This window comes from Raoultella sp., from assembly GCF_039594335.1.
Classification (GTDB): Bacteria; Pseudomonadota; Gammaproteobacteria; order Enterobacterales; family Enterobacteriaceae; genus Klebsiella.
In genome coordinates, this window is the sequence record NZ_JBCNNS010000027.1 from 1 (window position 1) to 44298 (window position 44298).

The 44298-nt window shown below is 57.7% G+C and carries 37 protein-coding genes and 6 pseudogenes; 25 read left to right on the forward strand and 18 right to left on the reverse strand.

All coding sequences use genetic code 11. The features are described 5' to 3' along the window. Positions 1 to 2086, forward strand: a 2086-nt coding sequence (locus ACZAHD_RS06935; RefSeq protein WP_462456121.1) for a hypothetical protein, incomplete at its 5' end; no start/stop codon positions are given. Positions 2087 to 2210: 124 nt separating this feature from the next. Further along, positions 2211 to 2465 (forward strand): annotated as a pseudogene (locus ACZAHD_RS06940) (IS630 family transposase); the annotation flags it as partial. A gap of 523 nt (positions 2466 to 2988) precedes the next feature. Here the strand turns inward: ACZAHD_RS06940 and ACZAHD_RS06945 are convergent. Next, positions 2989 to 3720, reverse strand: a pseudogene (locus tag ACZAHD_RS06945) (SDR family oxidoreductase). On the opposite strand from ACZAHD_RS06945, the pseudogene ACZAHD_RS06950 reads away from it, so the two are divergent. Then, a pseudogene (locus tag ACZAHD_RS06950) lies at positions 3689 to 3862 on the forward strand (LysR family transcriptional regulator); the annotation flags it as partial. The pseudogenes ACZAHD_RS06945 and ACZAHD_RS06950 overlap by 32 nt on opposite strands. Before the next feature lie 72 nt (positions 3863 to 3934). Here the strand turns inward: ACZAHD_RS06950 and ACZAHD_RS06955 are convergent. The 4 genes from ACZAHD_RS06955 to ACZAHD_RS06970 form a co-directional block, all read right to left on the reverse strand. Continuing rightward, positions 3935 to 4924 carry an isopenicillin N synthase family dioxygenase gene (locus ACZAHD_RS06955; RefSeq protein ID WP_462456122.1) on the reverse strand — a complete coding sequence of 330 codons (990 nt, stop codon included), beginning with the start codon at positions 4922 to 4924 and terminating at the stop codon, positions 3935 to 3937. A gap of 21 nt (positions 4925 to 4945) precedes the next feature. Beyond that, positions 4946 to 6364 carry an amidohydrolase family protein gene (locus tag ACZAHD_RS06960; protein ID WP_462456123.1) on the reverse strand — a complete coding sequence of 473 codons (1419 nt, stop codon included), beginning with the start codon at positions 6362 to 6364 and terminating at the stop codon, positions 4946 to 4948. 11 nt (positions 6365 to 6375) lie between these two features. Beyond that, positions 6376 to 7365 carry an ABC transporter substrate-binding protein gene (locus tag ACZAHD_RS06965; RefSeq protein ID WP_462456124.1) on the reverse strand — a complete coding sequence of 330 codons (990 nt, stop codon included), beginning with the start codon at positions 7363 to 7365 and terminating at the stop codon, positions 6376 to 6378. Between the two features lie 305 nt (positions 7366 to 7670). Then, positions 7671 to 8570: a LysR family transcriptional regulator gene (locus ACZAHD_RS06970; protein WP_462456125.1), complete on the reverse strand. Its 900-nt coding sequence runs from the start codon at positions 8568 to 8570 to the stop codon at positions 7671 to 7673. Between the two features lie 208 nt (positions 8571 to 8778). Here ACZAHD_RS06970 and ACZAHD_RS06975 point away from each other — a divergent pair, with 208 nt between their 5' ends. The 11 genes from ACZAHD_RS06975 (at position 8779) to gap (ending at position 20108) form a co-directional block, all read left to right on the forward strand. Then, the gene (locus tag ACZAHD_RS06975) at positions 8779 to 9747 is read left to right on the forward strand and encodes a PDR/VanB family oxidoreductase (RefSeq protein ID WP_462456126.1); all 969 of its coding nucleotides are present in this window, start codon (positions 8779 to 8781) and stop codon (positions 9745 to 9747) included. A gap of 11 nt (positions 9748 to 9758) precedes the next feature. Continuing rightward, positions 9759 to 11042, forward strand: a complete 1284-nt coding sequence (locus ACZAHD_RS06980; RefSeq protein ID WP_462456127.1) for an amidohydrolase family protein — start codon at positions 9759 to 9761, stop codon at positions 11040 to 11042. Then, on the forward strand, positions 11032 to 11487 hold the full coding sequence (locus ACZAHD_RS06985) for a RidA family protein (protein WP_462456128.1): 456 nt from the start codon (positions 11032 to 11034) through the stop codon (positions 11485 to 11487). Before ACZAHD_RS06980 ends, ACZAHD_RS06985 begins: the two co-directional genes overlap by 11 nt. Before the next feature lie 22 nt (positions 11488 to 11509). After that, the gene (locus ACZAHD_RS06990) at positions 11510 to 12379 is read left to right on the forward strand and encodes a creatininase family protein (RefSeq protein ID WP_462456129.1); all 870 of its coding nucleotides are present in this window, start codon (positions 11510 to 11512) and stop codon (positions 12377 to 12379) included. Positions 12380 to 12390: 11 nt separating this feature from the next. Continuing rightward, positions 12391 to 13374 carry an ABC transporter substrate-binding protein gene (locus tag ACZAHD_RS06995; RefSeq protein WP_462456130.1) on the forward strand — a complete coding sequence of 328 codons (984 nt, stop codon included), beginning with the start codon at positions 12391 to 12393 and terminating at the stop codon, positions 13372 to 13374. Further along, positions 13371 to 14201, forward strand: a complete 831-nt coding sequence (locus ACZAHD_RS07000) for an ABC transporter ATP-binding protein (protein WP_462456131.1) — start codon at positions 13371 to 13373, stop codon at positions 14199 to 14201. The genes ACZAHD_RS06995 and ACZAHD_RS07000 overlap by 4 nt, the downstream gene beginning before the upstream one ends. Before the next feature lies 1 nt (position 14202). Continuing rightward, positions 14203 to 15018, forward strand: coding sequence for an ABC transporter permease (locus ACZAHD_RS07005; protein WP_462456132.1), 816 nt, complete (start codon positions 14203 to 14205; stop codon positions 15016 to 15018). A gap of 25 nt (positions 15019 to 15043) precedes the next feature. Then, entirely contained in the window at positions 15044 to 16450 is a 1407-nt protein-coding gene (locus ACZAHD_RS07010; protein ID WP_462456133.1) for an FAD-binding oxidoreductase, read from the forward strand. Between the two features lie 116 nt (positions 16451 to 16566). Continuing rightward, positions 16567 to 17844, forward strand: coding sequence for a TonB-dependent receptor (locus ACZAHD_RS07015; protein WP_462456134.1), 1278 nt, complete (start codon positions 16567 to 16569; stop codon positions 17842 to 17844). A gap of 194 nt (positions 17845 to 18038) precedes the next feature. Further along, a complete protein-coding gene (locus ACZAHD_RS07020; RefSeq protein ID WP_462456135.1) occupies positions 18039 to 19019 on the forward strand; it encodes a GlxA family transcriptional regulator in 981 nt (326 codons plus the stop codon). 78 nt (positions 19020 to 19097) lie between these two features. Further along, positions 19098 to 20108: a type I glyceraldehyde-3-phosphate dehydrogenase gene (gene gap / locus ACZAHD_RS07025; RefSeq protein WP_462456136.1), complete on the forward strand. Its 1011-nt coding sequence runs from the start codon at positions 19098 to 19100 to the stop codon at positions 20106 to 20108. A 43-nt stretch (positions 20109 to 20151) separates the two neighbouring features. Here gap and ACZAHD_RS07030 read toward each other — a convergent pair whose 3' ends face one another. From ACZAHD_RS07030 to ACZAHD_RS07045, 4 genes are read right to left on the reverse strand one after another with little or no spacing between them, the layout of a single operon-like run. After that, positions 20152 to 21228 (reverse strand): iron-containing alcohol dehydrogenase family protein, encoded by a 1077-nt coding sequence (locus ACZAHD_RS07030; RefSeq protein ID WP_462456137.1) that lies wholly within the window; start codon positions 21226 to 21228, stop codon positions 20152 to 20154. A gap of 28 nt (positions 21229 to 21256) precedes the next feature. After that, positions 21257 to 22123, reverse strand: coding sequence for an ABC transporter permease (locus ACZAHD_RS07035; RefSeq protein ID WP_462456138.1), 867 nt, complete (start codon positions 22121 to 22123; stop codon positions 21257 to 21259). Continuing rightward, complete coding sequence (locus ACZAHD_RS07040) at positions 22095 to 22949, reverse strand: ABC transporter ATP-binding protein (protein WP_462456139.1); 855 nt, start codon at positions 22947 to 22949, stop codon at positions 22095 to 22097. Before ACZAHD_RS07040 ends, ACZAHD_RS07035 begins: the two co-directional genes overlap by 29 nt. 1 nt (position 22950) lies before the next feature. Beyond that, positions 22951 to 23958, reverse strand: coding sequence for an ABC transporter substrate-binding protein (locus tag ACZAHD_RS07045; protein ID WP_462456156.1), 1008 nt, complete (start codon positions 23956 to 23958; stop codon positions 22951 to 22953). Between the two features lie 339 nt (positions 23959 to 24297). Between ACZAHD_RS07045 and ACZAHD_RS07050 the strand changes: the two genes are divergently transcribed. Next, positions 24298 to 25332: a malate/lactate/ureidoglycolate dehydrogenase gene (locus tag ACZAHD_RS07050; protein ID WP_462456140.1), complete on the forward strand. Its 1035-nt coding sequence runs from the start codon at positions 24298 to 24300 to the stop codon at positions 25330 to 25332. Positions 25333 to 25516: 184 nt separating this feature from the next. Continuing rightward, a complete protein-coding gene (locus ACZAHD_RS07055) occupies positions 25517 to 26215 on the forward strand; it encodes an RluA family pseudouridine synthase (RefSeq protein WP_462456141.1) in 699 nt (232 codons plus the stop codon). A gap of 324 nt (positions 26216 to 26539) precedes the next feature. Here ACZAHD_RS07055 and ACZAHD_RS07060 read toward each other — a convergent pair whose 3' ends face one another. Both ACZAHD_RS07060 and ACZAHD_RS07065 read right to left on the reverse strand, forming a co-directional pair. After that, positions 26540 to 27328, reverse strand: a complete 789-nt coding sequence (locus tag ACZAHD_RS07060) for a phosphate/phosphite/phosphonate ABC transporter substrate-binding protein (RefSeq protein ID WP_462456142.1) — start codon at positions 27326 to 27328, stop codon at positions 26540 to 26542. Continuing rightward, complete coding sequence (locus tag ACZAHD_RS07065) at positions 27318 to 28304, reverse strand: fatty acid desaturase (protein WP_462456157.1); 987 nt, start codon at positions 28302 to 28304, stop codon at positions 27318 to 27320. Before ACZAHD_RS07065 ends, ACZAHD_RS07060 begins: the two co-directional genes overlap by 11 nt. 454 nt (positions 28305 to 28758) lie before the next feature. On the opposite strand from ACZAHD_RS07065, the gene ACZAHD_RS07070 reads away from it, so the two are divergent. Further along, complete coding sequence (locus ACZAHD_RS07070; RefSeq protein ID WP_462456143.1) at positions 28759 to 29202, forward strand: 6,7-dimethyl-8-ribityllumazine synthase; 444 nt, start codon at positions 28759 to 28761, stop codon at positions 29200 to 29202. Between the two features lie 111 nt (positions 29203 to 29313). Here the strand turns inward: ACZAHD_RS07070 and ACZAHD_RS07075 are convergent, their stop codons facing one another. Further along, positions 29314 to 30486, reverse strand: coding sequence for an ROK family transcriptional regulator (locus ACZAHD_RS07075; RefSeq protein WP_462456144.1), 1173 nt, complete (start codon positions 30484 to 30486; stop codon positions 29314 to 29316). 211 nt (positions 30487 to 30697) lie between these two features. On the opposite strand from ACZAHD_RS07075, the gene ACZAHD_RS07080 reads away from it, so the two are divergent. The 5 genes from ACZAHD_RS07080 to ACZAHD_RS07100 are packed head-to-tail and all read left to right on the forward strand — an operon-like array spanning position 30698 to position 35729. Further along, the gene (locus ACZAHD_RS07080) at positions 30698 to 31945 is read left to right on the forward strand and encodes an extracellular solute-binding protein (RefSeq protein WP_462456145.1); all 1248 of its coding nucleotides are present in this window, start codon (positions 30698 to 30700) and stop codon (positions 31943 to 31945) included. Positions 31946 to 31954: 9 nt separating this feature from the next. After that, positions 31955 to 32863 (forward strand): carbohydrate ABC transporter permease, encoded by a 909-nt coding sequence (locus tag ACZAHD_RS07085; RefSeq protein ID WP_462456146.1) that lies wholly within the window; start codon positions 31955 to 31957, stop codon positions 32861 to 32863. Further along, entirely contained in the window at positions 32853 to 33692 is an 840-nt protein-coding gene (locus ACZAHD_RS07090) for a carbohydrate ABC transporter permease (RefSeq protein WP_462456147.1), read from the forward strand. The genes ACZAHD_RS07085 and ACZAHD_RS07090 overlap by 11 nt, the downstream gene beginning before the upstream one ends. Positions 33693 to 33694: 2 nt before the next feature. Beyond that, positions 33695 to 34657 (forward strand): carbohydrate kinase family protein, encoded by a 963-nt coding sequence (locus tag ACZAHD_RS07095; RefSeq protein WP_462456148.1) that lies wholly within the window; start codon positions 33695 to 33697, stop codon positions 34655 to 34657. Beyond that, a complete protein-coding gene (locus tag ACZAHD_RS07100) occupies positions 34644 to 35729 on the forward strand; it encodes an ABC transporter ATP-binding protein (RefSeq protein WP_462456149.1) in 1086 nt (361 codons plus the stop codon). Before ACZAHD_RS07095 ends, ACZAHD_RS07100 begins: the two co-directional genes overlap by 14 nt. A 114-nt stretch (positions 35730 to 35843) precedes the next feature. Here ACZAHD_RS07100 and ACZAHD_RS07105 read toward each other — a convergent pair. Next, positions 35844 to 36113 (reverse strand): annotated as a pseudogene (locus ACZAHD_RS07105) (MFS transporter); the annotation flags it as partial. 95 nt (positions 36114 to 36208) lie between these two features. On the opposite strand from ACZAHD_RS07105, the pseudogene ACZAHD_RS07110 reads away from it, so the two are divergent. Then, a pseudogene (locus ACZAHD_RS07110) lies at positions 36209 to 36963 on the forward strand (AraC family transcriptional regulator). Here ACZAHD_RS07110 and ACZAHD_RS07115 read toward each other — a convergent pair. The 5 genes from ACZAHD_RS07115 to ACZAHD_RS07135 form a co-directional block, all read right to left on the reverse strand. Then, positions 36960 to 37700, reverse strand: coding sequence for a peptidase (locus ACZAHD_RS07115; RefSeq protein WP_462456150.1), 741 nt, complete (start codon positions 37698 to 37700; stop codon positions 36960 to 36962). The pseudogene ACZAHD_RS07110 and the gene ACZAHD_RS07115 overlap by 4 nt on opposite strands. Positions 37701 to 37717: 17 nt before the next feature. After that, positions 37718 to 38533 (reverse strand): transglutaminase family protein, encoded by an 816-nt coding sequence (locus ACZAHD_RS07120; RefSeq protein ID WP_462456151.1) that lies wholly within the window; start codon positions 38531 to 38533, stop codon positions 37718 to 37720. Next, on the reverse strand, positions 38530 to 39459 hold the full coding sequence (locus tag ACZAHD_RS07125; RefSeq protein WP_462456152.1) for an alpha-E domain-containing protein: 930 nt from the start codon (positions 39457 to 39459) through the stop codon (positions 38530 to 38532). Before ACZAHD_RS07125 ends, ACZAHD_RS07120 begins: the two co-directional genes overlap by 4 nt. Continuing rightward, the gene (locus ACZAHD_RS07130; RefSeq protein WP_462456153.1) at positions 39453 to 40892 is read right to left on the reverse strand and encodes a circularly permuted type 2 ATP-grasp protein; all 1440 of its coding nucleotides are present in this window, start codon (positions 40890 to 40892) and stop codon (positions 39453 to 39455) included. The genes ACZAHD_RS07125 and ACZAHD_RS07130 overlap by 7 nt, the downstream gene beginning before the upstream one ends. Before the next feature lie 204 nt (positions 40893 to 41096). Continuing rightward, the gene (locus tag ACZAHD_RS07135) at positions 41097 to 41990 is read right to left on the reverse strand and encodes an alpha/beta hydrolase (protein WP_462456154.1); all 894 of its coding nucleotides are present in this window, start codon (positions 41988 to 41990) and stop codon (positions 41097 to 41099) included. A 225-nt stretch (positions 41991 to 42215) separates the two neighbouring features. Between ACZAHD_RS07135 and ACZAHD_RS07140 the strand changes: the two genes are divergently transcribed. Together ACZAHD_RS07140 and ACZAHD_RS07145 are read left to right on the forward strand one after the other, a co-directional pair. Beyond that, on the forward strand, positions 42216 to 43961 hold the full coding sequence (locus ACZAHD_RS07140) for an alpha,alpha-trehalase (RefSeq protein ID WP_462456155.1): 1746 nt from the start codon (positions 42216 to 42218) through the stop codon (positions 43959 to 43961). A 101-nt stretch (positions 43962 to 44062) separates the two neighbouring features. After that, positions 44063 to 44298, forward strand: a pseudogene (locus tag ACZAHD_RS07145) (class I SAM-dependent methyltransferase); the annotation flags it as partial.

Below are 44298 nucleotides of genomic sequence, written 5' to 3' on the forward strand. Positions count from 1 at the left end.
CGACGCCTTCCTGAGCAAGAAGAACGCCGAGCTCACTGCCGCCAATGAGGCCGCGCAGAAGAAGTTTGACCAAACTTCCGCTGCCCTGAACGCTCAGATCGCCACCCTCAAGCAGCAGAACGCCCAGCTGCAGGGCAGCCAGAAAAACACCGACGCCTTCCTGAGCAAGAAGAACGCCGAGCTCACTGCCGCCAATGAGGCCGCGCAGAAGAAGTTTGACCAAACTTCCGCTGCCCTGAACGCTCAGATCGCCACCCTCAAGCAGCAGAACGCCCAGTTGCAGGGCAGCCAGAAAAACGCCGACGCCTTCCTGAGCAAGAAGAACGCCGAGCTCACTGCCGCCAATGAGGCCGCGCAGAAGAAGTTTGACCAAACTTCCGCTGCCCTGAACGCTCAGATCGCCACCCTCAAGCAGCAGAATGCCCAGTTGCAGGGCAGCCAGAAAAACACCGACACCCTCCTGAGCAAGAAGAACGCCGAGCTCACTGCCGCCACCGAGGCCGCGCAGAAGAAGTTTGACCAAACTTCCAGTACCCTGAACGCTCAGATCGCCACCCTCAAGCAGCAGAACGCCCAGCTGCAGGGCAGCCAGAAAAACACCGACGCCCTCCTGAGCAAGAAAAACGCCGAGCTCACTGCCGCCACCGAGGCCGCGCAGAAGAAGTTTGACCAAACTTCCGCTGCCCTGAATGCTCAGATCGCCACCCTCAAGCAGCAGAACGCCCAGCTGCAGGGCAGCCAGAAAAACACCGACGCCCTCCTGAGCAAAAGGAACGCCGAGCTCACTGCCGCCACCGAAGCCGCGCAGAAGAAGTTTGACCAAACTTCCAGTGCCCTGAACGCTCAGATCGCCACCCTCAAGCAGCAGAATGCCCAGTTGCAGGACGGTCAGAAAAACACCGACGCCCTCCTGAGCAAAAAGAACGACGAGTTCACTGCCGCCACCGAAGCCGCGCAGAAGAAGTTTGACCAAACTTCCAGTGCCCTGAACGCTCAGATCGCCACCCTCAAGCAGCAGAACGCCCAGCTGCAGGGCAGCCAGAAAAACACCGACGCCCTCCTGAGCAAGAAAAACGCCGAGCTCACTGCCGCCAATGAGGCCGCGCAGAAGACGTTTGACCAAACTTCCGCTGCCCTGAACGCTCAGATCGCCACCCTCAAGCAGCAGAATGCCCAGTTGAAGGACGGTCAGAAAAACACCGACGCCCTCCTGAGCAAAAAGAACGCCGAGCTCACTGCCGCCAATGAGGCCGCGCAGAAGAAGTTTGACCAAACCGCCAGTACCCTGAACGCTCAGATCGCCACCCTCAAGCAGCAGAATACCCAGTTGCAGGACGGTCAGAAAAACACCGACGCCCTCCTGAGCAAGAAGAACGCCGAGTTCATTGCCGCCACCGAAGCCGCGCAGAAGAAGTTTGACCAAACTTCCGGCGCCCTCAACGCGCAGATCGCCACTCTCAAGCAGCAGAATGTCCAGTTGCAGGGCAGCCAGAATAAGAAAAAAGAAACTCTAAATAAGAAAAATTTGAGTGAAACTATGTCTTATTCATTAGGCGTATTCTATTTACAGAAAATCATAATGGACTCAAAAAATTTAGAATTTAATGGATTTGACGTTTCTGAAAAAGCACTGGCATTAGGTTTTAATGACGCACTTAATAAAACTTTAACTATTAGCGAGAAAGAAATAAAAGAAAACATATTATCCATTAACAACACAGCATCAAAGAACATAAACAAATACGAGACAGCGCTTAAGAAAAAAATAAGCAAAGTAAAATATGAAAAACTGCAAGATGAAGTTTATTTAGTTATAGAGAAAAAAGGGAAAGGAAAATACACTAAAGGAGACATCATAAGATTTAACTCATCTGAAAAAAAACTGGATGGCACACCTATATTAAACACTATGAATGCATCTGTTAAGTATGATGAAAAAACAGATGAACTAATAAAGAAAGTTATCGACTCCGGTTTAAAAAATGGTGAGGTCACAATATATGCGAGAGCATCATATATATATAACGACTTACCTAAAGACATAAAAAGCTATGAATTTATATCAATAACATTTTTCTTGCTTTGATCATTTAAATGAGCTAACCGCTTAAAATAAAATGGTTAGCTCACCTAATAAATAAAAGAACGCAACCCGGATTGTACGATCGGCTCAATCGCCAGACATCACACATCACCAGTCGGGCTGAGCAATACCACTCAGAGCATCCATTCCCCTAAATGAACCACACCAGATGCAGGAAATCATCCATAAAACGCCAAAAATCATACCAATAAGCTCATCGCTATGCTGATCCTTCACCGGGGGTGAGCGTGTCAGCAACGTGGCTAAAATGCTCTGTTGCGCCCGTTCATCAGTAGGTTGCCGGATGAACAGATTTACACAATCGGGCATTGAAGGACTGAAATGTTTGCCTTCAGGACGTTCCCGTCGCTGGCCGTTTAAGCCTCTCGGGTGATCTAAAAAATAAAATTATTCATTTCAAAGACATTTCCACCACTTGTGCAACTTGCCGTTATTTTCGCTCAGTTAATCTTCGTCCGCGACAATAATGGCGACAGTTCTATCCAGACAGCTATCTTTATTTCTGCCACGCCTGCCCCCTGGTCTGCATGAGCAAAAGACAGACTACCACCGGAGAAAAATATTATAACCGCGACAGAAGAAAGTAATATTTAAATTTTATCACCTTTTTTCTATCTGATAACAGATATGTCGGCAACCGTAACCCGGCGACGCGGCTACTTTATTCAGGACAATCGACACCCTAAAAATAGCAGGGAATCGTTATCATTTTTATGTATAAATCGAGAGTAACAATTTAGCCATGTGTGAAATGCTAATTAAAAATAATTATTCCCCCATCAGGCGCAACCTCCATCACCATCGTGAAAATATCCCCGGCCGCCACGCAGAGAAAATCCGCGTCATGACGTGGGTTTTCTCTGCGCGTCACGGTTTCTCTATGTTTATTCAGTCTGATATGCATCCTTATCCACGCTCAGTGCCACCGTGCGGGTATCCTTCAGCACCTGTAACCGATTGTTCAGCGCCTCGCTGATCGAATGATACGCCTTACTGCCCAACGCCAGACGAAACGGTGGCGTCATCTCATCCGAAGCGGCAACAATCACAGCAACAGTTTTTAACGCATCGCCGTTAATAGCGATAGTTCCCTGCGCCAGAGCGCGGCGAACCTCGCCCGCGGGCGTATCTTCATCGCAGGCTATCGGTGAAGCGATATCCAGTCCGCACGCAAAGTTCGTCGCCGTCGGTCCGGGTTCAACAATCATAAAATCGATGCCAAACGACACCACTTCCTGCGCGACAGATTCAATGAATCCTTCAATCCCCCATTTGCTGGCGTGATAAAGGCTGAAATTCGGCCACGCCATCTGCCCGCCCTCTGACGATATCTGCACAATACGCCCGCCTCCTTGCTGACGCAGGGCAGGCAACGCGGCACGAATAAGCTGAATCACGCCGTAAGATGGGTGGCTATCTGACGCTCAATCTGCGCATCGGTCACTTCTTCTGCCGCGCCGAAAAGCCCATATCCCGCGTTACTGACCAGCACATCGATACGTCCGGCGTACAGCATCAACATCGGTAACGTCCAGCAGCAGAACATAGAGCTGCCTGCCGTATTGCGCCTGCAGGTCATCCAGCGCGGCGGATTTTTCCGGCGCAACGCGCTCCACGTTAAGCCATGCTACCCGCGAGCTGGAAGCGCGCCTGGGCGTTCGCCTGTTGCATCGCACCACGCGCAGCGTGGCGTTGACCGAGGCCGGAGAGGCGCTGCGGCGGCGTATTTCACCGCACCTTAGCGGGCTGGAAAAAGCCCACACCGTGGCGTGGGCTTTGCTTTAACAATTTCTTCAGGAGGAGGCGCGCAACGATAACCGTCGGCAAAACCTATCCTTTGGCGAAGTTGGCCTGTATACGCTGCTGCAGATAGGCTTCTGCGGTAATCGGCGGGTATTTCGCCTGCGGTCCGAGGATCTCAACATCTTTATTGGCCTGGCAGAAAAATGCCAGGCTGTAGCGTGGTCCCTGATACTCATGCGCAAGCGGGCTTCTCACCCGATGGAAGTTAGAAGGCAGTTGGTCGTCGCTCCAGCGCATAAGCATATCGCCGATATTACAGGTGATCACCTCCTCGCGAGGTTCAATACTGGTCCACTGCTGGCTCTCACGGTCCTTACCCGGACACACCTGCAACCCGCCCTGCCCCGGACGCTGGAACAGCAGCGTCAGACAGTCAAAATCCGTATGCGCGCCGGCGCGCCACATTCCCTGCTGCGCCTGCTCGCTGGCGTAGTAGTGCAGCATGCGCAATGTGCTCTGGTAGGTTTCACGATCCGGATCGTGAGCGGTGGTGAAAAACGACTCCGCAAACCCCAGCTTTAGGGCAAAGCAAGACAGCAGCTTCATCCCCAACTGCCAGCACTGGGATTCAAACTCCAGCATCGTCTTTCTGAACGCCGGCAGCTCCTGGTCGTTGGGCCACAGCCCCGCCATCAACGGACGAGTAATCTGGTACGACTCTTTTTGGTCCGGCGTCTTCGTCGACGGCCGGACCTGCGCCTTGCTTTCCCAACCGGCATTGCGGGCCAGCGGATACTGCCTTTTTACCTCATCGGGCAGGGCGAAAAACGCCTCGGTCATGCTGAACGCCTGACGAATATCCGCCAGCGGAATACCGTGATGGCTGACCTGAAAGAAGCCAATCTCCACGGCCGCCTCCCATAGGCGATCGGCAATTTCACTTTTCCTCTCCTCAAAATTTGAGAGATCGATGCAGCGCACTTCGCGGTTAAACGTCTCTTCCCCCGGCGCACCCATCAGCGCTTCTTTCTCCAGTTCCTGTAATGCATAACCCTGATTCTGAATAGATTGCGTCATCTTGATTATCCTGTTTTTCGGTTAAACAGCCGCACGCTGCTGTAGGGTTCGTACCGCCGCCAGCGCGTCGTGTCGCATGGCTTCAAGATCCAGACCGGGAATTACATCCTCCTCAACAATTGGCCGGCCATTGAGCAGCAATGCTTTCAGGGAGGCCCGACCGCCGCAGGCCACCGGGCCAATTGCGATATCGTGCAGCCCGAAATAGCGCGGATCGTCGAGGCGATAAATGGCCAAATCCGCCTGCATCCCGACACTGATGGTGCCGCACTGCGGCAAGCCGAGGATACGCGCGCCGCCCGCGCTTCCCCAGCGCACCACATCCTCCACCGTCGCCGCATCGGCGCCGCCCTCAAAGGTACCGCCGGCGTAGCGCGGCTGCGCCAGCATGCCCTTACGCGCTCGTTGCAACAGCCATGCAGCATGGGCTTCGCTTTGCATATCCGCCGCTTCATTGGAGGCGGCGCCGTCCACGCCCAGCGATACCGGCACCCCGGCCTTTTCCAGCGCCAGCAGATCCGCAATCCCGCTTCCCAGTCGCCCGTTACTTTGCGGACAATGGGCGATGCCAGTGCCGGTTTGCCCGAGCAGCACGATCTCTTCTGGCAGCAGTTTCACCAGATGCGCAAACCACACGTCATTTCCCAGCCAGTCATGCTCGGCGCAGAACTGAACCGGCGTCATGGCGAACTTCTCCCGCGCGGCATCCAGATAATCCACGGTTTCCGACAGATGGCTGTGCAGCCGGATGCCCAGATGACGTGCCAGTCCGGCCATCTCCCGCAGTTGGGCGCCCGGCGAGGAATGCAGAACGGTGGTGGGCGCCATTACCACCCGCCGCAGAGATCCGGCGCCAGAGTGGTGATAGCGTTTGACCAGCCGTTCAATATCCGCCATATAGCCATCGAAGGTTTCGGGACGCAGCGCAACCGGCAGATCCTGCTCAACAGCCCGCCCTTGGGTAGCGCCTCCGCGACACAGAACAATCCGCATGCCCAGCGCCTCGCCTTCGCTAAACACAATCTCCGACGTATCGAAGGGCATATCAGGCCAGTATAAATAGTTGTGATCCGCCACGGTGGCACAGCCCGAACGCAACAGTTCCACCAGACCGATGCGCACCGCCAGACGAAAGGTGTACTCATCGAACGCGGCGCGAAAACGGTACGGCGTGGCGCTTAGCCATGCCGTCAGACTCTGATTCAGCCCCTGAGGCTCTCCCTTCAACAGCGACTGAAAAAGATGGTGATGGGTATTTACCCATGCCGGATAGACCACACAGTCCCGGGCGTCGATCTGCCGCTCCTCCGGCAGCGCGGGCAGCGAACCGATGGCGATGATAACGCCATCGCGGATACGGATATCCGGCCCGGCCAGCCGCGCGGCGTCCCCCGAGAGACCGCTGAGGATGGCATGCGCGTTTTTAATCAATAGTGACATGGTGTCGCTCCTCAGGGTTTAACCTGCATAGCCTGTACAAATTCGGTGGTATAGGCCTGCTTCCAGTCGGTAGCGGCATCCAGCAGCCCGGCGCTAACCATAAAATCGCGGGTCTTGCGCCAGCGCGTTTCCGTCATCGTCCCCCAGCCCTCGCTGGCGGCGTCGCCGCCATCAATGAGGTGATGCTGGCGAATTTGCGTAACCGCCCAGGCCAGCAGATCGTCGGTCATTTTGGGGTTATCTTTTTTAATCAACGCATTTCCCGGGGCCGGATTGTTCAGATAGCTCACCCACCCCTCCATCGAGGCGCGCACAAACTTCGCCATCGCCGCTTTGCGATCGGCGATAGTTTCCGGGCGGGCAATCAGAATGCCGCCGTAGGGAGGATAACCGTGTTCGGAAAACAGGAAAAAGTTCGATTTCACCCCGGCTTTTTGCGCCTGGAAAACCTCGGAACTGACGTAGGCCTGCTGGGCGACGCTGTCGTCCGCAACAAAGGGTTGAATATTGAAGGTATAGGGTCGGACCTGGGCATCATTCAGTTGATACTGCCCCTTCAGCCACGGCCACCACGTCGCCTGACCGGAGCTGGAGACCAGAATGGTTTTCCCCTTTAGCCCCGCCAGTGAGGTGACATCGGCGTGGGTCAGCAGTCCCTGGGGATCATACTGAAAGGGGGCGGCAATAGCTTTGGCCTGAAATCCCCGCTGAATGCCTTCCAACAGCTGCAGATCGTAGCCGATAATGACGTCTGCCCGTTTTGATAACAGCAGTTGCATGCCGTTAACCTGGGGGCCGCCGGAGCGAATGTCGACGTCCAGACCGTATTTTTTGTAGATCCCTGTCGCTTGCGCCTGATAATAACCGCCCTGCTCCGCCTGGGCGTACCAGGAGGTCAGCAGAACAATCTTCTCTTCAGCCTGAACGGTCAGAGACATACCGCTCAGGACCACCAGGCCCAGCACACGGTAGCCCCAGGGAATGCGTGCACCTATTTTCATTGCCCCTCTCCTCATAACGCCGGGAAAGAGGATGAGCGGATAACGGCTCAGCCTCCCACCCCGGTCAACGTTGAACCGCGAAATGGTTACTGAGCAATGTCCCGCACGGATAAACCGTACTGACCGCTTCTACTCATATTCCGTTATACAAAAACGATGCCAGGTACGATCGGCATCCGTCATCTCGCGACGCCCCCGCCAGGATCGCACTATGCCAGCACCTCGCCTTCATGCAACCTTTGATTCACTACCCCACAAAATGCACCATAATGATGCATATAATGAATTGTTTTAGTGCCTGGATGTCAAATCTGGCTGAAGAGGATTTCCAGCTGCTTGAGCATCATGGAGGCGGCCAGCGACAGCTGCCGGGCGGGGGAGACGCACAGCGCCAGAGTGAAGGGTTTAAGCTGCGGATCGGTCAACGGAATAAACGCCAGCTGGCCGGACTGAATCTCATCCAGAATATCAAGACGACACAAAATGCCGATTCCCATCTGCTCTTTGATCAGGGTTCTTATCATATGAATGTTATTAGAAACAGCCACTTCCCTAACCTCATTGCCGCTGATATTCACCAACGCTTCCACCGGTTCACTGATCATCAGCGGCGCGGAAGGAATGATAAACGGGTATTCGATGCACTGATTAAACCTTACGGCGTTACGGCTTTCCAGCGGGTGACCTTTGGGCACCACGATGCCGATATTCATTTCGACAAAGGCCCGCACCTGCAATTCGCGGGAACTTTGCGGGTTGAGCATGATACCAAAATCCGCCTCGCCCGAGATCAGCGCCTGCTGGATGTTGATATTGTTCATGGTGGTCAATGTAAATGAAATGTTGGGATAATGGTTATGCACCTCCTTCAGCATCGCCGAAAAGAAATGCCGGTTAATGGCGTCGATAGTCGCGATGCGCACATGCCCGCGCCGTAAACCGCGCAGGTCATCCAACTGCTCGCACACCCGGGTAAAGTCCTTTTTCCAGTTATTAGCCGCATGCAGGAGCAGCTCCCCGGCAGCCGTCAGGCGCAGCCCTGTCGGATGGCGCTCGAACAGCGGCATCGCCAGCTCATTTTCGACGCGCAAAATCTGACGATCGATGGAAGACGCCGAAACATGCAGCGCCTCTGACGCTTTACGAAACGATCCCTGGCGGGCCACTTCGGTGAAATACAGCAGAAAACGGGAGAATGCAAACATGGTCTGGGTGCTCTCTTTTTTGCAACGGGTTGTGCGAATCAAAGCTCTGGACGCAACAGTTTTATCACAATACCGTAGCATTCACAGCGGAGAAACAATCGTTTCACCGATTAACTCGTACTCCGGACAGCCTACGGCGCAGGGCGTTTTCTCCCTTCGCTGATTCAGGCCGCCCTGCGGACAACTTAATGCGGGATGGTAAAGGTTAATGAAAGACGGCGATCTGATTCCTGTATCGGTCAAGGAAATAAGCCCAAACGGGCTCGGTAATCTGTCATTAAAATTCATTCCCGAAACCGGGGAGATATTTCCCGGCTATTCTGCGGGAGCCCATATCGATATTATGATTCCCGGCATCGGCCCGCGGCAGTATTCTCTCTGCGGTATTCCTGACCACCGCCAGAGTTATGAAATCTGCGTCAGACTGGCAGATATTTCCTCCGGCGGATCGCGCTATCTGCACCAGCAGCTTAAACCCGGCGATCGGCTGTCCATCTCCCGCCCGCGCAACCATTTCCCACGGCCGGAGGCCGGGCGTTATCTGCTGCTGGCCGGCGGCATCGGTATTACCCCGTTGCTGGCGATGGCTGAAGAACTAGCGTTGCAACAGATTGATTTTGAAATTCATTATTATGTCGCCACCGCCCGGCACGTGGCCTTTGCCGCGCGACTGGAGCAGCTCTCGGCGGCGGGAAATATCGTTATCCATTGCAGTGACGAGGGCGACTCTTTGCGCCAGCGGCCCCCCGCCTGTCTAACCGCCCCGGAAGCCGATATCGCCGTGATTGCCTGTGGCCCGGACGGCTTTATTCAGCGGCTACAGGATATGATGAAAATATATGGCTGGCAGCCCTCACAATTCTCTTTTGAGCGTTTTACTCCCGTCGGCATGAATAATGATGTGGCGAATAAAAGTTTTTATATTGAGCTGGCGTCAACCGGTCAGCGCCTGCAGGTGGCACCAGAACAGACCATCGCCCAGGTATTATTGCACGCCAGAATTGAGGTCATGCTCTCCTGCGAACAAGGGATCTGCGGCTCCTGTATTACCGACGTTATTGACGGCATTCCTGAACACCGGGATGGCGTCCTGACAGCAGAAGAAAAAGCCGGGAACCGTCAGATAACCCTGTGCTGTTCGCGGGCGAAAACGCCGGTTCTGGTTCTCGACCTGTGAGGAGAGTGACGATGCATATCCCCTCACCCCACGCGCCGCTTGCCGGCATCAGCAACGCCCGCCTCCCGGCATGGGCGCTGCCTGCAGGCTGGCCGACGCAGCATAACGGCGCGCCGCTGACGGCGGACCTGACCTTTGCCGACGGGCAGATCGCGGCAATAGCGCCATCCGGCCAGACAAATCACGGCTTATGGGATCTCGGCGGCGCGTTGACGCTGCCCGGCCTTATCGAACCCCACGCCCATTTAGATAAAACCTATACCATTGAACGCTGCCGTCCGACGGAACCCGGTCTGCTGGCCGCCATTCGCGCTATGCATGAGGATCGTCGGCACTGGACCGCGCAGGATATTCAACGCCGCGCGTCTGCTGCGCTGGCCCGGGCAGCAGCCAATGGCGTCACTTATTTACGCACGCATATCGACTGGTTTACCGCCGCCACGCCTGACGCATGGCAGGAGATTGCCCGCCTGCAGCATCCCGGCATCAGCGTCGAGCGAGTGGCTCTGGCGCCATTGGGGCTGTTTGCCGATCCAGCCGCTGCGGAGGTCATTGCGCAGACGGTGGCCAACAGCGGTGAGGGCTGCTTACTCGGCGGATTTGTTCACTCCTCCAACTGGGATCCTGCGGCGATGGAAAACCTGCTGCACAGCGCGGCCCGCTGGCGGCTGGATCTGGATCTGCATATCGATGAGGAGCTCAGCGACAATCCCAGAGGACTGGCCTGGCTGGCGGAGTATCTCTCGCGCCACGCTTTTCCGGGACACATCAGCTGCAGCCACGGCTGCGCCCTGGCCTGCGGCAGCGAAGAGCAAGTGGCGCGGATCCTCGACCAGATGGCGATGTACTCCGTCACCCTTATCGCCCTGCCAATGACCAACTTGCTGCTACAGGATGCGATCACTGGCCGCACACCGCGCCAGCGGGGGATCACGCTGCTCCATGAGGCCCGCTCCGCTGGCGTTGCCACCCTGCTCGGCTGCGACAATGTGCAGGACGCCTTCTGTCCGGCGGGGAGCTATGACCCGCTGGATACTCTGGCCTGCGGTCTGTTCAGCGCCCAGCTCAGCGACGTTTTCGACCGTCAGTCGCGACTGATCTGCGACCGGGCTGCGTTAACCGGCGCGTCGGCAGACGCTGCGCCTTTTGCTGTCGGCAACGCTGCCAGTCTGGTGATTTTCCCAGGGAGCGACAGCTTTACCTGGCCTTTAAACAGCGCAGCTCGTCTGGTGATTAACCGCGGCAGGTTAACCCACCAGCGGGTGTGGCGACAGGAGATGACGTATGAGTCTTGATGCAGGCGCGGGCGCTCCGCTGGCGCGGTATGCCGCCTGGCGCAGAGCCGGCGATTTTATTTTTCTTTCCGGCATTATTCCGGTCAATCCGCTGAGCGGCACCATCGTCAACGGCTTCCTGGATGTTCCGCAAGAAGTACGGGAGCTGCTGGGGGAAACGGGCGAGTTTTCGACGGATGCCAAACAGGGGCCGATCCTGGCCCAGAGCTGGTACGTCCTGGAAAGTATCCGCCGGACCGTGGAGTCTGCCGGAGGACAGATGAGCGACGTCATCAAACTGGTACAGTACTTTCGCAACCTCGACCATTTTCCCTATTACAGCCGGGTAAGGAAGCTGTTTTACCCCGGTCAACCGCCGGCTTCGACCGTGGTGCAGGTCAGCGAAATGCTGCCCGACGCCACGGTGCTGATTGAAGTCGAAGCGACAGTCTGGTTACCCCAATAATTCTCGACCCAGAGGCACAGCGATGATCAACGGTTATATCCCTGCAGAGCGCTTTCTCCCTTTTCTGAGCTGGACGGCGATTGCTGCCCTGCCAGACAAAAGCAATACGGTTATCGTGCTCCCCACCGGAGCCATTGAACAACACGGTCCGCATCTGCCCTGTTCCGTGGACAGCGTTATCTCTTCCGGCGTGGCGGGCCATGCCCTCGCCCGGTTGCCGGCGGATATTCCGGCCTACGCCATCCCGCCGATTACCTACGGTAAGTCCGACGAGCATCTGCATTTTCCCGGCACCTTGACCCTGAGCGGCGACACGTTGCTGCACACGCTCCTTGAGATAGCCGAATCGCTGTATCGGGCCGGCTTTCGCAAGCTGCTGATGATCAATGGTCACGGCGGACAGCCGCAGGTGCTGCAAATGGCCTCCCGGGAAATGCGCCTGCGTCACGGCGATATGATCATCATCCCGCACGACGTGTTCAACGTTCCCAATAGCGAAAAGCAGTTTCTCAGCCCTCAGGAACAGAAAATGGCGATGCACGCGGGCCATAGCGAAACGGCGCTGATGCTGGCCCTGGCGCCGGAGTGCGTGCATATGGATCGCGCCGTCGCCAACTTTCCGCCGCAATTCCCCTGTCCGACCCTGTCCAAAGGCCGGCCCGCGGCCGCCTGGGCTTCTTACGATTTTGGCCCCAGCGGCGTTATCGGCGACCCGACCCCGGCGACTCTGGAGCAGGGCCAGGGACTGCTCGAATCTCTGGCCGTCAGCTGGGCGCAGGCCATTAGCGAAATCCACCGCATGGAGTGGGTCGTACGTCACGAACCAAGCTGGGGAAAACACCACTGGAACGGCTTTGTGCAGTCCACTCCATCCTCTTCCGTTGCTGAGTAAAAGGAACTCTGATGAAAAATATGCGTACTCCGGCTTACACCATACTGACCCTCGCGGCCATCGCCACTTCGGCATCCTGCCTCGCGGCGGAAAAGTTTACTTTCCTGACCAACTGGTATGCCCAGGCGGAACACGGCGGTTTCTATCAGGCCCAGGCCAAAGGGCTGTACAAGAACGCCGGTCTCGATGTCGATATTAAAATGGGGGGCCCGCAGATCAACGTCATGCAGTTGATGGCGGCGGGTCAGGCGGATTGTACCCTCGGCGACAACGGCCAGGCGCTGGAGACCTGGCAGGCGGGCGTGCACGCCGTGACCGTCGCCACCGTTTTCCAGCATTCGCCGACGGTATTTATCACCCATACTAAGGTGAATAACCCGGCAGAATTAAAAGATAAAACCTTCCTGCTCGCCACCGAAGCCTATACCTCCTTCTGGCCGTGGGCGAAGAGTGAGCTGGGGCTGGGCAACACCAAAGTGCGCCCCTATACCTTCAACGTCCAGCCGTTCCTGGCAGACAAAAATCTGGTGCAGCAGGGCTACGTGACTTCTGAGCCGTTCTCCGTCGCCAAAGGGGGGCAGCCGTTCTACGTCTATCCCCTCAGCGACTGGGGCTACCCTCCCTACGGCAACTCGATTATCTGTATGGCCGACACCATCAAGAAGCGCCCGGCGGCCGTGGCGGCGTTCGTCAAAGCCTCGATGGAGGGCTGGAAAAGCTACCTTCAGGATCCCAGCGCCGGTAATCAACTGATCAGCAAAGCGAATCCGCAAATGGGTGCCGAGCAGATCGCCTTTGGTATTGCCCAGATGAAGAAATACCAGTTGGTCACCGGTGGCGACGCCATGACCGGCGGTATCGGGATTATCACCCAGCTGCGGCTGAAAAAAACCTGGGATATGCTGGTGAAAAACAAGCTGATCGACGCCAGCAAAGTGCCTTTTGAGCAGACCTACACCCTGGATATGATCAAAGATGCCGGAGTCATGCCATGAATACCGCCCCCAAACTTACCGTCATGAGCGACAGCCGCTTCACCCAGACACCCGTGACGCCTGCCATCGAAGTGCTCTCGGCGGAAAAAATATACAGCAACGGCACCCGAGCGCTGCTGCCCGTTAATCTGACCATCAATCAGGGTGAGTTTGTTACCCTGCTCGGCCCCTCCGGCTGCGGTAAGAGCACCCTGTTGAAAATGGTCGCCGGCCTGGTAGAACCCAGCGACGGCAAGCTGATGCTATGGCGTCGCGACAGCCGCGAAAAAGCCCAGTTGCCCCTCTCTTTCGTCTTCCAGGAAGCCACGTTGATGCCGTGGAGCAACGTCCACAGCAACGTCCGGCTGCCGCTGGATCTTGCCGGTGTCCCGCGGGCGGAAGCCAACACCCGGGTGAGCGAAGCCCTGGAGTTGGTGGGACTGGGCAAGTTCGCCAACGTCCTGCCGCGCGAACTCTCCGGCGGCATGCAGATGCGCGTCTCCATCGCCCGTGGCCTGGTGACGCGGCCAAAACTGCTGCTGATGGATGAGCCCTTCGGCGCGCTGGATGAAATTACACGTAATAAGCTCGATAGCGATCTGTTGCGTCTCTGGCAGGAGCAAAACCTGACGGTGGTCTTCGTCACCCATTCGATCCATGAAGCGGTGTTCCTCTCTCAGCGGGTGATTATGATGGCGGCCCGCCCTGGCCGGGTGGTCGAAGATATCGCCATCAGAGAGCCGTTCCCGCGCAGCGAGGATTTCCGCGTCAGCCCGACATTTTCCCACTATGCCCGGCAACTGCAGGACAGCCTCTTACAAGCAAGCCAATCCGGTATGGAGCCATAATATGAAAGCCGCTAAATCGACGCCGTGGATTAATCATCCCCGTTTTCTCAAAATTCTCTACCCGACTCTCGTCGCGGTACTGGTGATTTTACTGTGGCAGGGGGCGGTCAGCTATTTCCGCATCCCGCAATTTCTGGTGCCTTCCCCGCTCGTGATGGTGGAAAGCCTGTGGACGCATCTGACGCCGCTGCTGCTGTCATTGCTGTTCACGCTGAAGATCACCCTGATCTCGTTTCTCCTGTCGATCGTCATTGGCACCGCCATTGCGTTTATCCTGGTGCAGAACCGTTTTGTGGAAACCGCACTGTTTCCGTACATCGTCTTCTTGCAGGTGACGCCCATTGTCGCTATCGCGCCGCTGATCATTATCTGGGTCAAGGACGCCACCCTCTCGCTGGTGGTGTGCTCAACCCTGATGGCGGTATTCCCGATCATCTCTAATACCACCCAAGGATTGCGCAGCGTGTCGCCTGGCCTGCTGAGCTATTTCAGACTCAACCATGCCAGCCGTTGGCAAACCCTGGTGCGGCTGCGCATTCCCTCCGCGCTGCCCTATTTCTTCGGCGCCCTGCGTATTTCCAGCGGTCTGTCGCTGATTGGCGCCGTGGTGGCGGAGTTTGTCGCCGGCACCGGCGGCACCAATACCGGCCTCGCCTATCAGATCCTGCAGGCGGGTTACCAGCTGGATATCCCGCTGATGTTTGCCGCACTGCTGTTAATTTCCCTCGCCGGTATCGCGCTGTTTGGCGTGATGTCGTGGGTGTCGCGCCGGGCGCTCAGCGCATGGCATGAAAGCGAAGCGGTGCAATCTCACTAACATATTGATGATGAACAGGTAGAAAATGATGACTCGTGAGCAACGTCAACAGGCGGTCACACGGATCCAGCAGGCATTGCCGGGACTGGAGTGGACCTTACAGCCGGCGAAGATCAAACGTCTTTCCCGCGATTTTCACTGGTTCAGTCCGGTACTCAACCAACAGCTGGAAGGAAAACAGGCGGACGCGGTGGTCCGCCCACGCGACCAGGAAGAGCTGCGGCAGCTGGTTGCCGCCTGCGTACAGCAGCAGTTGCCGCTGACTCTGCGCGGCAGTGCGACCGGCAATTATGGTCAGTTGGTGCCCCTGGAGGGCGGCGTGTTGGTCGATATGACCGGATTGAACCGGATCTGCGAACTTCAGAACGGCACGGTGCGCGCACAGGCCGGCATTCGCCTGGCAGAGATTGAAGCCGCTACCCGCCCGACGGGCTGGGAGCTGCGCTGCATGCCGTCAACCTTCCGCCTGGCCAGCTTAGGTGGCCTCTACTGCGGCGGTTTTGGCGGCATCGGTTCCATTAACTACGGCCCCCTGGCGGCTCCCGGCAACGTCCTCAGCGTCAAAGTGATGACCGTTGAGGCCTCCCCCCGCGTGTTGACCATTCCGGCCCCACAGGCGCTGCTGCTGCATCACGCCTACGGCAGTAATGGCATCATCCTTGAGGTCGAACTGGCGCTTGCCCCGGCTCACCGCTGGATCGAACGCCTGGATGTGTTTGACGACTTCGCCGACGCCCTGAATTATGCCAACGAGTGCCTCCGTTCTCCGGGCTTCGTCAAGCGTCAGCTGGCGCTGCTTGCCGCGCCAATCCCCAACTATTTTAGTCACCTCAACGGTCACTATCGCGCCGGACAACACGCCGTCATCAGCGTGATCGCCGAAGAGAGCGAAGGACTGTGTAACGGTCTGGTGGCGAAACATCGGGGGCAAAACGCCATCCGCCAGAGCGGCGACGAGGCCCGGGAGCGCAACACCTCATTAATGGAATATTGCTGGAATCACACCACGCTGCATGCGCTCAAAGTCGACAATACGTTGACCTATTTACAGACGGCATTTAATTACCAGCACTATCCGCAGCAAATATTACAGATGGAGCAGCGGTTCTCCGGGGAGGTCATCTCACATATAGAATTCCTCCGCGATAATGAGGGAAATATTACCGCCAGCGGCCTGCAACTGGTACGCTATTCAACAGAAGAGCGACTCAATGAAATTATGCAGATATTTCGTGATAACGACGTCAAGATTAATAATCCGCATGTTTTTCAGGTTGAAGACGGTAAACAGGGGATTATTCGCCCCGATGTCGTTGCCGTTAAGAAATATATCGATCCCGATGGTTTACTAAACCCAGGCAAGCTGCGCGGCTGGGCGCTACGCGACCAGTTAGACTTAGACAGCAATCCGTTGTCGTTAACCGATAAATAAAACTCTGGGTGTTTACCCGGTGCCCTACAGAATAAAAGCACAACATTATTACCCGCCAGATTAATGGTCGGTATTTTCTTCCCGAAATTGCAGTAATATTTAACAGGGCAATATAAATGAAATGTAAAACCATACATCGCGGACTGGCGCTGGGCGCGTTACTCATTTCCCAGGGGATATTTATCGATGCCAGCCGCGCCGCAATTCCATTAACCCACGACTGTGAATCCGGCATCGCCGGTTCACTAACGGAATTCTTTACCTGCGGAAACGTCAGCGGCAGTCTACGCACATTATACTATTCAACCCATAATGCCTATTTTGTTCCTGGCCTATCACAGGACACGGTCAGCTACGGCGGCAGCGTCAAATACGCCACGGCGGAATATTATGGCATCAGCCTCGGCGTCAGCGGCATTCTGCAGCGCGGGATTTCCCATAACGATGACCATCTGGTGACCGAGTTGGGCTCCAATCAAACCGGCGTCGGTGAAGCCTGGCTCAGTTGGCATTATGACCAGTTCAGGATCACCGCCGGCGACCAGCGGATTAATATTCCTTTTATCGGCGACTATGACTGGCGCATTACGCCCATACTTTTCCGGGCAGTGGATGCCAGCTATGGCGATAGCGACAACTTCCTCCATGCCACAAAAATCACCCGCTATAAACCCTGGGGCGACGATCAGTTTCTGGATACCACCGCTTATACCGACATAGAACAAAGCACCAACGGTATGTGGGGCGTCGGCGGCGGGCGCGCCATCGCGTTCGGCGATCGCAAAGTGAACGCCCAGATGTGGTATGAAAACTATGACGACTATACGCGGATCGTCTATGCTGACAGCTTTCTCTCATGGAACGAATATGCCACTGCGCCCAAAATCGGCCTCCAGTTCATTCGCGGCCTGAGCGAAGGCGAAGCGTTGGCCGGCGAGGTGAACAGCACCAGCTATGGCGCGCAGTTTAGTATGAAGTTTGCCCCGTCTCTGGCATGGACGCTGAATTATAACCACATCGCCGCCAACGGTAATGCTTACGGCAACGGCGCCCTGGTGACACCGTACGCGCATAATACCTCCTCCGGTCCCTACTTCGCGCAGCCCTTTTTTACCAGTACCCAGGACCTGGGGAGCGGCAACGCCTATTCTACCGATCTGAATTGGGCCGCCACAGAGCAGGTCTCCCTCGGCAGCCGTTACTCGTTTATGGATTTAACGCCCACGGCAGGCGCCTCCAGCAGCCATCAGTCTGAATACCTGATCTACGGCACCTATCGTTTCGGGGGCATGCTGAACGGGCTGAGCCTAACGGACTTTGCTGGCGTACAGACCAACTCCACCTCGGATAAAAATTTCTGGCAAAACCGTCTCTCCCTGCAGTATGACTTTTAACTCCCCGACGCTGGGCAAATGGCCTGCGCATCAGCGGGCTTAACACCCGGGCGTCAATGTGCTTTCGTCACATTGACGCCCTTTTCCTTCTCCAGGGCCGCGTCTGAAAGTGTCGGCAGCGGCCATCGTCTCCCGTGAAGCAAACCGCCATTTTCGCTGTTGACTTATTTTGTCAAAGATTTACTTTTCAGGATATGAAGAAAATACTAATTATCGTCCCCGATGGCGGCATGTTGTTTGAGTCCGCCGGTATTGCCGACATTCTGATGCAGGCAAACCGACTGCATGCCGATGGCGCTCAAGCGCCGCGCTATCGTGTCGCCGTCGCCACCACTCAACCTCATCAGGTGATCCACGGTCAGTCCGGGCTGAACCTGCTTGCCGACCACCGCCTGCACGAAGTGGATCCGCGCGAGCCGCTCGATACCATTATTATCACCGGCAAAGGGCAAAACGAGCTGGAAGGCATCGCCGTTGTCGACTGGCTGCGTCTCGCCGCCCCCCATGCACGCCGTGTCGCTTCTATCTGCGGCGGCGCGCTTCTGCTGGCGCAAAGCGGTCTGCTGAACGGCCGCCGGGCCACCACCCACTGGAAGATGCTGGAATCGATGCAGGCGGCCTTTCCTGAGATTCGCATCGAAGGCGGGCCGCTGTATATCCAGGATGGCCCCATCTGGACTTCCGGCGGCGTCAGCTCCGGTTTCGATCTGACGCTGGCCCTGGTGGAAGAAGATTACGGCTTTAGCCTCGCCCGCGATATTGCCCAGGATATGGTGATGTATCTTCGTCGCCCCGGCGGTCAGTTGCAGTTTAGCCGCTACAACCTCCGGCAAATCCACAGCCCGGGGCCGATAGGCGATCTGATGAAGTGGATTCTCGACAACATTACCGAAGATTTGTGCGTGGAAAACCTGGCGGAAAAAGTCGCCATGAGCCCGCGCAATTTCAGCCGCGTGTTTACCCGCGAAACCGGAGTCTCTCCGGCGCGCTACGTCGCCGAAGCGCGCCTTGCTGCCGCCAGGGAACGGCTTGAACAGAGCAACGACACGCTGGAACGCGTTGCGGAGCAAACGGGATTGGGGAGTGCCATCAACCTGCGGCGCATCTTTGAAAAGCAACTGCACCTGACGCCAGGAGAGTATCGTCAGCGTTTTCACTGCCGAAAAATGGCGTAAAGTGATCCTTATCCGTCATTTACGCCAAAATGCCGGAAGCCTAAAGTACCCCCAGAGACAACAAATAAGGAGTTGATCATGGTTAAGGTCGGTATTAATGGTTTCGGCAGAATCGGGCGTAACGTCCTGCACGCGGCGCTGGGCAATCCGGACATTCAGATTGTGGCAATCAACGATCTGACGGACAGCAAAACGCTGGCCCATCTGTTGAAATATGACTCGCTGCTGGGCACCCTGCCGGTGGCCGTGGAGGCAGCAGACGGAGAGCTTAGCGTCGATGGTCAACCTGTCATCGTCTACAGCGAACGCGACCCGGCGCGTATTCCGTGGCGAGACGCGGAGGTGGACATCGTCATCGAAGCCACCGGGTTCTTCACCGAACGTGAAAAAGCGGCGGTCCATATTCACAGCGGCGGCGCGAAACGGGTGATCATCTCGGCGCCTGGCAAGAATGACGATTTAACCATCGTGATGGGCGTTAACCACGAACTTTACGATCCGCAACAGCACGCGGTGGTCAGCAACGGCAGTTGCACCACCAACGGCCTTGCCCCGGCCGCTCAGGTTCTGCATCAGCATTTCGGGATCAAACATGGCCTGATGAACACGACCCACGCCTACACCAACAGCCAGGCGTTACATGACCAGCCGGAAAAAGATCTGCGCGGCGCCAGGGCGGCAGCGTTATCCATCGTTCCCTACTCCAGCGGCGCGGCCAAAGCGTTGGGCAAAGTGATTCCGCAACTCGATGGTCGGCTGACCGGCTACTCACTGCGCGTTCCGGTACCGGTGGTGTCGATTGTCGACCTCACCGTCACGCTGGAGCGCGACGTGACGGCAGAAGAGGTCAATGAGGCATTCCGTCAGGCCGCTGCGGCTGGCCCATTGCAGGGCATTCTCGGCTACAGCGACGAACCGCTGGTCTCCAGCGACTATCAGGGCGACCCGCGTTCTTCGATTATCGATGGCCTGTCGACGCTGGTGATTGGCGGGAATATGGTCAAGATCCTCGCGTGGTATGACAACGAATGGGGCTTCTCAAATCGTCTGGTCGATTTGGCGCAGTTCATGGCCCGCCGCGAGCGCTAACCTTGCCTGGGATGGACGCCCGATCCGTGCGGGCGTTCACCCTCTACTGCCCCTTCAGGGTCGCCAGCAGCGCCTGTTGCAGGCTGGCGCTATCCACCGGGAACGGCAGATGCTCACGCGCTTCAGGCTTAATCTTCACCCCCGCCGCAATGCCCTCCAGCAGGGGGAGCGGATCGCCGAGTCCCCACTCCGCAGGCGTTAGCGGCACCGCCATCCGCCGCAGCCAGCCCAGCAGCGGCTCGCGATCGGCCGGGTCACGGTGTTGCAGTACCGCCTGTACGGCCAGCCCGTAGCCCACCTTCTCACCGTGTAGCCAGTGATGAAACGCCTCTTGATGGGTCATGCTGTTGTGAATCGCATGGGCCACGCCAATCCGCTGACTCTCATCACGAACGCTGTTAGCCAGCCCGGCGAAAGCAATCACCGCATCGATGGTCTGCACTAACTCCCGGGTCACCCGCTGGCAGCGGTTATCCTCCAGCGCCTGCATACCCGACGACTCAAACACCTCCAGTGCCATCGCGGAAAACTTGAGCTGCAGCGTCAGACCGGGCGCATCGCCGTCTGGCGACTGATAGGGGCTGAACTCGAACCATTTCGCCAGCGCATCCACAATCCCGGCTTTTAAAAAACGCAGCGGCGCGGCGGCGATGATCTCGCTATCCACCAGGATCCAGGCAGGAAAGCGCCGCAGTGGCAGGCTGCCGCTATGCCCGCCTTGTGGGTGATAAAGCACGCTGAAAGGCGACCATGCGGCGCAGGTTGCCGCCACCGTAGGCACCTGAATCACCGGCAGTTGCCCGGCCAGTTCCCCCACGCCTTTTGCCGTATCCATCACCGCGCCGCCCCCGAGGCCAATAACGCCTTGCGCATTGCTCTCCTGCGCCTGACGCGCCAGATTTTGCAGGGTCGCGAGAATACATTTCCCGGTTAAACGGGCGACGTCAAAACCGATACCTGCACGCTGAAGACTCCGACACAGCGCCTCTCCGGCCACGCCAAAAGCCTGGTTCCCGGTCACCAGCAATACCCGGCGGGCAAGTGGCGCAACGTATTCCCCGACTTTGTCGATCGCCCCCGCCTGCTGCAGATAATTTTCCGGCACTTTCATCGCTATCATCAGCGTTCTTCTCCCTTCTCTTCCGGCGCTAGTTCTGCATGCCCCAGCGTTTGGTCGTTAGCCTTTCCACGGTCGCAAACACCAGCCCTTCAACCAGCAGACCAATGGCGATGACCATCACCAGCCCGGCAAACACCCGGTCGGTATACATCTCATTGCGGTTCTGAAAAATGTACCATCCGAGTCCGCCGCTGCCGCTTGAGGCGCCAAACACCAGTTCCGCCGCAATCAGCGTGCGCCAGGCAAAGGCCCAGCCGATTTTCAGCCCAGAGAGCAGCGCCGGCAACGCGGCGGGGATCAGGATCCACACCACGTATCGCCATCCCACTAATCCATAGTTACGCCCGGTCATTTTCAGCGTCTCCGGCACACTCATAAAGCCGGACCAGGTATTCAGCGCCATGGGCCAGATCACCGAATGGACGATCACAAACACCAGGCTCGCGTTGCCAAGGCCGAACCACAGCAGCGACAGCGGCAGTAGCGCGATGGCGGGAAGCGGGTTAAACATCGCCGTCAGGGTGCTCAGTAAGTCCCGGCCAATGCGCGTCGAGATAGCCAACGCGCTGATGAGCAGCGCAAGAAACGTGCCCAACAAATAGCCTTTTAGCAGCAAACTTATCGACAGCCACGCCCGGCGGAGCAGCTCGCCGCTCGCGATGTCCTCCTGCAGGGCGGTAAAGGTTTGCCAGAAACCGGGGAACATCAGGTCATTGTTTTGCCAGCGCGCCGCCCCTTCCCATAGGGCGATCAGCACCACCAGCAGCAGGGATTTGCGCAGCCACGCCTGATTTCCCAGCCGCACGAACAGAGGTAGCGGTTCGGCCAGGGTGAAATTCTCCAGCGGCGGCAACTCGCGTTGATATTCAGGCCGGACAGGAGGTAGGTTGCTCATATTGACTCCCTGAATGATGATCCGTTGCGCCGACCTCGGGTGATGCCGAGGGTGGAAATAACAGGTCGTGGATCCGCGCAACGTCGGTCTGGAACCCTTCCCCACCAGCGTCCGCCAGCGTGTACTGATGACAGTTCAACTCGGCCTTCACCCGCCCCGGATGTGGCGACAGCAGCAGCACCCGGCTGCCGACGATCAGCGCTTCTTCGATCGAATGGGTGACAAAAAGCAGTGTAAACCGCACCTCTTCCCACAGGCTCAGCAGCTCCTCTTGCATTTTGCGCCGGGTCAGCGCATCGAGGGCGGCGAAGGGTTCGTCCATCAGCAGAACCTGGGGATGCAGCGCCAGCGCGCGCGCAATGGCGACCCGCTGCTTCATCCCACCGGAGAGCGTATTAGGGTAGGCATGGCGAAACGCGCCGAGCCCCACCTTATGCAGGAAGTACTCCGCGCGCTCCATCGCTTCCGCTCGCCCCGCCCGGCGGCTGGCGATCAGCGGGAAAGCGATGTTTTCTGCCACCGTTTTCCACGGCGGCAACTGGTCAAACTCCTGAAAAACCATCATCCGATCGGGGCCGGGACGATTCACCGTTTCTCCCGCCAGGCGGATCGTCCCGGAGACCGGAGACCAAAAGCCGCCAATGGCTTTCAGTAAACTGGATTTTCCGCAGCCGGAAGGCCCCAGCAGAACAAACCGATCCCCCGGCCAGACTTCAAAACTGACGTCATGGGTGGCCTGCACCAGCCGTTCGCGGGTGCGGTATTGCAGATTAACGCCCTCAACGTGCAGCAGAGGCGGCGGTAATGTGACGGATAGTTCAGACATATCAACTCCCCGGCAGAGTATGCGCTTCGCTGAAGAAATAATCTTTCCAGGATTCGGCCTGGTGTTTCAGTATCCCCAGCTGATACAACTTGTCGGCATAGACAAATGTCCGCTGGGGAGTAATGGTAAAGTTATTTTCCGGATCCGCGATCATTTTCTCGATAAACGCCGCCGGAAGCTTAGACTTCTCCACCCGAATATAGGATTGCGCGGCCCCGGCCTTATCCGCTTTAATGATTTTCTCCGCTTCCGCTAAGGCGGCGAAAAAAGCCCGATAGGTTTTTGGATTGTCATCATGAAACTTCTGCGTGGTATAGAGTAAATTAAAGGTTCCCGGTCCGCCTAATACATCATAAGAACTTAATATTTTATGAATACCGGCATGTTCAAGCGCCTGATACTGAAAAGGCGGGCTGGAGAAATGGGCGCTAATTTCCGATTTTCCGCCGATTAACGCCGCGCTGGCGTCAGGGTGCGGGAGGCTGACCGTAATATTATCGAAACGCTTATAGTCAGCGTTGCCAAACAGTCGTGCGGTCTCTATCTGCAGGGTCCGCGACTGAAAACCCACGCCGGCCGCAGGAACCGCGATACGGTCTTTGCTGCTCAGATCCTTGACGCTCTGCACCGCCGGATTGTTACTCAGCAGGTAGTTCGGCATCGATCCCAGGGCCGCGATAGCTTTCACATTCTGCTTGCCGCGGGTGCGGTCCCACAGCATCAGTGCCGGCGGAACGCCGGCGGCCACCACGTCCAGCGCGCCGGAAAGCAGCCCTTCATTGAGTCCGGTGGCCCCGGAAAGCGTGCGCCACTCGACTTTGATATCCAGCCCCTGCTCTTTGCCATGCTTTTCGATTAGCTGATGATCTCTCACCACGTCGAGAATCAGATAGCCAATGCCATATTGTTGGGCAATACCGATAGTGCCCTCTGCCCTGACACCGCTCGCCGCCAGCAGAGTAGTGAACAGGAATAAAACCGTTGCCGACCGTTTCCCTATGTAAGACATCCCGTTGCCTCGTCGTAAATTCATTTTAGCTCCCGTCAATAATCAACCCGCTGTCCGCCATGCTGTTCTGAGGCGTTTTTAAAAATAAAGATTTATCCTGCCGCCATTTTTCAAGATTAATAAATTATTTATTGCTATATATTATTCCCGCGAGCCCGGAGCCGCGCCAGCTGATAACAGGACACTGACATCGCCGTCTATTTTACCCGGAATAATTAACACCCGGTTATCACTATGCGTTTTCCAGATATATAAAGTCAGTTTCTGTCGTTATGTTAAGAAATAAACGGCGCTATAGTTTGCCGCTCATATTGTTGAGTGGAAAAACAGGGAGCGGTTATGCCGGTTTTTAATCATGAGGAGCTGCGGCGCTATTTACGCCAGCACCTGATGGCATCTGGGGTAGCAAAGGCGGTCGCCGGTGAAGTGGCGGATAATCTCGTCGAGTCGTCTCTGCAAGGCCATGATTCACATGGGGTCACGCTTATTCCCCGTTATATCCAGGCCATACTGGCCGGAGAACTCGATCCGCAGGCCACCCCAAAACTGCTTCGTGATGCCGGGCCCGTGATCTCGTTTCACGGCGGCAATGGTTTTGGTCAACTGACCGGTCGGCTGGCCATGGAACAGGCCATTTTACGGGTGCGGCAGTTTGGTGTTTGTATTATGGGGCTGGCGCAGACCCATCATCTCGGGCGTATCGGTGCCTGGGCAGAACAGGCGGCGGCGCAGGGGCTGGTATCCTTACACTTCGCTAACGTCGGCGCCCGCTCCGTAGTGCTGCCCTTTAACGGCCAGCGTCCGCGGTTCGGCACCAACCCTTTCTGCGTCGGTATTCCTGTCGCCGGCAGGCCACCTTTAGTGCTTGATTTCGCGACCAGTACCATTGCCGGCAACAAAGCGCGGATCGCCTGGAACACGGGACGGGAGCTGCCGCCGGGCTGCGCCGTGGATAGCGCTGGCAACCCGACCCGCGATCCGCGCTGGCTGATGCAGGAGCCTCTCGGCGCGCTGCTGGCCTTCGGCGGCCATAAAGGTTCCGGCCTGGCGCTGATCTGCAGCCTGCTCGGCGCGGCGTTAACCGACGGCGAAACCGAAAGCGCTCCGCCCCCCGCAGGGCCCGGCATCATCAACAATATGCTGTCGATTGTCTTCGACCCGTCCCTGCTCGGCGCGGGCGAGCGCTACGCCGAGGCGGTGGCCGACATGCTCGCATGGACCCGAACATCACGGGATGACGACGAGCTGCTGCTGCCCGGCGAGGCAGAGCAACGGCAGCGGCAATTTCGTCTGCAGCACGGTATTGAAATTGATGAGGTTAGCTGGCAGCAGTTCAAAGCGCTGGAAGGCGCCTTATCGACACCGCACCCTTGAGATAATAAAGTCGTTAATCCGCCGACCCGGTAGCCCGGCGCCGTACCGCCCGCCGGTGAAGACGGTGTTCATTACGTTATCAGGCAAGAGGCCTGGCGGTATTCCTCCTCCTGCTCATCACCGCAATCGCCAGCGGCCGGAAAATTCGCTATTATCCGCCTCCACCCTTTTCAGACGCCAGCGCATGTCCACCATTGTCGATACGTTTATTGCCCCGCCCTGTCACGAACCCGTCGGGATCCTTTATCAGGACGAGCACCTGCTGCTGATCAATAAACCCGCCGGGCTGCTCAGCCTGTCGGGGAAAAATCCGCAAAATCTCGACTCGGTGCACCATCGGCTAGTGCAGCAATTTCCTGGCTGTACCCTCGTTCACCGTCTGGATTTTGGCACCTCCGGGCTGATGGTGGTGGCAAGAAATAAAGCGATCAATGCCGCGCTGTGCCATCAGTTCAGCCAGCGTTCTGTGAGTAAGATATACAGCGCGCTGCTGTGCGGGCATCTCCGTGAGGATGAAGGGATGATCGATGCCCCCATTGCCAAAGATCCGGCGCGCTTTCCACGGATGGCGATTTGCGCCATCAACGGCAAACCCGCCCGCTCCCGCTACCGGGTGACAGAGCGCCTCTCCCGCGAAGCTGCAGAGGGCGACCTGCTGCCGCTAAGCCGGGTACAACTGTTCCCGGAAACCGGGCGTACCCACCAGCTGCGCATCCATTGCCAGCTACTGGGGCACCCGATTCTGGGCTGCGATCTCTACGATGGCCTGACGTGGCCGGGCAGCGCACACGCGCCGCGGCTGATGTTGCATGCCTGCGAACTGCACTTTGTTCACCCTGTCAGCGGCGAGCCCGTCAGCGCGCACAGCGGTGCTCCGTTCTGAATCTCGCGACGGCGAGCGGATACCGCAGCGCTGACGCTTTATTACCAGGCGTTCCGGCCCTCTGATCCGAACATGTCGACCAGGTAACAATTAAATATCATTTATTGAACATCAAATTGACGTTTTGACTGTCTGTTTTCTATACGTTTAGCCGACCTGTTGACCGATACCAATAATCATAATGTGGTGCTTTTGATAAACCATAGTCCTTCAATGGAACCGACCCGCTCCGGGGGACTCACGGGGCTTACCTGCGGCAGACAATGGCTTTGCCCGATAGCCGTCGGCTCCCCGCCCGCAGAAAGCTGGCCCTTCACCGCGCTTTTAAAGTTGCAGCACGCCCTGTTGTCGCGCCTCTTCGCGCCACGCCAGTAGCCGGGAATAGGGTTCCCGGGTCACCGGGCTAAAACCGCAGATAAACTGCGCGCCGCAGCGCTCACGATATTGCGCATCGCTGACCAGTTGGCGCAGCGCCGATCGCAAACCGGCCAGGGTTTGCGCTGAGGTTTGCGACCCGGTAATCAGCGGCAACCCTGGCGCAGACGGCGTATGGCCGATAACACACAAGCCGTCCAGCACGGCAGGCTCGTGACGTGCCAGCAGCGCCCAGCTAACGCAATCGATGGCAGCAATATCGCCCGCACCCTGCTGTAAGCCGATCAGCGACTGCCGGTGGCTGCCGCTAAAATTGACCCCGGAAAAAAAACGCCCCTCATGGGCGAGTGGAGTCACCATTTTCAGTAACACGTTGTAGCCAGAATGCGAATCGGGCGCATTACAGATCGCCCACCGCCCACGGAAATCGGCGAGCTGCCGCGCATTATCCGCCTCACGGACCACCAGCAGGCTTCGGTAATCCATCCCTTCGCAGCCCGGTGCCGAATAGTGAAAACAGCCCACCGTCTGCACCTCCGGCAGCATGGTAACCAACGGATAGCCGCAGGTCTGGCTCAGCAGCAGATCCGGTTGACACCAGTGCGAGAGTAGGTCCGACGGTGACGACGAACTCACGGTGATGCCCCGGGCAAGCAACAGCGCCCGCACTGCGGCTTCTAACGCCTGATTCTCCTGCAGATGCACCGCATACATCGGGAAATGCACGCTATGACTCATCACTCTCTCCTGCCAGGGAGGCTTTCCCAATCCCCGGATGGGCGTTAACCGCCACCGCGCTGCAGAAAAAGGTGCCCAGCCACTCGCCATAGCCACGTACCACGAACCCCTGGTTACGCTGCTGGTAGTGTTCCCGCTCCAGCAGATAGATTTTTCTCAGACCGTACCACGGCAAGCCGGGCAGGTCATGATGCACGGAATGGTAGTTAAGATTAAGAAACAACACCCGCCACAGCAGCCCGGCCTCATTAATGACCGAGCGCGCAAGGGGGTCATCAGCGGCCCGGTGTTCGAAGAAGGAGCGAATTTTGGTCAGTGCCAGCGCCGGGTAGCTGATGACCACCACGAAATAGAGCGGCGAAAAATCAAAGTGCGCCATCCACATCAGAAGAGCAGCCAGCAATCCGCCGCGAACCAGCCACATGGCCATCGCTCTGCTCTGTCGCTGGCGAAAGGCGTTCGTCGCGCTGACGAGCGTCTGCACAATATCCAACAGCGGGGCCAGCAGCAGACGGCCGAAAAAGGTATTGCGCAAATGTATGACTTTACGCTGCCAGGGCGAGAAACGGCGCCAGCTTTCAGCGCTAAAATAGTACGATTCGGGGTCATCCACCGGCAGCGTCAGTCGATCATTATTGTGGTGCGCCAGATGCGAGTCGCGATACAGCCCGTAGGGATACCACACCGCCAGCGGTAACGTGCCCAACAGTTGATTACACCACCGCCAGGGCGTTGGGTGGCCGTGGATCAGCTCATGCTGCAACGACATATACCAGGCGGTAAACCAGATGAGCAGCACAGTCGCCGGAAAAAGCCCCAGCGTCTGCCAGCAGGCGAGGGTCATAAACCAGCCGCTGTAAACCGCAATAATTAATATCCAGGTGGGCAGTTCACTACGCCACAGCCAGCGGCGGGAAAGCTGGCGAATCAAATTGCGCTGCTGCTGATGCAGATACTTCGACGAGTGCTGTGTCATCACTACCGGTACTCTCTCCGCGTCACTTTTGCCTCCAGCAAAATGTGAGAAAACGCGGGAAATAACAAAGCATTTAAATCACTTAGCTTTGCCAGAAAATGGTGATGCGGGCATTTTTCCACCCGACAGGGTAGCGTGCCCTGCCGCCATGCGGCAGCCGCGCCGCCCGCCGCCCCGGGACGGGATTTTCCGCAGCACGCGGCGGATAAAAACGGCTATCGTCTCTTGACATTACAGTATAATGTTAACGGCCGGATCCTGTCCGAACCGCTGCTGGATGCGGTAGCGCTTTTGGATAATGAGATCGGACCCGAGCTCCGTGTTAAAACGCCTGAACCGACCAATTGAGCGCATCGCCTCACCCGGTGGGCGCCTGAAATTGTTCGCGGAGTATAAGACCTGAAGGTCAACATTCTTTGACTCGCCTGATGCGGCCATTTTACAGGAGTATGTCATGTCATCGTTAAACGTCGCCTTTATCAAAGCCAACTGGCACAGTGACATCGTCAGCCAGGCGCAGAGCGGTTTTCAGCAAGAGCTGGAACGTCAATTGGTTGATTATTCGCTCGACAGCTGGGATGTCCCTGGCGCATTTGAAATGCCGCTTCTGGCCCAGAAGCTGGCAAAAAGCGGACGCTATGATGCCATCGTGTGCGCCGCGCTGGTGGTTGATGGCGGCATCTATCGCCATGACTTTGTCGCCCAGGCGGTGGTCAGTGGTCTGATGCAGGCCCAGCTGGCGACAGAAGTCCCGATGTTCTCCGTATCTCTGACGCCGCACAACTTCCAGCCTGCCGACGAGTTCATCGATTTTTACCGCCAGCATTTCGTCAAAAAGGGCCAGGAAGCCGCCAGAGCGGTACTTCAGATCCACAACCTGCCGCTGGTGAAAGAGTGAATTCACGCATTTAACCGCGTTGTTCGCTAACGATGAGCCCCACCGGTCGTTTTTTCGTGGGCTCATCCGCGACACGCGGTCCGGACGTTGCTGAACTGAACCGCGGCGGGCCTACTTCATCAATGCCTCAAACTGCGGATTAAACTCATCGAAGATCGGCAGTGCGGCAGCGCCGAGGGCGGCGGTGTCGGTGCCTGTCATCCCCATTTTCACCCGCATTGCCGGGAGATAGCGCCCACGCACCGACTGATACAGCGGCGGCAGGCGGGCCAGCACTTTCTCCAGCAGCGGCGCGGGCATCATGCCGCCGACCACCACCGTTTCCGCATCGAAAACACACTCCAGCAAATTGATGGCCTGGCGCAGCGACGGTAACGCCGTCTCCACCCACCGATCGAACAGCGACGCCTCCACCGCCAGCAAATCCTCCGGCAGTGCCCGGTTGGGATCGAGGCCGCAAAACTCATAGGCTGCCTGCAAGGAAACGTAGCGTTCAAGGCAGCCCTGATTGCCGCAGTAACAGGCGCGCCCTCCAGGTTGCACCACGATATGCCCGACCTCTCCGGCATTGTGGGCGTGGCCGGTATAAATATGGCCGTCGGTGAAGATCCCGGCGCCCAGCCCGGTGCCGATATACAGATAAACAAACGAATTCAACTGGCGCGCCACCCCGTGGAAGCGCTCGCCGATAGCTGCCACCGTGGCGTCATTTTCCAGAGTGACCGGCAGACCACTTATCCGCTCCAGCTCCGACGCCACATCCACCCCTTCCCAGCCGTTGAGCGTGGTCGGCCCGGTCGAGGAAATGCCCTCCACGCCAAACGGCCCAGGCATTACCACACCAATGCCCAGCACCCGGCTCCAGTCGAGCCCGGGTAGCGCTTTCATCTCCTGCACAACCTCAGCAATGCGGGCAAAGGTGGCACCAGGTTGGGGCTTTTGCACCAGAATGAGTCGGCGGAAATGAACTTCGCCGGTGAGATCCACCAGCACGATGATCAAAGTTTGATGGTCAAGATGGATCCCGATTGACCACGCGCTGGCGGGGTTCAGACTCACCGGCACCGCTGGCTGACCGCGCCCTGCCGCGCGGCGCGGTTCATGGCTGGTGAGCAGTGCCATCTGCTGTAGTTCGGCAACAATATTGGAGACCGTTTGCGGCGTCAGCGCGGTAATTCGCGCCAGCTCCGCCCGGGTTAATGTACCGTGCAGACGCACGGCCTCAATCACCACCCGCCGGTTGTGTACACGCGCATGTTCAAGGTTCGTTCCCGAGGTTTTCATTCTGTCCCTTCCTGGTCGCATCATGCTGCAATTCTAGCCAGCGTCACAATTCTCGCAACGACATTCTCCTCCCACCTTTCGGGTGGCACAAGCTTTGCTACGCTTATGCCAAGGGCCACGAATGACGTTTGGGACGTATTGTCGCCCCGATTAAATCAATCAAATTGATTTAATAAATCATCTTCCTCTTTTCAGGACAGCGGAGAGCAACATGAACTACCACAGTGCATTGCGGATTAAAGCCGGTCTGCTGGCTATGCTGGTCATCAGCGGGAGTGCGGCGGCAGCCACCACTCAGGTTAACGCGCTGTTTATGACCCAGGCGGCATACAGCGAAAATGACATTCGAGCCATGACCGCCGACTTCGAAAAACAAAACCCGGATATCAAAATCAACCTTGAGTTCGTCCCCTACGAAGCGTTGCATGACAAAATCGTTGCCGCGCGCGGCGCCGGCGGCAACGGCTACGACGTGGTGCTCTTCGATGCCATCTGGCCTGCCGAATTTAGCCACTTCGATCTTCTGCAGGATGTCTCAGCACGTATTCCTGCCACTGAACGGGAGAAAATCTTCCCCGGCGCCATGAATACCGTAGTGTACAAAGGCAAAACGCTGGGCATGCCGTGGATCCTCGACACCAAGTATCTTTACTACAACAAAGCGATGCTGGACAAAGCCGGGATCAAGCAGGTACCGACCACCTGGCAACAGGTGCTGGACGACGCCAAAATCATCAAGGATAAAGGCATTGTGAAATACCCGCTGGTATGGAGCTGGTCACAGGCAGAAGCGCTGGTATGCGACTACACCACCCTCGTCTCCGGGTTTGGCGGGCAGTTTTATCAGAACGGCAAACTGGATTTTTCCACCCCGGCGTCATTGAAAGCGGTTACGCTGATGAAGAAATCGCTGGATGACGGGTTGAGCAATCCGGCCTCCCGCGAATATCTGGAAGAGGATGTACGCAAGGCCTTCTCCAACGGCGATGCGGCATTCGCCCTGAACTGGACCTATATGTACAACATGGCCAACGACCCGAAACAAAGTAAGGTGGCGGGCGATGTCGGTATTATTCCGGCGCCCGGCGATACGCCGGACAAACCCGGGGCGGTGAACGGGTCAATGGGGTTAGGTATTGCCAAAGCCAGCCAGCATCCGGAACAGGCGTGGCAGTATATTCACTATCTGACCTCGCAGCCGGTGCAGGATAAATACGCGAAGCTGAGCCTGCCGGTGTGGAAATCCTCCTATCACGACCCGGCCGTGGCGAAAGGCCAGGAGAGCCTGATCGCCGCAGCGGATAAATCGCTGAACGTGATGCTGTCGCGTCCGGAAACCGCAGACTACTCGCGACTCTCCAACGCTTTACAGCAGCAGCTTCAGGCTGTCCTGCAGGGCAAAACCGCCCCGGACGCCGCAATGCAATCCGTCGACAAAAGCGCGGCGCGCCTGCGTTAAGGACATTTGATGCTGAGTTTGCAACAACGCGAGCGGCGTCAGGCATGGGTGCTTCTGGCCCCCATGCTGATCGCGATGTTTCTGCTAACGGCCTGGCCACTGGCACGCACCCTGTGGCTGAGTTTTACCGACATCGCACTGGTGGGAAATGGCGATGCGACGAATTACGTCTGGCTGGATAACTATCTTTACGCGTTAACCGACCCGGATTTTCGCGCCGCTTTCGCCCGCACGCTCTATTTCACCGTGACCTCCGTGGCCATTGAAGGGGTCATCGGCGTGCTGGTGGCGCTGTTGCTCAATCAGCCATTTGTCGGGCGCAATCTCCTGCGGGTGCTGGTCATTTTGCCCTGGGCGCTGCCGACTATCGTTAACGCGATGATGTGGCGGCTCAACTTCAACCCAGACTACGGCAGTATTAACGCCTTGCTCAGTCAATGGGGCATTATCGACGGTTACCGCAGTTGGCTGGGGTCACCGGATTCGGCCCTCAACGCGGTGATGCTGGCGGATATCTGGAAGAATTATCCGCTGGTCACTCTGCTGGTGCTGGCCGCGCTGCAATCCATTCCGGAGGATTTATACGAAGCGGCTCGCCTTGATGGTGCCTCGTCATGGCGGCGTTTTCGCGCCATTACCTTCCCGGCGATCGCGGCCCCACTCGGCGTGGCCCTGATCCTGCGCACCATCGACGCGTTTAAGGTATTCGATATCATCTATGTGATGACCCGCGGCGGGCCGCTGGACAGTACCCGCACACTGAGTTTCTTCGTCTACCAGGAGTCCTTTAGCTATCTGCGGGCGGGCAGCGGCGCGGCGTATGCCATCCTGATGACCTTGATGTGCGCCCTGCTGATCGCCCTGTATCTGTTTATGCTGCTTCGTCAGCGCCGTCGGAGCACTGATTATGAAACGTAAACTGCGTATTCTGCTGCGCTATCTGGCGGCCCTGCTGGTCGCGCTGTCAATACTTGCGCCGATGGCGTGGCTCTTTTTGATGAGCGTCAGCGCCGCAGCCGACCTGACCCGGGTGCCGCTGGAGTGGCTACCGCGCCAGTGGGACTTCAGCCGCTACGCCCGTCTGCTGTCATTGCAGCCCGGTGAGCCCGGCGCGTTGTTTCTCCCCGCCCTGCGCAACAGCCTGCTGGTTGCCGTTGGCGCGACGCTGGTGTCGCTGCTGCTGGCGGTGCCCGCCGCCTTCAGCTTCTCGCGCTACCCTGGGCGCGACGGCTGGCTATACGCCGGGCTCGGTATCTATATGGTGCCGCCTGTGGCCTTCGTGCTGCCGCTCTATTTTATTCTCGAACACTTCGGGCTGCTGAATACCCGCAGCGGGCTGGTACTGGTTTACTGTTCGCTGATTATGCCGTTTCTCACCTGGATGGTGAAAAATCAGTTCGACGCGCTGCCGCAGGATATTGAGCAGGCCGCCCGACTCGACGGTCTGCGGGTCTGGCAGGTGCTGCTGCGCATCACCCTGCCACTGGCAAAACCCATGCTGGGGGCGTCGGCGCTGTTCGGCTGGCTGCTGGCCTGGGACGAGTTTTTCTATTCGCTGTTGTTTACCAGCAACATTGCCGCCCAGACGCTGCCGGTTACCATTGCCGGATTTACCGCCGGGCGCGCCACCGATGACGGACTGGTGGCGGCAGTCGGTATTCTCGCCTCGGTCCCGCCGCTGTTTATCGCCATCTGGCTACAAAAAACGCTGGTCAGCGGTCTTACTCAAGGTGGAAGTAAAGGATAACTATGCAAATGCTCACCGCGCCTGTGCTCTATATCGCAGGTAATTACAATATTGACTTAATTATGGGTACCCTCGCGCACTGGCCGGCTCCCGGCACGGAGGTGATGCTGGAACACAGTGCGCTGCGCCCCGGCGGTTCTGCGGGCAACTGCGCGCTGGCGGCCGCGGCGATGCAGATCCCCCACTGCACCGTCGGCTGTCAGGGTGACGACGCCTTTACCGCCTGGCTGGCGGCCCAGTTTCCCGGCAGCGCCGAACGCTGGCCCCAGTATCCCTGCGAGACCTCGCTGACGGTGGCGGTGACCCATCCCGACAAAGAACGTTCGTTTCTCAGCAACTACGGACATATCACCCGCTTATCCGCGGACGATATTCTGACTCAGCTCCCGGCTCGGGCGACGCCCGGCGATATTCTGCTGCTGTGCGGCACCTTCTTATGCACCGCGCTGCTGCCGGACTATCCGCGCCTGCTGACGACGCTGCGCGAACGCGGTTTCCAGGTAGCGGTCGATACTGGCTGGCCGCCGCACAACTGGGACAACGCGCTGCGTGAGGCAACCCACTGCTGGCTCGGCGATTGCGACTGGCTGCTGCTCAATGAGGTCGAAACGCTCGGCCTGGCGAACCAGGACTCTCTCCCGGCAGCGGCCCGCACGCTGGCGGCACATCTCAGCGGCCGGGGCGGCTGCATTGTCAAATGCGGTGCCGATGGTGCCTGGTGGTGGACGGCAGACCAGGGGCATCACGCACCGGTGAAATCGGTCGAGGTCATCGACACCATCGGCGCCGGAGACAGTTTTAATGCCGGGTTTCTTGCCGGTTTGTTAAATGGTCAGTCGGCCTCACGGGCGTTACGTTGGGGTAACGCCGTTGCCGCTTATGCGATCGGTTCATCCCCGCGTCGCTATCCCGACTGGCGAACCTTGCAACATCATATCGAGGAGGTCGACTATGGCCCGCGTTGAACTGCTAAACGTCGCCAAAGAGTACGGTAAACAGACGGTGCTGCAGCCGCTGGATCTGACCATTCCGGACGGGAGCTTCACGGTGCTGGTGGGGCCATCCGGTTGTGGGAAATCAACGCTGTTGCGCCTGCTGGCCGGACTGGAAAGTCTGTCCGCGGGAACGATATTGATGAACAACCGCCCAATCAACGATCTCGACCCCGCGGACTGCGATGTCGCCATGGTTTTTCAGAGCTACGCGCTCTATCCCCATCTGACGGTGGCGGAAAACCTCGCCTTCCATATGCAGGTCAAAAAAGTCGACAAGGCGACACAGAAAAACAAGATTCAACATATCGCGAGTGTTCTGGGTATCGATAAGCTGCTCAGCCGCTACCCGCGCGCGCTCTCCGGCGGCCAGCGCCAGCGCGTGGCTATGGGCCGGGCAATGGTGCGTAATCCACAGGTCTTTCTGTTCGATGAACCGCTCTCCAACCTCGATGCTCAGCTGCGCATGGAGTTGCGGGCCGAGATCAAATCCCTGCACCAGCGGTTTAACGCCACCATGATTTACGTCACCCACGATCAAGTTGAAGCCATGACGCTTGCCGACCAGATCGTGGTGATGCGCGATGGCGAGATTGTGCAGCAGGGGGCGCCGCTGGAGATCTACGATCGCCCCTGCAACACCTTCGTGGCACGTTTTATCGGCTCCCCGCCGATGAATCTGCTGGAGGGGAAGATTCATTGGCGCGATGGTCAGCCCGGCGTGCAGTGCGGCGAACTGTGGCTGGCGCTGCCTGAACGCTGGTATCCGGCGGCGATGCAGCAGGGTCAGGCGCCGGTGATCGTCGGTCTGCGTCCGCAGGATATTCAGCCTGCCGCCGAAGGGCTGTCGGGGATCGTTAATATTGTCGAGGTCACCGGTGAATCTACGTTGCTGCATCTCGACTGGCAGGGCTTCCCGCTCCATGTCCAGGTCGCCGGTCGTCTTGAGGCGACTCTCCGTCAGCCCTTGTCACTGGCGGTGCGACGCGAGAAAATCCATCTCTTCGATGCCGCCAGCGGCGAACGACTGGCGTTTACGCACTGAGCCATGCGGGTGGGTTATGTCGCCCCCGCCCGCGTGTCGCGCAAACAGCCGCCGTAGCGTAGCCCGGCGATGCAGCTTACGCTGGCACACGCGATCAGCGCCCCTGCCAGCGATTGCCGCCAGCCCCAGCACACAGCCCAGGGCATAGACCGCGAGACCCCCCAACAGAGCCGGACACCGGCCATGCCGGTCGCTGAATCGCCCCCAGTACAGCATGCCGACGGCAAAGCCGATAAAGTAAAGCGACAGGGTTTGCGCCGCCTCTGCCGCACTGACGGAAAAATAGCGACTGATATCAGCCAGCGCCGGACTGTAAATCGTCTCTACGATCTGCGGGAACATCAATAATGCGGTGACCAGCACCATCGCCGAACGTCCGAACATCACCACCTCCTGGACCATTAAGAGGCGCTAGTGTAGGCGGGCCGTGAATCGGACATTATAAACATAACGACTTTTTATATCGGAAATCAGACATCATGGCCTGGCGTGAGGCGAATGCGATATTCAATCCGGACGATCTGCATAACAGGGTGATTGGCGTGTGCTCGGCGCTGGGTCAACATGATTCCGGCAGCCACCTGCACCAGATGGGCCAGGTGCTTTTTACCCGTCAGGGCTGCATACGACTGACCCTCAACAACGGCGCACTATTGTGCCTGCTGCTGCGGGCGGCCTGGATACCGGCCGGCATGGACCATCGTGCGGAGATGAAAAGCATCGTCGACTATCGCTCGGTGTGGTTTCACCCGAGCCACTATCCTCCCCTCCCGCAGCAGCCGGCAATCCTCAACGTTAGCCCGCTGCTGCGCGAACTCCTGGAGCAGATAGCCGCCAGCCCGTGGGAGAGCGACTGGCAGGACGGTATCTGCTGGCACCTCGCCGCACTGTGCCGAAGCGGAACTGTGCCGCGCGACGCAGGATGCTCGCCCTGCCTCAGGATAAGCGTCTGGCGTTGCTCGCCGGCGAGGCGCTGCCGCCGATGTTGCAGCAGCTTGCCGTCCGCTGCGGAGCCAGCGAAAAGACCATCAGCCGGATTTTCCGTCGCGATACCGGCATGAGTTATCAGCAGTGGCGCCTGATGAAGGCGGTGGCGCTGCTGACCACCGGGGAACGCATTACCGATGCCGCGCAGGCGCTGGATTTCGCCAGCGACAGCGCCTTTATCTACTTTTTCCGCACCATGACCGGCATGACGCCGGGGCGCTATTTTTCACCGCAGCCCCGCCATTAGCGTTCGCGGTCAGGCGCATAGGGCGGTAAGGTCAGGAATGTGTTTTGCAATCCTTCCGACCACGCCTTGCGAATCGTGTTGAAGTATGGGTCGCTTTCGGTGATGCGATGCTGGCCGGCGCCGCTCAAACTCCCGCTGCGGTACAGCAGCGTGTCCAGCGGCAGGCCAACGGAGAGATTGCTACGCAACGTGGAATCAATCGAGATCAGCGCACAGCACATCGCCTGCTCCAGCGATGTCTCCCGGCTGAGCACCCGGTCGATAATCGGCTTGCCGTATTTGCTCTCGCCAATCTGGAAATAAGGTGTGTCGTACGAGGCTTCAATAAAATTGCCTTCCGGGTAGATATGGAAAAGGCGATGCGTTTCCCCCGCGATCTGCCCGCCCAGCAGCAGGTTGCAGTTGAAATTGGTGTTGCCGCAGTGCTGCTGATTGCTGCTGTCGCGCTGAATCACCTCCTGCAACGTTTTACCGATCAGCATCGCCGCGTCATACAACGAGCTCACCTGCATCAGATTAGGCTCCTGCTGAGTCGCAATCCGCGAACTCAGCAGGCTTATGACGCTCTGGGTGGTGGCCAGATTACCCGCGGACTGCAGCACCATGACTCGCTTCCCCTCCTCGGCGAAGACATGGAGCTTCTTAAAGGTCGCAATATGATCCACTCCCGCGTTAGTTCGGGAATCTGAGGCAAAAACTAGTCCATCCGCTAAACACATGGCCACACAGTAGGTCATCGTTATTTGTTCCTGCTTTATTGCTGTTGTGCCTGTTGCGAATGTTCGCGCACTTCAGCGTTGGTTAGCATTATTTCCCCGCTGCCGCCCAGCCGGGTACCGCGCACCGGGCAGGCGTCAAGATAGTCCAGCCCGGTCGCCAGCCGCAGGTGCTGGTTCAGTTTACGGGTATTATTGGTGATATCAAAAGATTGCCAGCGTCCGTTCACCCATACCTCTGCCCACGCGTGCATCGCGACATGTCGGGCATTATCGCTGTAAACATAGCCGCTGACGTAGCGTGCCGGGATATCCAGCGCGCGACAGCAGGCAAGGAAGACGTGAGTATGATCCTGGCAGACACCTTTTTCCCTGGCAAAGGCGTCTGCGGCAGAGTCGTGCACCTGCGTGGCTCCCGGTGAGTATGGCATTCTTAGCAGCAGGTCCGCCATCAATTGATTCAGACTCTCCTCCGGCTCATCGCGGCGATACAGGCGCAGAGCAAACTCGCGGATCCTATCGTCGGCGCGGGTCAGCGGCGTACAGCGTAAATAGACCAGCGGAGAGAGCAGCTCCGCTTCCGCCGCATCGCTCTGTTCGCTGTCCTCAGCAATATCTACGATCCCGCTGGCACGGATGGTAATCTCTTTGTGGGGATTGTCGAGCGTTAACACATGCAGGACATTGCCCCACGTGTCGGTGGTCTTCACCGCCGCCCCCTCCGGCAAGGTCAGCGTCCAGGAGGTAATGATTTGCCGCCCGGTGCTGCGTGGCGTCAGGCGCAGATACTGGGTCGAAAACTTCACTTCTTCATCGTAGCCATAGCGGGTCAGGTGATCGATGACCAGTTTCATAGCGCCTCCAGATAAGTTTGTCTGATGCTGTCGGACAGAGCATTAATTCGCGCCAGCAGTCCGTTGAGATAACTTTGTAAATCGGCGCCCGCCAGATCGTCGCGAGTGCTGAAGCGCAAATCGACATTCAGCTGATGCGCCAGGCGCAGCGGCAGGTGTGAGCGGTCATTTGCGATATGCTCCAGTTGACCAACCAGGTCGGAGATACAGGCGCGCAGGGATCGCGGCACATCGTTGCGCAAAATCAGCAGCTCCATCACGGTCTCCCGGGTGACTGGCTGGCGGAAAATACTGTTGTAGGCTTCACGGGCGCTGACCGCGTTAAGCAGGGTATCAAGCCGGTAGTATTCGCGTACCGAATCCGGATCGTTGTTCAGTTGCTGATCCTTGATCAACAGCAGTTGTGTGGTGGCGTAGGCCCGTTCAATCAGGGTGCCGATACCAATAAAACTCAGGGCGTCATTGCGCAGCAGCGTCCCCAACACCGCGCCGCGAAACAGATGCACCCGCTCCTTTACCCAATCGAAAAAGCCGTCGGTGCCCAGTTCGCTAATCCCCCGCTGGCGGAGCTGGCGCAGTTCAATGCGCGTGGCGTTGATGCACTCCCACACCTCGGCGGACAGGCTGCCACGAACCGCATGCGCGTTGTTCCAGGCCATCTCCACGCAGCTGTATATGCTGTAGGGATTGTTGCCGTCGAGTGCGAAGAAATTGAGCAAATTGCTCATGGTGAAGCGCGCATGTCGCGCCTGAAACAGTTCATGGGTTAAGGACAAATTCAGCGGCAGGGCCAGATCCCGTGACTGCTGGCTGTGTCGTGGGATCATCGACAGTTTCCACGTCACATCAAGCACCCGGGCATAGCTTTCCGCGCGCTCAAGGTAGCGCGCCATCCAGAAAAGTTCACTCGCAGTCCGACTCAGCATGATTCATCATCCTCCATCACCCAGGTATCTTTGGTGCCCCCGCCCTGCGATGAGTTCACCACCAGCGAACCTTCGGTGAGTGCCACCCGCGTCAGGCCGCCGGGCACCAGGCGAATCTCCTGGCCAGAGAGCACAAACGGACGTAAATCGATATGCCTCGGTGCCAGGCCGCCTTCCACGAAGGTCGGACAGGTTGACAGCGCCAGGGTATCCTGCCCGATATAGTTAGCCGGATTGGCCAACAGACGCTGGCGAAACATCTCCCGCTCTTCTTTGCTTGAGCGTGGCCCCACCAGCATGCCGTATCCCCCGGCGCCGTGAACTTCCTTGACCACCATCCTCTCCAGATTCCCCAGTACGTACTGCAAATCCTCCGGCTTACGACATTGCCAGGTTGGAATATTGTTCAGTATCGGCTGCTCGCCAAGATAGAAACGGATCATCTCCGGCACGAAGGGATAGATCGACTTATCGTCCGCCACACCGGTGCCAATCGCATTAGCCAGCACGACGCCGCCAGCGCGATACACCGACAGCAGGCCAGGCACGCCGAGCATTGAGTCGGCGCGAAAAGCCAGCGGATCGAGATAGGCGTCATCAACACGTCGGTAAATCACATCCACCCGTCGCGGCCCTTCAGTGGTGCGCATGTAGACTGCGCCCGATTTAATAAACAAATCGGCACTTTCTACCAGCTCAACGCCCATCTGCTGGGCGAGGAAGCTGTGTTCGAAATAGGCGCTGTTAAAGCGCCCCGGCGTCATCACCACCACACAGGGATCGTCCACGAGGGAACTTTCACGCAGGGTTTGCAGCAGGTAGCCCGGATAGCGCTCTACCGGCGCAATATGATGATTTTCAAACATCTCTGGATAGAGACGCATCATCATTTTGCGGTTTTCCAGCATATACGAGACCCCTGACGGGGTACGCAGGTTATCCTCCAGCACGTAATACTGGCCGTCGCTGTTGCGCACCATATCGACGCCGGTAATGTGGGCATAGGTATTATTGGGCAGGTTTATTCCCTGCATACAGGGCTGATATTGTTCATTGGCCAGTACCTGCTCCGCCGGAATCAGCCCTGCGCGCAGAATGTTTTGCTCGTGGTAGATATCGTACAAAAAAGCGTTCAGCGCTTTGACCCGCTGACGAATGCCGCGATCGATCTTTTTCCACTCTCCGCCAGGAATAATGCGCGGGACACTATCAAACGGAATCAAACGCTCGGTACCTTCATCTTCCCCATACACATTAAAGGTGATGCCGATGCGGTGAAAAAGCAGCTCCGCCTGCTCTTTCTTTTGCCGGATAGAGAATTGATCGGTGTTGTGAAACCATTGCCACCAGGCGTTATAGTGGTGACGCTGCTGGCCCTCCGCGGTCAGCATCTCGTCATAATAATGCCCGTCAGGAAGCGTTATTTTTATCATGGCCGTCTCCTCCGGTTATACTCACGTTGGGGGTCCCCCGCATAGAGATAAGCATTTATTATGCCAGGTAATCGATGGCGAAAGACGAGTGCAATTCCCCGCAAAGCGCCGCTTTATTGTGCAACAAAATAATCCCCGTGATAGCCGATGCTACGCCCGTTTTGCACCACGATGAAGCAAATGCCGCGCGTCTGCGCCATCCGGTTAGCTCCCGTTTAGCCAGCGTGCGTAATGCTCCGGCCACTCGACGGTCGGGGTCCCGGGACGCCCCATGGCAAAACCATGTCCGCCATGAGCATAGCGATAAAGGCTGACCGGTACCTGATACTGCCGGCAGGCGGCGGCCATGATCAGGGTGTTATGCGGATCGGACACCGAATCGTCTTCCGCCTGGACCAGAAAACAGGACGGCGTTTGTGAATTGACGTAGGTCTGCACCGACCAGGCGCGGTCAACGGCCTCTGAGGCATGGACTCCCGCCAGCATCCGGTGCGTCGCAGTATGGCTATAGGGCGACATCAACGAAATAATCGGATAAATCAGCGCGGCCTTATCGGCACGAGCTGGATGGTCATCAAGGATATCCTGCGGCGCATAGGCGGCAAAATCGGCCCGGCAGGCCGCCATGCCCAGCAGATGCCCGCCGGCGGAAAACCCCAGCAGGCTGACCTGTTCCTCCCGCGCGCGAATCAGCCGCAGCGCCCGCTGGGCGTCCTGCAACGGCGCCAGGGCACCGGCGCCCCACCCTTCGCCGGGAAGCCGGTAGCTCAGGACGTAGGCGGTATAGCCGCGTGTCGTCAGCCAACGCGCGGCAGGCCAGGCCTCTTTCGCCATTTCGATACGCCGGTAGCCGCCCCCGGCGGCAATCAACACGCCATGACCGCGAGGTACCGCCGGTCGCCACACCGCCAGCTGTGGCCGGGAAATATGACTGAGCGCACCGCGTGTAGAAAACCACGGCGCCCCCGATGGCCCGCCGCCGCCCGGCGGTTCCTCTGGCCATAAACTGAGCACCTCCTTCCGCTGATCGCTGGCCTCAACTCGTGCCGCCGCCCACAGTGATGCCACGCTGAACAGCAGAAAATGACGTCGATTCACCCACAGATCTCCTCAGATTTTGCTCAACCGATAACAGCGCAGCGCGTTGAGATGGCGTTCGCCACGGCTCTTTTATTATCGCTTGTCTGCCCGATCAGGCAGGTAAATTGTCGGTTTTCACGCAAAATGATACCTGCAACACCCCGGTTGACGGATATTCGTCTAAGGTTTTCTGATGGTCAAACGCAGTGGCAAGACCGTCTGAAATACTAAGGAGAATTCCCCATGACGAGATCGGTTTCACATCGTCCCGCAACGTTACCTTACGCTTTACATCTGGCGCTCGGAGGCGCGATCTTCGCTTTTTCGATGCTGACCGCCCAGGCCGCGGAAACCAAACCCGTTCCGCCATCTCCGGATGTGATGCTCGGCCCGCTGTTTAATGATGTGCAAAACGCCAGGCTCTTCCCCGACCAGAAAACCTTTGCCGATGCGATCCCTAATAGCGACCCGCTCATGATCCTCGCCGACTATCGCATGCAAAAAAACCAGACCAGCTTCGACCTGCGCCATTTCGTCGAGCTTAATTTCACCCTGCCGAAAGACGACGATCGCTACATTCCGCCGAAAGGCCAGACGCTGCGTCAGCATATCGACGGCTTGTGGCCGGTACTGACCCGCAGTACCGTTGAGGTCGAAAAGTGGGACTCTTTGCTGCCGCTGCCCAAGCCCTACGTGGTTCCTGGTGGCCGCTTCCGTGAAGTATATTACTGGGATAGCTACTTCACCATGCTGGGCCTGGCGGAGAGCGGGCACTGGGATAAAATTGAGGATATGGTGAGCAACTTCGCCGCGGAGATCGATGCCTGGGGCCACATCCCCAATGGCAACCGCAGCTACTATCTGAGCCGCTCACAACCGCCATTTTTCTCGTTTATGGTGGAGCTCCTCGCGACCCATGATGGCGATCAGGTGCTGAAAACCTGGCTGCCGCAGATGGAAAAAGAGTACCAGTACTGGATGAATGGCGCCGATACGCTGGAGCCGGGAAAAGCCAACCAGCGGGTAGTGCGTATGGAAGATGGCGCGCTGCTGAACCGCTACTGGGATGATAACGATACGCCGCGTCCGGAATCGTGGCTCGATGATGTCACTACCGCCAGGAACAACCCGAATCGTCCGGCAACCGAGATCTATCGCGATCTGCGTTCTGCCGCCGCCTCGGGCTGGGATTTCAGTTCGCGCTGGATGGATGATCCGAAAAAACTGGGGACTATCCGCACCACCAGCATCGTGCCGGTCGATCTCAACGCCCTGATGTTCCATATGGAGAAAACTCTCGCACGCGCCAGCAAAGCCGCCGGCGACAGCGCCAAAGCGGCGCAGTTCGATGCCCTGGCCAACGACCGACAGAAGGCACTAGAAAAATATTTGTGGAATGATAAATCGGGCTGGTACGCCGATTATGACCTCAAGACCCATAAGGTCCGTAATCAGTTAACCGCCGCGGCCCTGTTCCCGCTGTATGTCAACGCCGCTTCCCGTGAGCGGGCGGCGAAGGTTGCCAGAGCGGCGGAATCGCGGCTACTGAAACCCGGAGGGTTAACCACCACCACTGTGCACAGCGGTCAGCAGTGGGATGCGCCGAACGGTTGGGCACCGCTGCAGTGGGTTGCCGCCCAGGGGCTGCAAAACTACGGCCAGCAGAAAATGGCTATGGAGGTGAGCTGGCGTTTTCTCAGCAACGTCCAGCATACCTACGACAGTCAACAAAAGCTGGTCGAAAAGTATGATGTCAGCTCGACAGGCACCGGCGGTGGCGGTGGTGAATATCCGCTGCAGGACGGTTTTGGCTGGACCAACGGCGTGACGCTGAAAATGCTGGATCTGGTTTGCCCACAAGAGAAACCGTGTGATTCACTGCCAGCCTCGCGCCCGGTCGACAATGTGGAAAAACCCACAGCCGCCGTCAGCCCCCAGCCAGCCGCCAACGATGCCGTCGCCGAAGCGGATAAAAAAACGGTGCCGTAACTCCACCCGCGGCGGGCTCACCGCCGCGTTTTTTCTCCCCCCCAGCCCCCAATCGCGTTAGTCTGCTGTTTTCAGATCACCCGCTTTGCTGGAAGATTCTCATGTTGATTGACGATATCGATTTTGCCCACCTCTACCAACAGCAACTCGCTCTGGCGGGACGGAAGGAGAAACCGCCTGCCCACTGGGATGCCCGGGCGGAAAACATCGCCATCGTCGATACCCCGGTCATCGACAGCTATCTGCAGCAACTGCTGGCAAAAATTGATTTACTCGGTGCCAGCAGCCTGTTCGATATGGGCTGCGGCCCGGGTACCGTCTCGCTGGCGCTGGCCAG

What these genes read in the sequence shown, in the direction of transcription:
- ACZAHD_RS07035 (WP_462456138.1), bottom strand. Translation starts at nt 22,123, where the DNA reads ATGAGCAACCTACCTCCTGTCCGGCCTGAATATCAACGCGAGTTGCCG.
- ACZAHD_RS06960 (WP_462456123.1), bottom strand. Translation starts at nt 6,364, where the DNA reads ATGTCACTATTGATTAAAAACGCGCATGCCATCCTCAGCGGTCTCTCG.
- ACZAHD_RS07060 (WP_462456142.1), bottom strand. Translation starts at nt 27,328, where the DNA reads ATGAGTCATAGCGTGCATTTCCCGATGTATGCGGTGCATCTGCAGGAG.
- ACZAHD_RS07115 (WP_462456150.1), bottom strand. Translation starts at nt 37,700, where the DNA reads ATGACCTACTGTGTGGCCATGTGTTTAGCGGATGGACTAGTTTTTGCC.
- ACZAHD_RS07040 (WP_462456139.1), bottom strand. Translation starts at nt 22,949, where the DNA reads ATGTCTGAACTATCCGTCACATTACCGCCGCCTCTGCTGCACGTTGAG.
- ACZAHD_RS06965 (WP_462456124.1), bottom strand. Translation starts at nt 7,365, where the DNA reads ATGAAAATAGGTGCACGCATTCCCTGGGGCTACCGTGTGCTGGGCCTG.
- ACZAHD_RS07120 (WP_462456151.1), bottom strand. Translation starts at nt 38,533, where the DNA reads ATGAAACTGGTCATCGATCACCTGACCCGCTATGGCTACGATGAAGAA.
- ACZAHD_RS07085 (WP_462456146.1), top strand. Translation starts at nt 31,955, where the DNA reads ATGCTGAGTTTGCAACAACGCGAGCGGCGTCAGGCATGGGTGCTTCTG.
- ACZAHD_RS06995 (WP_462456130.1), top strand. Translation starts at nt 12,391, where the DNA reads ATGAAAAATATGCGTACTCCGGCTTACACCATACTGACCCTCGCGGCC.
- ACZAHD_RS06980 (WP_462456127.1), top strand. Translation starts at nt 9,759, where the DNA reads ATGCATATCCCCTCACCCCACGCGCCGCTTGCCGGCATCAGCAACGCC.
- ACZAHD_RS07050 (WP_462456140.1), top strand. Translation starts at nt 24,298, where the DNA reads ATGCCGGTTTTTAATCATGAGGAGCTGCGGCGCTATTTACGCCAGCAC.
- ACZAHD_RS07005 (WP_462456132.1), top strand. Translation starts at nt 14,203, where the DNA reads ATGAAAGCCGCTAAATCGACGCCGTGGATTAATCATCCCCGTTTTCTC.
- ACZAHD_RS07080 (WP_462456145.1), top strand. Translation starts at nt 30,698, where the DNA reads ATGAACTACCACAGTGCATTGCGGATTAAAGCCGGTCTGCTGGCTATG.
- ACZAHD_RS07075 (WP_462456144.1), bottom strand. Translation starts at nt 30,486, where the DNA reads ATGAAAACCTCGGGAACGAACCTTGAACATGCGCGTGTACACAACCGG.
- ACZAHD_RS06990 (WP_462456129.1), top strand. Translation starts at nt 11,510, where the DNA reads ATGATCAACGGTTATATCCCTGCAGAGCGCTTTCTCCCTTTTCTGAGC.
- ACZAHD_RS07140 (WP_462456155.1), top strand. Translation starts at nt 42,216, where the DNA reads ATGACGAGATCGGTTTCACATCGTCCCGCAACGTTACCTTACGCTTTA.
- ACZAHD_RS06955 (WP_462456122.1), bottom strand. Translation starts at nt 4,924, where the DNA reads ATGACGCAATCTATTCAGAATCAGGGTTATGCATTACAGGAACTGGAG.
- ACZAHD_RS07055 (WP_462456141.1), top strand. Translation starts at nt 25,517, where the DNA reads ATGTCCACCATTGTCGATACGTTTATTGCCCCGCCCTGTCACGAACCC.
- ACZAHD_RS07125 (WP_462456152.1), bottom strand. Translation starts at nt 39,459, where the DNA reads ATGCTGAGTCGGACTGCGAGTGAACTTTTCTGGATGGCGCGCTACCTT.
- ACZAHD_RS07095 (WP_462456148.1), top strand. Translation starts at nt 33,695, where the DNA reads ATGCAAATGCTCACCGCGCCTGTGCTCTATATCGCAGGTAATTACAAT.
- ACZAHD_RS06970 (WP_462456125.1), bottom strand. Translation starts at nt 8,570, where the DNA reads ATGTTTGCATTCTCCCGTTTTCTGCTGTATTTCACCGAAGTGGCCCGC.
- ACZAHD_RS07015 (WP_462456134.1), top strand. Translation starts at nt 16,567, where the DNA reads ATGAAATGTAAAACCATACATCGCGGACTGGCGCTGGGCGCGTTACTC.
- ACZAHD_RS07065 (WP_462456157.1), bottom strand. Translation starts at nt 28,304, where the DNA reads ATGACACAGCACTCGTCGAAGTATCTGCATCAGCAGCAGCGCAATTTG.
- ACZAHD_RS07020 (WP_462456135.1), top strand. Translation starts at nt 18,039, where the DNA reads ATGAAGAAAATACTAATTATCGTCCCCGATGGCGGCATGTTGTTTGAG.
- ACZAHD_RS07030 (WP_462456137.1), bottom strand. Translation starts at nt 21,228, where the DNA reads ATGATAGCGATGAAAGTGCCGGAAAATTATCTGCAGCAGGCGGGGGCG.
- ACZAHD_RS07090 (WP_462456147.1), top strand. Translation starts at nt 32,853, where the DNA reads ATGAAACGTAAACTGCGTATTCTGCTGCGCTATCTGGCGGCCCTGCTG.
- ACZAHD_RS06975 (WP_462456126.1), top strand. Translation starts at nt 8,779, where the DNA reads ATGAAAGACGGCGATCTGATTCCTGTATCGGTCAAGGAAATAAGCCCA.
- ACZAHD_RS07000 (WP_462456131.1), top strand. Translation starts at nt 13,371, where the DNA reads ATGAATACCGCCCCCAAACTTACCGTCATGAGCGACAGCCGCTTCACC.
- ACZAHD_RS07010 (WP_462456133.1), top strand. Translation starts at nt 15,044, where the DNA reads ATGATGACTCGTGAGCAACGTCAACAGGCGGTCACACGGATCCAGCAG.
- ACZAHD_RS07130 (WP_462456153.1), bottom strand. Translation starts at nt 40,892, where the DNA reads ATGATAAAAATAACGCTTCCTGACGGGCATTATTATGACGAGATGCTG.
- ACZAHD_RS07070 (WP_462456143.1), top strand. Translation starts at nt 28,759, where the DNA reads ATGTCATCGTTAAACGTCGCCTTTATCAAAGCCAACTGGCACAGTGAC.
- ACZAHD_RS07100 (WP_462456149.1), top strand. Translation starts at nt 34,644, where the DNA reads ATGGCCCGCGTTGAACTGCTAAACGTCGCCAAAGAGTACGGTAAACAG.
- gap (WP_462456136.1), top strand. Translation starts at nt 19,098, where the DNA reads ATGGTTAAGGTCGGTATTAATGGTTTCGGCAGAATCGGGCGTAACGTC.
- ACZAHD_RS06985 (WP_462456128.1), top strand. Translation starts at nt 11,032, where the DNA reads ATGAGTCTTGATGCAGGCGCGGGCGCTCCGCTGGCGCGGTATGCCGCC.
- ACZAHD_RS07045 (WP_462456156.1), bottom strand. Translation starts at nt 23,958, where the DNA reads ATGTCTTACATAGGGAAACGGTCGGCAACGGTTTTATTCCTGTTCACT.